This window comes from Saccharopolyspora sp. NPDC045941 (assembly GCF_056431445.1).
Genome location: NZ_JBWKKU010000007.1, coordinates 159078 through 215171 on the forward strand (window position 1 = coordinate 159078; position 56094 = coordinate 215171).

Annotated in this window: 57 protein-coding genes (2 of these 57 running past the window's edge); 25 read left to right on the top strand and 32 right to left on the bottom strand. The window is 69.7% G+C overall.

Annotated elements, in window-relative coordinates; genetic code table 11:
• A protein-coding gene (locus AC07FN_RS08060; RefSeq protein ID WP_452612390.1) for a type 1 glutamine amidotransferase crosses the window boundary here: on the top strand, positions 1-510 show its 3' portion. 216 nt of this gene lie to the left of the window's left edge; only the last 510 of its 726 coding nucleotides appear in the window; its start codon lies off the left edge, out of view; the stop codon is at positions 508-510.
• 3 nt (positions 511-513) lie between these two features.
• Here the strand turns inward: AC07FN_RS08060 and murJ are convergent, their stop codons facing one another.
• The gene (murJ, locus tag AC07FN_RS08065; protein WP_478394951.1) at positions 514-2139 is read right to left on the bottom strand and encodes a murein biosynthesis integral membrane protein MurJ; all 1626 of its coding nucleotides are present in this window, start codon (positions 2137-2139) and stop codon (positions 514-516) included.
• A gap of 122 nt (positions 2140-2261) precedes the next feature.
• On the opposite strand from murJ, the gene AC07FN_RS08070 reads away from it, so the two are divergent.
• Positions 2262-2735 carry a YkvA family protein gene (locus AC07FN_RS08070; protein WP_358491429.1) on the top strand — a complete coding sequence of 158 codons (474 nt, stop codon included), beginning with the start codon at positions 2262-2264 and terminating at the stop codon, positions 2733-2735.
• A 3-nt stretch (positions 2736-2738) separates the two neighbouring features.
• Here the strand turns inward: AC07FN_RS08070 and AC07FN_RS08075 are convergent, their stop codons facing one another.
• Positions 2739-3170, bottom strand: a complete 432-nt coding sequence (locus AC07FN_RS08075; RefSeq protein ID WP_478394952.1) for a DoxX family protein — start codon at positions 3168-3170, stop codon at positions 2739-2741.
• A 143-nt stretch (positions 3171-3313) separates the two neighbouring features.
• Entirely contained in the window at positions 3314-4471 is a 1158-nt protein-coding gene (locus AC07FN_RS08080) for an acyl-CoA dehydrogenase (protein WP_478394953.1), read from the bottom strand.
• A 132-nt stretch (positions 4472-4603) separates the two neighbouring features.
• On the opposite strand from AC07FN_RS08080, the gene AC07FN_RS08085 reads away from it, so the two are divergent.
• A complete protein-coding gene (locus tag AC07FN_RS08085; protein WP_478394954.1) occupies positions 4604-5344 on the top strand; it encodes a TetR family transcriptional regulator in 741 nt (246 codons plus the stop codon).
• 163 nt (positions 5345-5507) lie between these two features.
• On the opposite strand, the gene AC07FN_RS08090 is transcribed toward AC07FN_RS08085, so the two are convergent.
• On the bottom strand, positions 5508-6458 hold the full coding sequence (locus tag AC07FN_RS08090; RefSeq protein WP_478394955.1) for a TIGR03621 family F420-dependent LLM class oxidoreductase: 951 nt from the start codon (positions 6456-6458) through the stop codon (positions 5508-5510).
• Between the two features lie 221 nt (positions 6459-6679).
• Between AC07FN_RS08090 and AC07FN_RS08095 the strand changes: the two genes are divergently transcribed.
• Entirely contained in the window at positions 6680-7195 is a 516-nt protein-coding gene (locus tag AC07FN_RS08095; RefSeq protein WP_478394956.1) for a GNAT family N-acetyltransferase, read from the top strand.
• Positions 7196-7222: 27 nt separating this feature from the next.
• Here the strand turns inward: AC07FN_RS08095 and AC07FN_RS08100 are convergent, their stop codons facing one another.
• From AC07FN_RS08100 to AC07FN_RS08110, 3 genes are all read right to left on the bottom strand, one after another.
• On the bottom strand, positions 7223-8434 hold the full coding sequence (locus AC07FN_RS08100) for a threonine synthase (protein ID WP_478394957.1): 1212 nt from the start codon (positions 8432-8434) through the stop codon (positions 7223-7225).
• Positions 8435-8477: 43 nt separating this feature from the next.
• On the bottom strand, positions 8478-8639 hold the full coding sequence (locus tag AC07FN_RS08105; RefSeq protein ID WP_165968059.1) for a hypothetical protein: 162 nt from the start codon (positions 8637-8639) through the stop codon (positions 8478-8480).
• A 343-nt stretch (positions 8640-8982) separates the two neighbouring features.
• Positions 8983-10533: an N-acyl-D-amino-acid deacylase family protein gene (locus AC07FN_RS08110; RefSeq protein WP_478394958.1), complete on the bottom strand. Its 1551-nt coding sequence runs from the start codon at positions 10531-10533 to the stop codon at positions 8983-8985.
• An 83-nt stretch (positions 10534-10616) separates the two neighbouring features.
• Here AC07FN_RS08110 and AC07FN_RS08115 point away from each other — a divergent pair, with 83 nt between their 5' ends.
• Positions 10617-11666 carry a lipoate--protein ligase family protein gene (locus tag AC07FN_RS08115; protein ID WP_478394959.1) on the top strand — a complete coding sequence of 350 codons (1050 nt, stop codon included), beginning with the start codon at positions 10617-10619 and terminating at the stop codon, positions 11664-11666.
• A 5-nt stretch (positions 11667-11671) separates the two neighbouring features.
• On the opposite strand, the gene AC07FN_RS08120 is transcribed toward AC07FN_RS08115, so the two are convergent.
• From AC07FN_RS08120 to AC07FN_RS08130, 3 genes are all read right to left on the bottom strand, one after another.
• Positions 11672-11890, bottom strand: a complete 219-nt coding sequence (locus AC07FN_RS08120) for a DUF5703 family protein (RefSeq protein WP_093263387.1) — start codon at positions 11888-11890, stop codon at positions 11672-11674.
• Positions 11887-12867 carry a YncE family protein gene (locus AC07FN_RS08125; RefSeq protein ID WP_478394960.1) on the bottom strand — a complete coding sequence of 327 codons (981 nt, stop codon included), beginning with the start codon at positions 12865-12867 and terminating at the stop codon, positions 11887-11889. The genes AC07FN_RS08120 and AC07FN_RS08125 overlap by 4 nt, the downstream gene beginning before the upstream one ends.
• 101 nt (positions 12868-12968) lie before the next feature.
• Positions 12969-13952 carry an aldo/keto reductase gene (locus tag AC07FN_RS08130; protein WP_478394961.1) on the bottom strand — a complete coding sequence of 328 codons (984 nt, stop codon included), beginning with the start codon at positions 13950-13952 and terminating at the stop codon, positions 12969-12971.
• A 289-nt stretch (positions 13953-14241) separates the two neighbouring features.
• Here AC07FN_RS08130 and AC07FN_RS08135 point away from each other — a divergent pair, with 289 nt between their 5' ends.
• Together AC07FN_RS08135 and AC07FN_RS08140 are read left to right on the top strand one after the other, a co-directional pair.
• A complete protein-coding gene (locus AC07FN_RS08135; RefSeq protein ID WP_478395002.1) occupies positions 14242-15063 on the top strand; it encodes an undecaprenyl-diphosphate phosphatase in 822 nt (273 codons plus the stop codon).
• A gap of 105 nt (positions 15064-15168) precedes the next feature.
• A complete protein-coding gene (locus AC07FN_RS08140) occupies positions 15169-15849 on the top strand; it encodes a histidine phosphatase family protein (RefSeq protein ID WP_452612402.1) in 681 nt (226 codons plus the stop codon).
• A gap of 6 nt (positions 15850-15855) precedes the next feature.
• Here AC07FN_RS08140 and AC07FN_RS08145 read toward each other — a convergent pair whose 3' ends face one another.
• The 3 genes from AC07FN_RS08145 to AC07FN_RS08155 form a co-directional block, all read right to left on the bottom strand.
• Positions 15856-16725 carry a hypothetical protein gene (locus tag AC07FN_RS08145; RefSeq protein WP_478394962.1) on the bottom strand — a complete coding sequence of 290 codons (870 nt, stop codon included), beginning with the start codon at positions 16723-16725 and terminating at the stop codon, positions 15856-15858.
• Entirely contained in the window at positions 16719-17246 is a 528-nt protein-coding gene (locus AC07FN_RS08150) for a hypothetical protein (protein ID WP_478394963.1), read from the bottom strand. The genes AC07FN_RS08145 and AC07FN_RS08150 overlap by 7 nt, the downstream gene beginning before the upstream one ends.
• Before the next feature lie 347 nt (positions 17247-17593).
• Positions 17594-17866, bottom strand: coding sequence for a helix-turn-helix domain-containing protein (locus AC07FN_RS08155; protein WP_478394964.1), 273 nt, complete (start codon positions 17864-17866; stop codon positions 17594-17596).
• Positions 17867-17923: 57 nt separating this feature from the next.
• Here AC07FN_RS08155 and map point away from each other — a divergent pair, with 57 nt between their 5' ends.
• On the top strand, positions 17924-18691 hold the full coding sequence (map, locus tag AC07FN_RS08160; RefSeq protein WP_478394965.1) for a type I methionyl aminopeptidase: 768 nt from the start codon (positions 17924-17926) through the stop codon (positions 18689-18691).
• 244 nt (positions 18692-18935) lie between these two features.
• Entirely contained in the window at positions 18936-20111 is a 1176-nt protein-coding gene (locus tag AC07FN_RS08165) for a macrolide family glycosyltransferase (RefSeq protein ID WP_478394966.1), read from the top strand.
• Positions 20112-20193: 82 nt separating this feature from the next.
• Here AC07FN_RS08165 and AC07FN_RS08170 read toward each other — a convergent pair whose 3' ends face one another.
• The 5 genes from AC07FN_RS08170 to AC07FN_RS08190 form a co-directional block, all read right to left on the bottom strand.
• On the bottom strand, positions 20194-20736 hold the full coding sequence (locus AC07FN_RS08170) for a YciI family protein (protein ID WP_478395003.1): 543 nt from the start codon (positions 20734-20736) through the stop codon (positions 20194-20196).
• Between the two features lie 65 nt (positions 20737-20801).
• The gene (locus tag AC07FN_RS08175; protein WP_478394967.1) at positions 20802-21755 is read right to left on the bottom strand and encodes an alpha/beta fold hydrolase; all 954 of its coding nucleotides are present in this window, start codon (positions 21753-21755) and stop codon (positions 20802-20804) included.
• Between the two features lie 134 nt (positions 21756-21889).
• The gene (locus AC07FN_RS08180; protein WP_478395004.1) at positions 21890-23176 is read right to left on the bottom strand and encodes an RNA polymerase sigma factor; all 1287 of its coding nucleotides are present in this window, start codon (positions 23174-23176) and stop codon (positions 21890-21892) included.
• A gap of 11 nt (positions 23177-23187) precedes the next feature.
• On the bottom strand, positions 23188-23607 hold the full coding sequence (locus tag AC07FN_RS08185; RefSeq protein WP_478394968.1) for a YciI family protein: 420 nt from the start codon (positions 23605-23607) through the stop codon (positions 23188-23190).
• A gap of 318 nt (positions 23608-23925) precedes the next feature.
• The gene (locus tag AC07FN_RS08190) at positions 23926-24888 is read right to left on the bottom strand and encodes a helix-turn-helix domain-containing protein (protein ID WP_478394969.1); all 963 of its coding nucleotides are present in this window, start codon (positions 24886-24888) and stop codon (positions 23926-23928) included.
• A gap of 70 nt (positions 24889-24958) precedes the next feature.
• On the opposite strand from AC07FN_RS08190, the gene AC07FN_RS08195 reads away from it, so the two are divergent.
• Positions 24959-25798, top strand: a complete 840-nt coding sequence (locus AC07FN_RS08195) for an alpha/beta fold hydrolase (RefSeq protein WP_478394970.1) — start codon at positions 24959-24961, stop codon at positions 25796-25798.
• Between the two features lie 144 nt (positions 25799-25942).
• On the opposite strand, the gene AC07FN_RS08200 is transcribed toward AC07FN_RS08195, so the two are convergent.
• Together AC07FN_RS08200 and AC07FN_RS08205 are read right to left on the bottom strand one after the other, a co-directional pair.
• On the bottom strand, positions 25943-27286 hold the full coding sequence (locus AC07FN_RS08200; RefSeq protein WP_478394971.1) for an MFS transporter: 1344 nt from the start codon (positions 27284-27286) through the stop codon (positions 25943-25945).
• Positions 27287-27350: 64 nt separating this feature from the next.
• Entirely contained in the window at positions 27351-28082 is a 732-nt protein-coding gene (locus tag AC07FN_RS08205) for a DUF2306 domain-containing protein (RefSeq protein WP_478394972.1), read from the bottom strand.
• 195 nt (positions 28083-28277) lie between these two features.
• Between AC07FN_RS08205 and AC07FN_RS08210 the strand changes: the two genes are divergently transcribed.
• From AC07FN_RS08210 to AC07FN_RS08230, 5 genes are all read left to right on the top strand, one after another.
• Complete coding sequence (locus tag AC07FN_RS08210; protein ID WP_478394973.1) at positions 28278-29219, top strand: TetR/AcrR family transcriptional regulator; 942 nt, start codon at positions 28278-28280, stop codon at positions 29217-29219.
• 173 nt (positions 29220-29392) lie between these two features.
• Complete coding sequence (locus AC07FN_RS08215; RefSeq protein WP_478394974.1) at positions 29393-30157, top strand: alpha/beta fold hydrolase; 765 nt, start codon at positions 29393-29395, stop codon at positions 30155-30157.
• Between the two features lie 386 nt (positions 30158-30543).
• On the top strand, positions 30544-31968 hold the full coding sequence (rox, locus tag AC07FN_RS08220) for a rifampin monooxygenase (protein WP_478395005.1): 1425 nt from the start codon (positions 30544-30546) through the stop codon (positions 31966-31968).
• A 457-nt stretch (positions 31969-32425) separates the two neighbouring features.
• The gene (locus AC07FN_RS08225) at positions 32426-33643 is read left to right on the top strand and encodes an FAD-dependent oxidoreductase (RefSeq protein ID WP_478394975.1); all 1218 of its coding nucleotides are present in this window, start codon (positions 32426-32428) and stop codon (positions 33641-33643) included.
• A gap of 88 nt (positions 33644-33731) precedes the next feature.
• The gene (locus tag AC07FN_RS08230) at positions 33732-34403 is read left to right on the top strand and encodes a TetR/AcrR family transcriptional regulator (RefSeq protein ID WP_478395006.1); all 672 of its coding nucleotides are present in this window, start codon (positions 33732-33734) and stop codon (positions 34401-34403) included.
• Positions 34404-34654: 251 nt separating this feature from the next.
• Here AC07FN_RS08230 and AC07FN_RS08235 read toward each other — a convergent pair whose 3' ends face one another.
• Genes AC07FN_RS08235 through AC07FN_RS08250 form a run of 4 tightly spaced genes read right to left on the bottom strand, consistent with a single transcriptional unit; the run spans position 34655 to position 37606 of the window.
• A complete protein-coding gene (locus tag AC07FN_RS08235; RefSeq protein ID WP_478394976.1) occupies positions 34655-35230 on the bottom strand; it encodes a 1,2-dihydroxy-3-keto-5-methylthiopentene dioxygenase in 576 nt (191 codons plus the stop codon).
• A complete protein-coding gene (gene mtnB / locus AC07FN_RS08240) occupies positions 35227-35853 on the bottom strand; it encodes a methylthioribulose 1-phosphate dehydratase (protein WP_478394977.1) in 627 nt (208 codons plus the stop codon). Before mtnB ends, AC07FN_RS08235 begins: the two co-directional genes overlap by 4 nt.
• Entirely contained in the window at positions 35850-36569 is a 720-nt protein-coding gene (gene mtnC, locus AC07FN_RS08245) for an acireductone synthase (RefSeq protein ID WP_478394978.1), read from the bottom strand. Before mtnC ends, mtnB begins: the two co-directional genes overlap by 4 nt.
• A complete protein-coding gene (locus AC07FN_RS08250) occupies positions 36566-37606 on the bottom strand; it encodes a s-methyl-5-thioribose-1-phosphate isomerase (protein ID WP_478394979.1) in 1041 nt (346 codons plus the stop codon). Before AC07FN_RS08250 ends, mtnC begins: the two co-directional genes overlap by 4 nt.
• 299 nt (positions 37607-37905) lie before the next feature.
• On the opposite strand from AC07FN_RS08250, the gene AC07FN_RS08255 reads away from it, so the two are divergent.
• The gene (locus AC07FN_RS08255) at positions 37906-38712 is read left to right on the top strand and encodes an ABC transporter ATP-binding protein (RefSeq protein WP_358574022.1); all 807 of its coding nucleotides are present in this window, start codon (positions 37906-37908) and stop codon (positions 38710-38712) included.
• Between the two features lie 63 nt (positions 38713-38775).
• Here AC07FN_RS08255 and AC07FN_RS08260 read toward each other — a convergent pair whose 3' ends face one another.
• The gene (locus tag AC07FN_RS08260; RefSeq protein WP_478394980.1) at positions 38776-38928 is read right to left on the bottom strand and encodes a hypothetical protein; all 153 of its coding nucleotides are present in this window, start codon (positions 38926-38928) and stop codon (positions 38776-38778) included.
• Between the two features lie 121 nt (positions 38929-39049).
• Between AC07FN_RS08260 and AC07FN_RS08265 the strand changes: the two genes are divergently transcribed.
• On the top strand, positions 39050-40567 hold the full coding sequence (locus tag AC07FN_RS08265; protein WP_478394981.1) for a hypothetical protein: 1518 nt from the start codon (positions 39050-39052) through the stop codon (positions 40565-40567).
• An 84-nt stretch (positions 40568-40651) separates the two neighbouring features.
• Entirely contained in the window at positions 40652-42058 is a 1407-nt protein-coding gene (locus AC07FN_RS08270; RefSeq protein ID WP_478394982.1) for a DUF4328 domain-containing protein, read from the top strand.
• Between the two features lie 62 nt (positions 42059-42120).
• Here AC07FN_RS08270 and argG read toward each other — a convergent pair whose 3' ends face one another.
• Together argG and AC07FN_RS08280 are read right to left on the bottom strand one after the other, a co-directional pair.
• Positions 42121-43569 carry an argininosuccinate synthase gene (argG, locus tag AC07FN_RS08275; RefSeq protein WP_478394983.1) on the bottom strand — a complete coding sequence of 483 codons (1449 nt, stop codon included), beginning with the start codon at positions 43567-43569 and terminating at the stop codon, positions 42121-42123.
• Positions 43570-43977: 408 nt separating this feature from the next.
• The gene (locus AC07FN_RS08280) at positions 43978-44532 is read right to left on the bottom strand and encodes a TetR/AcrR family transcriptional regulator (protein ID WP_478394984.1); all 555 of its coding nucleotides are present in this window, start codon (positions 44530-44532) and stop codon (positions 43978-43980) included.
• A 159-nt stretch (positions 44533-44691) separates the two neighbouring features.
• Between AC07FN_RS08280 and AC07FN_RS08285 the strand changes: the two genes are divergently transcribed.
• Positions 44692-45810: an alpha/beta hydrolase family protein gene (locus AC07FN_RS08285; protein WP_478394985.1), complete on the top strand. Its 1119-nt coding sequence runs from the start codon at positions 44692-44694 to the stop codon at positions 45808-45810.
• A gap of 90 nt (positions 45811-45900) precedes the next feature.
• Positions 45901-49020 carry a Tn3 family transposase gene (locus AC07FN_RS08290; RefSeq protein WP_478394986.1) on the top strand — a complete coding sequence of 1040 codons (3120 nt, stop codon included), beginning with the start codon at positions 45901-45903 and terminating at the stop codon, positions 49018-49020.
• Between the two features lie 60 nt (positions 49021-49080).
• Here the strand turns inward: AC07FN_RS08290 and AC07FN_RS08295 are convergent, their stop codons facing one another.
• Together AC07FN_RS08295 and AC07FN_RS08300 are read right to left on the bottom strand one after the other, a co-directional pair.
• Positions 49081-49305: an MmyB family transcriptional regulator gene (locus AC07FN_RS08295; RefSeq protein ID WP_478395007.1), complete on the bottom strand. Its 225-nt coding sequence runs from the start codon at positions 49303-49305 to the stop codon at positions 49081-49083.
• A complete protein-coding gene (locus AC07FN_RS08300; RefSeq protein WP_478394987.1) occupies positions 49302-49925 on the bottom strand; it encodes a TetR/AcrR family transcriptional regulator in 624 nt (207 codons plus the stop codon). The genes AC07FN_RS08295 and AC07FN_RS08300 overlap by 4 nt, the downstream gene beginning before the upstream one ends.
• A 124-nt stretch (positions 49926-50049) precedes the next feature.
• Between AC07FN_RS08300 and AC07FN_RS08305 the strand changes: the two genes are divergently transcribed.
• The 4 genes from AC07FN_RS08305 (at position 50050) to AC07FN_RS08320 (ending at position 52827) form a co-directional block, all read left to right on the top strand.
• On the top strand, positions 50050-51042 hold the full coding sequence (locus AC07FN_RS08305) for an aldo/keto reductase (RefSeq protein WP_478394988.1): 993 nt from the start codon (positions 50050-50052) through the stop codon (positions 51040-51042).
• A gap of 225 nt (positions 51043-51267) precedes the next feature.
• Positions 51268-51483, top strand: coding sequence for a hypothetical protein (locus AC07FN_RS08310; RefSeq protein WP_478394989.1), 216 nt, complete (start codon positions 51268-51270; stop codon positions 51481-51483).
• A gap of 299 nt (positions 51484-51782) precedes the next feature.
• On the top strand, positions 51783-52655 hold the full coding sequence (locus AC07FN_RS08315) for a recombinase family protein (RefSeq protein ID WP_478394990.1): 873 nt from the start codon (positions 51783-51785) through the stop codon (positions 52653-52655).
• A gap of 19 nt (positions 52656-52674) precedes the next feature.
• Positions 52675-52827 (top strand): hypothetical protein, encoded by a 153-nt coding sequence (locus tag AC07FN_RS08320; RefSeq protein ID WP_478394991.1) that lies wholly within the window; start codon positions 52675-52677, stop codon positions 52825-52827.
• Positions 52828-52850: 23 nt separating this feature from the next.
• Here the strand turns inward: AC07FN_RS08320 and AC07FN_RS08325 are convergent, their stop codons facing one another.
• Entirely contained in the window at positions 52851-53018 is a 168-nt protein-coding gene (locus tag AC07FN_RS08325; protein ID WP_478394992.1) for a hypothetical protein, read from the bottom strand.
• Positions 53019-53078: 60 nt separating this feature from the next.
• Between AC07FN_RS08325 and AC07FN_RS08330 the strand changes: the two genes are divergently transcribed.
• Positions 53079-53789 carry a TetR/AcrR family transcriptional regulator gene (locus tag AC07FN_RS08330; RefSeq protein WP_478394993.1) on the top strand — a complete coding sequence of 237 codons (711 nt, stop codon included), beginning with the start codon at positions 53079-53081 and terminating at the stop codon, positions 53787-53789.
• A 143-nt stretch (positions 53790-53932) separates the two neighbouring features.
• On the opposite strand, the gene AC07FN_RS08335 is transcribed toward AC07FN_RS08330, so the two are convergent.
• Both AC07FN_RS08335 and AC07FN_RS08340 read right to left on the bottom strand, forming a co-directional pair.
• Positions 53933-54823 (bottom strand): MBL fold metallo-hydrolase, encoded by an 891-nt coding sequence (locus AC07FN_RS08335; protein ID WP_478394994.1) that lies wholly within the window; start codon positions 54821-54823, stop codon positions 53933-53935.
• Between the two features lie 219 nt (positions 54824-55042).
• On the bottom strand, positions 55043-56094 hold the 3' portion of the coding sequence (locus AC07FN_RS08340; protein WP_478395008.1) for an MFS transporter. It continues 157 nt past the right edge of the window; the window shows 1052 of its 1209 coding nt (coding positions 158-1209); its start codon lies off the right edge, out of view — the gene reads right to left on this strand; its stop codon occupies positions 55043-55045.

Consider the following 56094-nt stretch of genomic DNA (forward strand, 5'->3'; position numbering starts at 1 on the left):
CGGTTCCTGCACCGCGGTCCCGGGCTGCGGCGCGCGGTGGAACGCGGCTCCCCGGTGCTGGGCATCTGCGGTGGCCTGCAGGTGCTCGGGACGAGCTTCGTCACCGGCGACGGCGTGGAGCACGCCGGCCTGGGCGTGGTCGACGCGGCCACCGAGCCGGGCAGCGGGCGCGCGATCGGCGAGGTGACGACGCAGTCCACCCTGGGCGGCGTCGGGATGCTCACCGGATTCGAGAACCACCTCGGCCGCACCCGGGTCGGCCCCGGCTCGCAGCCGCTGGGCCGGGTGACGCGCGGTATCGGCAACGGTCACGACGATGCCGAAGGCGCGGTCCGCGGGCACGTCGTGTGCACCTACCTGCACGGACCGGTGCTGGCGCGCAATCCGAAGCTGGCCGATCTGCTGCTGGAATGGGCGATCGGCGAACCCCTGGAGCCGCTGCCCGATCCTCCGGAGCTGCGCGCGCTTCGCGCCGAACGAACCCGGCCGCACGTCCGCAACCGCAAGTGACCGTCAACGGCGGAAGATCCGGGCCAGCCGGTCGACCGCGGGTCGCAGCTCCGGGGCGCGGAAGAGCGCCAGCGCGCCGAAACTGACCGCCAGCACCACCACCGTGTGCACCACCAGCGAGAACCAGGCGTCGGCGACCGGCCCGAACGGGCCGAACGCGCTGCGCAGTCCGGCGAGGGCGGCGAGCCCGCAGGCGCAACCGAGCAGGGCGGCGGCGATCGCGCGCCCGATCCCGGCGAGGGTCCGGCGGGTCTGGACCGGGCCGACCCTGCGGTGCAACCAGATCTGGCCGGCGATCGCGCCGATCACGAAGCTCACCGACATCGCGCCGGTGACGCCGACGACGAGATCGCGCGGATCCAGCACGGCGAGCGCGACGTAGCACAGCACGCTGCGGACCAGCACCATGATCACGTTGATCCAGGTGGGCGTGCGGGCGTCCTTCATCGCGTAGAACGCGCGCAGCTGCAGCATCGTGATCGCGAACGGGACCACGCCCAGCGCGGCGGCCGCCAGCGCCCAGCCGAGCCGGTCCGCCGCCGCGACATCGCTGGCGCCCAGCGAGAAGAACGCCACGCCGATCGCGCCGCCGGCGACCGCCAGCAGCGCACTGATCGGCATCAGCAGCACGGCGCTCAGCCGACTGCCCAACGACACGTCGGCGACGAACTCTGCGGTGTCCTCGGCCGCGGCCGCGCGGCTGATCCGGGGCATCAGCGCGGTGAGCAGCGAGACGCCAAGCACGCCGTAGGGGACTTGCGACAGCAGCCAGGCGTAGTTGAAGGTCGCGACGCTACCGGTGGTGCCCTGCCCGGTGACGCGGGTGATCACCACCATGCCGGCCTGGCTGACCAGCGTGTAGAGCACGACCCACCCGGCGAGCCCGCCGAACTCGGACAGCCTGCGGTCCCAGCCCCACCGCCAGCGGAACCGGAAACCGCTGCGGCGCAGCGAAACGGCCATGGTCGCCGCTTGGGCCGCGATGCCCAGCGCGGTGCCGATGCCCAGGATCAGCAGCTTCGGCTCGCCCATGCGTACCGGGTGCGCCGAGATCTCGCCGGGCACCAGCGCGTACACCACGACTGTGGTGATCACGACGACGTTGTTGAGCACCGGGGCCCAGGCCGGGATGCCGAACACGCCGCGCACGTTGAGGATCGCCTGCAGCAGCGCGGACATCCCGTAGCAGACGATGCCGGGCAGCAGCAGGTAGGCGAACGCCGTGGTCAGCGCGGCGTTGGCCCGGGTGTCGGGGCCGAGGTAGAGCTCGGTGAGCAGCGGCGCGGCGGCCACCGCGGCGGTGGTGGCCGCGATCAGCAGCACCCCACCCATGGTGATCATCCACTGCGCGTAGGCATCGCCCTGCCGGGTGCCCTCCTGCTGCGCCCGCACCAACAGCGGCACCGCGATGCTCGTGAGCACCCCGCCGAGCAGGAGCTCGTTGACCACGGTCGGGAGGGTGTTCGCGACGGTGTAGGAGTCGTTGACCATGCCGAGCCCGAGAACGGCCACCAGCAGCACCTTCGCCAGCAGGCCACTGACCCGGCTGACGGTGGTCGCCACCGCCATCGCCGCGCTGGCCCGGGCCAGCGAAGTGCCGCGCACGCTGGAATCGGCCTGCTCGACCACGACACTCCCCAGTTCTCCGGTCCCACCTGCGCCGACCGTGCCATGAAAATCCGGCCGCCGCCTCGCGACCGCTCGTCCCATGGCAACCTGATCACACCGACGTGGACGGGGGAGGCGCTGCGATGATCGTGATCGGCGGGCTGTTGCTGGTGGCCGGGGTGGTCGTGGCGATCGTCAGCGGCGGCGACATGGCGGGCGGCTGGTTGCTGCCGGTGGGCCTGATCGCCGCGGGGCTCGGGATGCTCGTCGCCGGAACGGTCGCGGCCGCTCGCCGCCGGCTCCCGCTGCGGGCGGCGGTCCGCGCGCACCGGGTGGCGCCGGTGGGCAGCCCGCTGCGGCGGGCCCGCGCGGTTCCGTCGATGATCGCCTCCACCGCGCGGGGCCGGAATCCGGTGCTGCCGCGCTACCAGCTCGCGCTCTGGCTGCTGGCCGCGGTGTACGTGGTGTCGCCGATCGACTTCATCCCGGATTTCCTGCCGCTGCTGGGCATCGGCGACGACATCGGCGTCGGCACCTGGCTGCTGACCAGCCTGTACGCCGAAGCGGGCAACTTCCTCGCCGCCCGGGAGCAGCGGTCCGGCACGGACGCCGAGTAGTCCTCAGGTCGTCGTCGGGGCGGGTTCGGTGGGAGTGCGACGGCGGCGGAATAGACCGTGGTCGATCGACCAGTTGCCGCCGTTGAAGCCCAGTGCGAGCGCGGCGACGCCGATTGCCAGCGGCAGTTCGAAGCCCATGGGGGAGAACAGCCCGTGGGGCAGGTGCACGAGCAGGACCGCGCCTGCCATGTCGATGGCGACCAGGACGCCGACCAGCGGCAGCAGCAGCCCGAGGATCAGGAACACGCCGCCGATCAGTTCGACCAGGGCCGCGTACCAGGCCGACGCCTGCGGGAACGGGATCTGCATGCCGGCGAAGCTCTGGGCGACCGCGCCGAGCCCGTAGTCGACGACCTTCTGCCATCCGTGCGCGATCAGGATGATCCCGATGCCCAGCCGGCCGATGAAGGCGAAGAAATCACGAACGACGTGCATGACGTGCCTCCTGTCCTGCGTCGACCCCGCTGGCGGCGCGGCCCCACCTCAAGTCTGGTGGGTGGCCGCGTCGCAGTCATCTCGGCGGAGTTCTCGCCGGGCAGGAGGGTTGGGGGCCGGCCCGCGGCCCCCAACCCGGTGGATCAGCCCTTGAGCAGGGAGCGGGCCATCACCATGCGCTGGATCTGGTTGGTGCCCTCGTAGATCTGGGTGATCTTGGCGTCGCGCATCATCCGCTCCACCGGGAAGTCCCGGGTGTAGCCGGCGCCGCCGAAGAGCTGCACCGCGTCGGTGGTGACCTCCATGGCGACGTCGGAGGCGAAGCACTTCGCGGCGGCGGAGATGAAGCCGAGGTTCGCCTCGCCGCGCTCGGCGCGGGCCGCGGCGACGTAGACCATGTGGCGCGCGGCCTCGACCTTCATCGCCATGTCGGCCAGCATGAACTGGACGCCCTGGAAGTCGGAGATGGCCTTGCCGAACTGCTTGCGCTCCTTGACGTAGGCCAGCGCCTGGTCCAGCGCGCCCTGCGCGATGCCGACGGCCTGGGCGCCGATCGTGGGCCGGGTGTGGTCCAGCGTGCGCAGCGCGGTCTTGAAGCCGGTGCCGGGCTCGCCGATGATCCGGTCGGCCGGGACCGTGCAGTCCTCGAAGTACAGCTCCACGGTCGGCGAGCCCTTGATGCCGAGCTTCTTCTCCTTCGGGCCCACCACGAACCCGGGGTCGTCGGCGTGCACGACGAACGCGCTGATGCCGTTGGCGCCCTTGTCCGGGTCGGTCACCGCCATCACGGTGTACCACTTGGACTCGCCGCCGTTGGTGATCCAGCACTTGCTGCCGTTGAGCACCCAGTGGTCGCCGTCGAGGCGCGCGCGGGTCTTCATCGACGCGGCGTCTGAACCGGCCTCGCGCTCGGACAGCGCGTAGGACGCGGTCGCCTCGCCGTTGGCGATCGAGGGCATCACCTTCTTCTTGAGCTCCTCGGAGCCGGAGAGCAGGATCGGCATGGTGCCGAGCTTGTTCACCGCCGGGATCAGCGACGACGAGGCGCAGACCCGGGCGACCTCCTCGATCACGATGCAGGTGGCGACCGAGTCGGCGCCCTGTCCGTCGTACGCCTCCGGCACGTGCACGGCGGCGAAGCCCGCCTTGACCAGCGCGTCGCGCGCCTCGCGCGGGTACCGCTCCTGCTCGTCCACCTCGGCCGCGTACGGCGCGATCTCCTTCTCGGCCAGGGCACGCACCGCCTCGCGCAGTGCTTCGTGCTCCTCGGCCAGCTGGTAGGTGCCGAAGCTCGGGTCCACCGGGTGCCTCCTAATTCCCCGGCTCCGCGGCCGGGTAGTCCTCGCGGTCCGCGCCGGCGGACCCCTGTTCGTGCCACCATCGTAACGGCACTGAGTGCCACTAGCAATCGTGGCCGGTGCTATATTCCGGCCATGTCCGAGGCACCGACTCCGGCTCCCAGAACCCGTTCCGGCCGCACCCCGCACGGCCGCCGGCGGGTGCGCAGCTCCCTGGCCCTGGCCGCGATGGAGCTGTTCGGCGTGCAGGGTTTCGAAGCGACCACTGTGGACCAGATCGCCGAGGCGGCGGGTGTCGGCCGGCGCACCTTCTTCCGGTACTTCCGGTCCAAGGAGGACGTCGTCTTCCCCGGCCACGACGAGCGGCTGGCGGAGGTGGTCGAGCTGCTGGCGGCCGCCGACCCGGCGGCCGATCCGCTCGCGGTGCTCGGGCGGACCGCCGAGGTGGTGCTGGAGATGTACCTGGCGGAGCCGGAGGTGTCGCTGAAGCGGTTCGAGCTGACCCGAGAGGTTTCCGCGTTGCGGGACAAGGAGATCGCCAGCATCGATCGCTACCAGCGGGTGTTCGCGCGTTACCTGCGCGGCCGCTACGCGGACGAGCCGGGCGGCGATCTGCGCGCCGCGGTGGTGGCCTCGGCGGTGGTCGCCGCGCACAACCACGTGCTCCGCCAGTGGCTGAAGAGCGGGGGAGCGCTGGACGCGAAGGCGCTGCTGCGCGAAGCGCTGCAGCAGGTGACGGTAGCGATGTCGGGGCAGTGGGGCCGCGACGATTCCGTCGAGGCGGGGGAGAACGTCGTGGTGGGCGTGGTGCGGACTGCGGCGCCTGCGGGTGTCGTCCTCAAGCACCTCGAAGAGGCGCTGCGGGACATCCGCTAGCGGCAGTTCGGCACTCAGTGTCAGATCGAAGACGGTAGCGTGACGACCAAAGAATATCGATTAGATCTATTGTTTCAGTGTTAAATGAAATTCATGCTCCGAACCGCACGACGACACAGCGGCAAGGGGAGAAGCCCGCTGTGGACTTCGCCGCGCGTGGGGCTCAGCCGGTCATCGCGCGGAGCCGCTCGATGACCGGCGCGAAGGCGTCCATGTACGGGCCGTGCACGGTGTAGTAGGTGAAGCCGTAGCGCTCGCGGTTGCGGAGCACTTGGTCGGCGATCTGCTCGACGCTGCCGATGAAGGCGAACGGCGTTTCCAGGAGCTCGTCGGCGGTCATCATCGAGCCGTACCGCTCCAGGAGCTTCTCGGCGGTGGCCGCTCGGTCATCGGTGATCACGACCACCTGCGTCAAGGCGTGCCACTGCACGCGATCGGCGCGATCTCCGGCGCGTTCGCGGGCGTAGCGGACCCGTTCGTCGGCTTCGGCCGCCGTGCCGATGCGCAGCGTTCCCGGCGGTTGGCCCTTGACCTGAAAAGCCCCGGCGATGCCGATGACGTCCGCGGATTCGGCGGCGATCTGCAGGATCCGGTCGCCGGTGCCGCCGACGATCAGCGGTGGCCCGTAGCCGCCGAATCCGGAGCGCTGCACGGGGCGCAGGACCGGGATGCCGAAGTTCTCGCGCATGGCCGCCTGCTGTTCGTAGCCGTCCGCGGCGAACAGCAGGCCGAGCTCGTCGATGGTCGCCCGCAGTCGTTCGGCGCGGCTGCCGAACGGTTCCCACTCGATGCCCGCCTCGTCGAACTCCCACTTCATGTGGCCGGCGCCGAGGCCGACTTCGAGGCGCCCGCCGGTGAGGACGTCCGTGGTGGCGATCTCGCGGGCCAGCAACGCCGGGTTCCAGAACGGTGCGTTGAGCACGAGGGTGCCGACCCGGAGCCGCTCGGTGGCCTGCGCGGCGGCGACGAGGGTGGGGAAGGGGGACGCGATGCCGAGGTGGTCGGCGGCGAACACCGCGTCGTACCCGTACCGCTCGGCGCGGCGGCAGGTCTCGGCGAAGGCCGCGGGCTCTTCCAGCCCGAAGATGTTGTAGGAGAAGCGGAAGTCGGTCATGGGGATCATGCTGCGGCATGCCCGGGACGACCACCAGGGGTTCAGCACTCGGCGAACGTCTCATATCATTAAAATCTATTGTTTCAGTATTGAATGAAATAAAACACGGCGTCGACACCTACCGTCGCCTGCCGAAAAAACCACTAGGAAGCGGGAGCCGGCGTCTCTAGCCTTGCTCGGCAATGGTTTTCGTGAATCGGGGAGTGGGAATGATCGGGTCGGTGCGTTTCGATTCGTTGTCACGGCAGGATTTCGGGTTGCTGCAGAGCTGGCTGTCGGCCCCGCACGTGCGGGAGTGGTGGCGTGGCGCGGAGCCGACCGCGGACCTGGTGGAGCAGGAGTACGGCCCGTCCGTGGACGGGATGGATCCGGCGCGCTGCTTCGTGATCAACGTGGCCGGGGAGCGGGTCGGGATGATCCAGTGCTACCGGATGGCGGACGAACCGGAGTGGGACGCGCTCGTGGGGATTCCGGCGGCTGCCGGCGTCGATTACCTGATCGGGATGCCCGGCCGGTGCGGGCTCGGTGTCGGCTCGTCGGCGATCGCGGCGTTCACGGAGCTGGTGTTCGGCCTCTACGACGACGTCGAGGCGATCGTCGCGGTGCCGCAGGCGGACAACCAGGCGTCCCGCCGGGCGCTGGAGCGAGCGGGGTTCGAGCTGATCGAGGAGCGAGACCTGGAGTCCGATGATCCATCGGACTCGGGTGTCAGCGCGATCTACGAGTTCCGCCGCTGATCGGGCGATCCACTGTGGATGCGCGGTTCAGCACGCGATGCCGGAGGACTGCAGGTGCCGGCGCACCACGTCCCAGCGCGGATCGACAGGTTCGGGCCGTTGCGTCCCGACGCCGATGTCCTTGAACCCGCTGGAGGTGGCGATGCAGACCACGGGACCGTCGAATTCCTCCTGGGCGCGCGCCTGGCGGAAGCCGCCCAGCCCGGCGGCCGCGGAGATCTCGTACCACAGGCCCGCGCGGGCCAGATCGTGTTGCGCCCGCGTCATTTCGGCGTCGTCCACCAGCAGCGCGCGCCCACTGCTGGCCCGGATCGCCGCCACCGGTCGGTAGCCGCTGACCTTGGAGTTGATCGCGTAGGCGGCGGTCTGGGCGACCTCGACTTCCGCCGCCGGGCGCCCTTCGGCGAGGGAGCGGGCCAGGGGGCCGCCCGCGGCCGGTTCGCAGGCGAACATCCGGGGCGTCGTCGTGGCCACGCCGAGGCGTGCCAGCTCGGTGAATCCCTTCCACACGCCGAAGAGCAGCTCGCCGTACCCGGTGGGCGCGAACACCGCCGCCGGGACGCCGAGTTCGGTGAAGATCTCGTACGCGATGGTCTTGTACCCCTCGGGGCCGAAGGCGTGTCCGGTGTGCGTCGTCGTGACGTTGCTGACCGGGTGGAAGCCCGTTTCGGCCACGATCTGGCGCAGCAGCGGCCAACGCGCTTCCGTTGGCACGGTCAGCACGACCGCGCCGTAGGCCCGTAGGAATGACGTGACCGCGGGCGGGGTTTCGGCCGAGGTGAGCACGACGCACTTCAGCCCGGCGCGGGTGGCGTACGCGGCGGCGGATGCGCCGTGGTTGCCGGACGATGCGACGACGATCCCGTCTGCGCCCGAGCCGAGGGCGGCGCTCACCGTGCAGCGGTTCAGCCGGTCCTTGTGGCTCCAGGTGGGGTTTCGCGCTTCGTCCTTGACGAATGCGCCGTCGGCGATCTCCACCAGCGGCGTGCCGCCTTCGGCCAGTCCCGGGGCGGTCAGGGGTGGCAGCAGCGGCGCCCAGCGGTCCAGGCCGGTGCCGGTCGCGGGCTGGAACAGACCTGGCGGGACCCGGTCGTAGTCGTAGTCGACTTCGACCGGGTAGGCGATCTCGTCGGTGCTCGTCGTGGGGCAGCCGGCGGTCAGCGGCGGCCACAGCGGGTAGGCGATGTCCGGGTTGCCCATCGAGCGCTGGCCGATGGCCAGCGAGAGATCGGTTGCCACGCTTCCAGAGCGTAGCGGCTGGCGGGGCGGGGAAGGGTTCCGGTCAGTCGTAGCCGCGGATCAGGTGGCTCTCGTCGTGGTCGTCGTGATCCGCGGCGGGGGTGGTTTCCACTCGGTCCTGGGCGGGCACGTGGAGTTCTCCGAAGTCCGGGGTGGGGGAGGCGGTTCGCTGCTGCGGGGCGGCGAAGTGGTCGGAGAGCGTCATGCCCGGCTCCTCTCGAAGCGGAAGTTATTGCCTGATGGTGCTTCTCGGGTTGGGAGATCGCATGGCGACCCGCGATCGCTGATCGGAAATCGCCCGGTCGGGAGGAGTACGCGTGCAATATTAACTTCTATCGTATCAGTGTAGATTGAAATTAAATCCACGATCATCACGGACCGGCTTGCTGTACACCCGCCAAAGCGCATAGATGGCCAGGGGTTTCCCTTGCGGGAGCGAGGGATTCGGGTCGAGGTGCGCGAGCTGGCCGCCTCGCACGTCGGCTGCTTCAGCCGGCCGGCGGTGTTCGCGGAGTTGTTGGCCGGTCTCGTCTGAGGCGTTCCGCGGGTCAGGCTTTCGGCGTCAGGCGGATTCCGGTGCGGGGGCCGATGTATTCGCCGTTCTCGACGACGGTTCGCCCGGCCTGGCAGACCCAGGGGATGCCGGCGGGCGGGCGCATCGGGTCCTGGTAGTCGCCGATGTCGGTGACCGCGTCGGCGTCGAACGCGACCAGGTCGGCGATGTTGCCGGGGGCGATCACGCCGCGGTCCGGGATGCGGAAGCACCGGGCGGGCAGCGAGGTCATCCGGCGGATGGCTTCGGGGAGGGTCAGGACGCCGCGTTCGCGGGTGTAGCGGCCGAGGACCCGGGGGAAGGTGCCGGTCAGTCGCGGGTGCGGTTTGCCGCCCGTACCGGGTGGCAGGCCGTCGGAGCCGATCATGGTGTGCGGGTCGGTCATGGCTAGTTCGAGGTCGTCCTCGTGCATCGAGAAGTTGATCATCGCTGCGCGGAGTTGCTCGTCGACCAGGACCTTGATCAGCGCGTCGACGGGTTCGGTGCCGTCGTGCGCGGCGAGTTCGGCGATGGTGCGGCCTTCGTGGCGGTGGCTGGCGGTGGTGGCGATGAGGATGCGGTCCCAGGCGGTGCGTTCGCCGATGGTGGCGGCGAGGTCGTCGCGGCCGGTCTTGCTGCGGAGGCGGGCGATGGTCTGTTCGGCGGTGCCGGCGAGGTACGAGGTGGGGAGGACGGCGGTGAGCATGGTGGAGGACGCGGTGTAGGGGTAGACGTCCTGGACGACGTCGTGGCCGGTGTTGCGGGCTTGGTCGATCTTGTCGAGGGCGGGCCGCATCTTGCCCCAGTTGTCCGGTTTGGTGGCTTTGAGGTGGGACAGGTGGGTGCGTCCCGCGGTGGCGCCGATGTGGAGCGCTTCCTCGATGGATTCGAGCAGGGCGTCGCCTTCGTCGCGCATGTGCGTGACGTAGAGGCCGGTGCCGGCGAGTGCTTCGGCGACGGCGGTGAGTTCGCGGGTGGTGGAGAAGACGGCGGGCGGGTAGATGAGTCCGCTGGAGAAGCCGAACGCGCCGGCGGTCATGCCTTCTTCGAGGGCGGTTCGCATGGTGCGGAGGGCGTTGTCGTCGGGGGCGGTGTCCGCCATGCCGAGGGCGGCGATGCGGAGGGTGCCGTGGCCGATGAGGGGGCAGTAGTTGGTGACGTAGCCGGCTGCGTCGGTGGCGGCGAAGAGGTCGTGGAAGCCGGTCCAGGTGAAGTCCAGCGGTGGGAAGAGGCGTTGCAGGAAGGTGGCGAGGGTGTCGGCGTTGCGGGTGCTGCGCGGTGCGAGGCTGAAGCCGCAGTTGCCGACGATTTCGGTGGTGACGCCTTGCAGGATCTTGGTGGTGTCGTCGGTGGTGAGCAGTGGGGCGTTGTCGGCGTGGGAGTGGACGTCGATGAAGCCGGGGGCGAGGACGAGTCCGGTGAGGTCGCGTCGGGGTGTGCCGGTGGGGAGGGTGCCGGGGTGTTCGACGGCGGTGATGCGGTCGTCCTGGATGAGGATTTCGGCGGGGCGCAGGGGTGTTCCGGTGCCGTCGGCGAGGAGCGCGCCGGTGAGCAGTTCGGTGGTCACGCGGGCTGCCTTTCGGGTGCGGTGGAATAACGGTGGTCGTGTGATGTTGTCCGGTTCGTCGGTGTCTAGGGCAGGGGTGTGCGGTGCACGGTGAGTACAAGGTTCCCGGCGGGAAGCTGGTCGTGGTCGATCTGGACGTTGTGGACGGTCGGCTGGCGGATGTGCGGTTGAGTGGGGACTTCTTCTTGGAGCCGGATGAGGCTTTGGAGGACATCAACGGTGCGTTGACGGGGGCGCCGGTGGATGCCGATGGGGCGGAGTTGGCGGCGCGGATCCGGAGCGGGTTGCCGGCTGGTGCGCGGTTGGTGGGCTTCGATGCGGAGGCGGTCGGGGTCGCGGTGCGGCGGGCGTTGACGCGTGCGTCGGATTGGGCTGATCACGAGTGGCGGTTGGTCCACGATGGGCCGCAGACGCCGTTGATGCACATGGCGTTGGACCAGGTGTTGGCCGAGGAGGTGGCGGCGGGGCGGCGGGCGCCGACGTTGCGGTTCTGGGAGTGGGCGGCGCCGGCGGTGATCATCGGGAGTTTCCAGTCGGTGCGCAATGAGGTGGACGTGGCTGGTGCGCAGCGGCATGGGGTCGAGGTGGTGCGGCGGATCACCGGTGGTGGGGCGATGTTCGTGGAGCCGGGGAACACGGTGACGTATTCGCTTTATGCGCCGGGTTCGCTGGTGGCGGGGATGACGTTCGTGGAGTCGTACGCGTTCTTGGACGACTGGGTGCTGGGTGTGTTGCGGGAGTTGGGGTTGAACGTGTGGTACCAGCCGTTGAACGACATCGCGTCGGATGGCGGGAAGATCGGTGGTGCGGCGCAGAAGCGGTTGGTGTCGGGTGCGGTTCTGCACCACGTGACGATGTCCTACAGCATCGATGCGGACAAGATGGGTGAGGTGTTGCGGGTGGGGAAGGAGAAGTTGTCGGACAAGGGGATCTCGAGCGCGAAGAAGCGGGTGGATCCGTTGCGGCGGCAGACGGGGTTGGCTCGTGAGGTGATCATCGAGCGGTTGATCGAGGGGTTCCGCCGGCGGTTCGGGTTGTCCGATGGTCCGGTGTCGGAGGGCGAGCGGCAGCGGGCGCGCGAGTTGGTGGAGTCGAAGTTCGCGACGCGGGAGTGGTTGCTGCGGGTGCCGTGACCGGGTCAGGTGAGCAGGCCGGGTACGCCGGGGGTGGTTCGGCGGCGGCGTAGCCAGATCTTGCGGGTTCCGTCGGCGTAGAGGAGCACGCGGGAGAGCTCCCAGCCGGAGAATTCGGCGTGGATGCTGAGTTGGGTCGCTGCGCTCCATCGGGTGACGCCCGGTGGGAGGCGCAGCGGTTGGTATTCCCAGTCGGTTTCGGTGTCGGTTCCTTCTGCGTTCACGCTCTCACCACCTGGTAGCCGGCGCCGTTGGCGGAGGCGATGTAGACGTCTCCGGTGTCTGGGTCGACTGCGACTGCGTTGGGTTGGCTGATGGTGGGGAGCCGGTGGCGTTCCTGGGGTTCGCCGCCGGCGATGTCGTAGCCGACGAGTTCGTTGGTTGCGGTCAGTGTGATCCAGGCTAGGTCGCGGGTGGGGTCGTAGGCGAGGCCGTAGGGGGCGCCGGGCACGGGGTAGCGCTGTTTCATGATCAGCGGGTCGGTGCTGAAGGCGAGGAGTTCTTGGCCTCGGGTGTCGATGGTGAGGATGCGCCCGTAGCGGTCGGTGATGGCGTTGGTGGCGCCTTGTCCGGCGCGGAGGCCTGCACCTTTGCTGCCGGTTGCGGGGTCGATGGGGGTGATGGCGGTGGTGAGGCGGTCGAGGACCGCGATGCCGCCGCGGGTGGGCAGCAGTTGTGCCGGGCCTTGGAACTTCTCGGTGGTGGCGGTGGGGTTGCCGTTGTGGAGGACGGTGACGGTGCCGGTGTCGCGGAGGATGACGGCTGTTCGGTCGCCGTCGAGGTCGATGGCGTCGACCGGGCCGCCGGGGACCTGGGTGGGGCGTGCGGTGGCGGTGCGCAGGTCGATGCGGCTGATGAGGTTGGTGTCGGGGAGTGCGGCGGTGAGTTGGCCGCGGTCGGTGCGCAGGGTGGCGGGGGCGCTGGGGAGGGTGAGGGTGCGCGGGGTGTTGGTGCGCGTGTCCACGAGGGTGAGCTGGGGGCCGCTGGCGAGCACGAGGGTGTGGGTGTCGCGGTCATAGGCGGCGTGTTGCACGGGGGGTGCGGGGTGGACGGTTCCTGCTGGTGGGGTGGTTGCGGGGGGCGCGGTGGCGGGTGTTGCGGCGGTGAGGGTGTCGGTGACCTGGAGGGGGTCGCTGGTGGTGTCCATTCCGCAGCCGGTGAGCAGGGTTGCGGAGAGGCAGATGATGGCCAGCCGACGCAACGGGGGTCCTCCTTGGTGCCGCGTGCCCCGCGGGTTGCGGTGCGTGTTGCTGGCTCCAGCATCCCTGATTCGGTCGGTCGGGTGGTGGTTGGCCCGGGGTGTCAGGGCTGGGCGGGGTTGCGTTCGGGGTAGCTCTGGTCGGGTGCGCTGATGTCGTCGAGGGCGGCGCGGATGGCTGGGGGGAGGGTGAGGTCTTCGGCGGCGAGGGCTGTTTTGAGCTGGGTGTTGGTGCGGGCGCCGAGGATGGGGGCGGTGACGCCGGGGCGGTCGCGGACCCAGGCGAGGGCGACGTGGACGGGTGCGGAGCCGAGGCCTTCGGCTGCGGTGAGGACGGCTTGGACGATGCGGGCGGCGCGTTCGGTGCGGTGGTGTTCGACGTAGCTGGCGAAGTGGCTGGTGGCGCCGCGGGAGTCGGGTGGGGTGGCGTTGCGGTATTTGCCGGTGAGGACGCCGCGGCCGAGTGGTGCCCAGGCGAGGAGGCCGAGGCCGTGGTGGGTGGCGGCGGGGGTGACTTCGCGTTCGATGCCGCGTTCGAGGAGTGAGTATTCGGCTTGGGTGGCGATGAGGGGGGTGCGGGTGGGGTGGGTGTTCTGGTGGGTGGCGGCGGTGGCGAGTTGCCAGCCGGCGTAGTTGGAGATGCCGGCGTAGCGGACGCGGCCGCTGGTGACGGCGGTGTCGATGGCGGAGAGGGTTTCGTCGAGGGGGACGGAGGGGTCCCAGGCGTGGAGTTGCCAGAGGTCGACGTGGTCGGTGCGGAGGCGGCGCAGTGAGCCGTCGAGGGCGGTGAGGAGGGCGCCGCGGGAGGCGCCGCCGCCGAAGGGGCCGGGTTTGCGGCGGGCGACGGCTTTGGTGGCGAGGACGATTTCGTCGCGGGGGAGTTGGGTGGTGAGGAGGTCGCCGAGGATTTCTTCGGTGTGGCCGTCCTGGTAGACGTCGGCGGTGTCGATGAGGGTGCCGCCGGCTTCGTGGAAGGTGGACAGTTGCTCGGCGGCTTCGTCGGCGTCGGTGTCGAGTCCCCAGGTCATGGTGCCGAGGGCGAGTCGGGAGACGCGGAGGCCGCTGCGGCCGAGTTGTCGGTGTTCCACGGTGGGTGAGGGTATTGCCTGTGGCGGCCGTGGGCGGTGAGGCTGCTGCGGCGGGTCTGGTTCTGGGTGTTCCGGATCACAGTTCGGGTCGTGGTGCCGGTGGGTGCCGGGTTTGTTCGTCGCTCGCTGTGATCAGCCGTTCGCTGACCTGGTGGGATGTGGTTGCCCGGGGTGGGGGAGGGCGGGCGGTGGGAATGCTGCAAGATTTGGGCTTCGAGCTTGGCGGCCGGTGGCCGGTGGGCGCACAAGGGTTTCCGCGATCGTGCTGGAGTGGGTTTCGTTGTCGTGGTTGCAGGCCATGCTGTTGGCCGTGGTCCAGGGGCTCACGGAGTTCCTTCCGATTTCTTCGTCCGGTCATTTGTCGATCGTGTCGAAGTTGTTCTTCGGTGACGATGCTGGTGCGTCGTTCACGGCGGTGACGCAGATCGGCACCGAGCTGGCGGTGGTGATCTTCTTCCTGAAGGACATCGTCCGGTTGGTGGGCGTGTGGTTCCGGGGTTTGGTGAACGCCGAGGTGCGGCGGACGCAGGATTACCGGCTGGCCTGGTATGTGATCGTCGGTAGTTTGCCGATCGGCGTGCTGGGTTTCCTGTTCCAGGACTTCATCCGGTCGACGTTCCGGAGCCTGTGGATCACGGGCACGACGTTGATCGTGTTCGGTGTGCTGATGGGGTTGGCGGAGCGGTTCGGTCAGCAGCGGCGGTCGCAGGACCGGTTGCGGTTGAGCGATGGCGTGGTGATGGGTTTCGCGCAGGCGTTGGCGTTGATCCCGGGTGTGTCGCGGTCGGGTGGCACGATCACGGCTGGTCTGTCGTTGGGGCTGGACCGGCCGACGGCGGTGCGGTTCTCGTTCTTGCTGGCGATTCCGGCGGTGTTCGCGGCGGGGTTGTCGGAGATCCCGCACGTGTTCGAGCCGAGCCCGTACGGGTTGCAGCCGACGACGGCGCAGATGATCGTGGCGACGGTGGTGGCCGGGGTGATCGGGTATGCGGTGATCGCCTGGTTGCTGCGGTTCGTGGAGCGGCACAGCGTGTACTTGTTCGTGTGGTACCGGATCGCGTTGGGCCTGCTGGTGTTCGGGTTGTTGGGTTTCGGCGTCATGCAGCCGTGATCCGGTGATCGGGGAGCGCGGTCGGCACCGTCGGGTGCCGGCCGCGTTTTCGTTTGCCGGGGGTTGTGGTGGGTGGCGCGGGGGTGGGGCCTACAGTCGGCGGGCGTGGCGACTCTCATCCTGTTGCGGCATGCGCGGTCGGCGGCCAATGGTGCCGGTACGTTGGCGGGGCGTTCGCCCGGTGTCGGGTTGGACGAGACCGGGGTGGGCCAGGCGGCCGGGTTGGTGGACCGGTTGGCGGGGGTTCCGCTGGCCGGGATCGTGGTGTCGCCGTTGCAGCGGTGCCGGGAGACGGTGGCGGGGCTGGCCGCGCAGCGGGGGCTTTCGCCGGTGGTGGAGCCGGATCTGGCGGAGGTCGACTACGGCGAGTGGACCGGCCGGAAGATCACCGAGTTGACCGCGGAGCCGCTGTGGAAGGTGGTGCAGCAGCATCCGTCGGCGGCGGTGTTCCCGGGTGGCGAGGGGTTGGCGCAGGTGCAGGCGCGGTCGGTGGCCGCGGTGCGGGCGCACGATCGCGGGTTCGGTGCGGATGCGGTGTGGTTGGCGTGCACGCATGGCGATGTGATCAAGTCGGTGCTGGCGGATGCGTTGGGGCTGCACCTGGACGGGTTCCAGCGGATCGTGGTGGATCCGTGTTCGGTGAGCGTGGTGCGCTACACCGAGACGAGGCCGTTCGTGTTGAAGGTCAACGACACCGGTGGGGACGTGTCGGGGTTGGTGCCGCCGGTGGATGCGGCGAAGTCGGATGCCGTCGTGGGTGGGACGACGGGTTCGTCGGATCGCTGAGCCGCGCTAGTTGCGCAGTGTCACGAGGTGGCAGCGGGCGTCTGCGGGCAGGAAGCGCTGGGTGCCGCCGGTGAAGCGGACGATGACCTGCTCGTTGGTAGCGGGGGTGACCTGGTCGACGATGCCGACGGGCCCGATCGGGCCGTAGATGCGGATGGCGTCGCCGGGGAGCAGTTCGTCGGCGTAGACCTGTTCGAGGTTGGTGGCGGCCGAGGCGGGCCGGATCCAGCGGGTGGTGGCGAACCAGAGGGCGTAGGCGGCTGCGGGCAGAATCAGCGGCAGCCAGGTGTTGAGGTCGATGAGGGCGAGGCCGAGTGCGGCGCCGGCGAGCGCGGCCCAGAGCCCGGAGCTGATCGGTCGTGCGCCCAGCTGGAGCCAGCCGGTGGTGCGGATGGTGCCGTCGGGTCGGTGGCCGCGGGGCGGCGGCGGGATGTGGTCGAGGTCCGCCTCGTCACCGTCGGCGTCGTCGCGGGTGTGGTGCGCGGTGATCTTGCCCAGGGGTTCGCGGGCGGTGTCTTCGGGTTGCACCCGGGGGATTTCGGCGGTGACGTCCAGCGCCGCGGTGTCGGTGTCGGTGACGGCCGGTGGCTCCGGGTTGGCCGGCGGCGCCGGGTTGTCGGTGGGGGAGATCGCCAGCGGCTGGTCGAAGTCGGCGTTCTCGGGGTTGAGCAGGGTGCGCAGCATCGTGATCTCCATGCCGCGGCGTTGTCCGCATTGCGGGCAGGCCATTGCCACGCCGGTGGGGGCGGCGGGGTCGGTGATGGTGGTCAGCGGGCCGTGCCCGTGGGGGCATTGCGGGGCGTGGGGGCCGTTTTCCAGGATGCGCAGGGCGCTGGCGTGATGGCGGTCGGTGGCGGGGTTGTTCTTGTTCACCATTGCGTGGTCCACCTCAGCTTGCCGTGGTCGTCGCGTTCGCAGCTGGCGGCGGCGCCCGAGGAGGTGCGGCCGACGTCGCCTTCGCGGGAGCAGCGTTCGCCTTCGGTGACTTCCGGGACCCAGTCGTCGCCGCGGGTGGAGGTGGTCGTGGGCCGCCCGTGGTCCCAGCCCGGGGGCGTGGGCGCGCGGGTGGGTTGCGGGCGGCTGCTGGTGGTGGTGACCGGTGCCGCCGTGGTGGTGGGTTGCGGGCGGCTGCTGCTGGTCGTCGGGGGCGCGGCCGGTTCCGGCTCGGTGGTTTCCGCGGCCGTGGTGGTCGTGGTGACCGCCGTGGTGGTCGGCGCAACGTAGTCGACGGGGGCGCGCGGGGGCGGTGGAGTGGCGACGTCCTGGCTTCCTGCGGGCAGGGCGCTGAGGGCGCCGGCGCCGGTCGCGGTCAGCAGCGCGACGGCGGGCAGCAGACGTGCCGCCAGCGGGGTCCGCCACCACCAGCGGCGCAACGGGTCGGGGTGCTCGGCGGGCAACTGGTCACTCCGTTCGTGTAGTGCCGGTTGTTGTCCTGTCCCCGACCCGGCCGGCGAATCGTAGCGAATTCGTCATGATTTCGTGTCGGACGGTCCACGCGCCCGGCGGGTCACCGGCCGGTTGCCGGAGCGTAGGCACCCCGCGGGAGCCTGCTTGTGATCTCCGTCGCAGCACGCGGAGGGCGTGGCGGGGTCAACTGGAAACGCATGCGCGGACACGAAGAGTCGCCATCATTGGTGTCCGATGTGGACTGTCCGAAGCGGACCGTTGCCCAGTGGCCGAGGGTCCGCGAAGCCGGTCTGGTTTCAGTCGGCTTTAAGGGGGAGTTATGGCCGGTCCGGCCGGGTCACGCCGACATGCGCTGTTGTGTTTCCTGTGTCGCCGCGACGTCCTTGCGCAGCTCGTCCAGCGACAGTCCCACCGCGTCGGCCACCGCTGCGACGGTGAAGAACGCCGGGGTGGGGATGCGGCCCTTCTCGATCTTGCGGAGGGTTTCGGTGGAAATCCCGGACGCGGCGGCGATCTCGACCATGCTGCGCGCGCCGCGGGCCTCCCGCAGCGCCTGGCCAAGGAGTTCGCCCCGTTGCCGTTCTTGCTCGTTCAGCGGCACGCGCACCATGGCCGTGATACTAATATCGGTATAGTTATTGGGTCCAGTGGTGTGGGAGAGACGCACGTGATCGAACTGAAGACGCCGGCCGAGATCGACGCGCTGCGCGAAGCGGGCCGCATCGTCGCCCGAGCGCTGCACGCCGTCCGCGAGCACGCCACCACCGGCACCACGCTGCTCGAACTCGACGAACTCGCGCACACCACGATCACCGACGCCGGCGCACAACCGGTGTTCCTCGGCTACCGGCCCAACTGGGCGCCCACCCCGTTCCCCGGCACCATCTGCGCCTCGGTCAACGACGCGATCGTGCACGGCATCCCCAACGGGCAGCGGCTCGCCGACGGCGACCTCGTCAGCATCGACTGCGGCGCCCGCCTGCAGGGCTGGGTCGGCGACGCCGCCATCACCTTCAGCGTCGGCACCGCCCGCCCCGAGGACACCCGGCTGGCCGACACCACCGCGCAGGCCCTCGCCGACGGCATCGCCGCCGCCCGGCCCGGCGCCCGCATCGGCGACATCTCCCGCGCCATCGGCGTCGTCGGGCGCAGCGCCGGCTACGGCATCCCCGACCCCCTCGGCGGCCACGGCGTCGGCCGCGACATGCACGAAGCCCCGTTCGTGCCCAACGACGGCCCCGCCGGCCGCGGCACGCCGCTGCGCCCCGGCCTGGTCCTGGCCATCGAGCCGATGTTCCTCGCCGGCGGCCGCGACGACATCCGCACCGCCGACGACGGCTGGACCGTGCTCAGCGGCGACGGCAGCCGCGCCGCCCACGTCGAGCACACCATCGCCATCACCGAGGACGGCCCGCGCGTGCTCACCCTGCCCTGACATCGGGAACAACGCGGAACCCGGGCCGCCGGGGAAACGCGTGCCGGCGGGCTCCGGCAAAACGGGGGCGTGGCGGGAATTGCGGCGAGCGGCCGATGCCGGACGCAATTCCACCGGGCCCGAACACTTTTTGACCGGAATAGGCGGAAACGGTGATGATCAACGCCACATGCCGCCGCCGGAACGGATCCGGATACTGGACGGTGAGCCCCGCGCACAACGCGCACGTCCAGTCCGAGGGATCATGAAAAAGCACTTCGCGTTCATCAGCATGCCCGCCGCCGGCCACATCAACCCCACCCTGCCCCTGGTGACCGAACTGCTGCGCCGCGGCCACCGGGTCAGCTACGCCACCGGCCCGAAGATGGTCCAGGCAGTGGAAGCCACCGGCGCCGACGTCGTCGAACTCCCCACCGACGTGCCGGAAATACCGCCCCAGTCGCAATCCGTCCCGCCCCCGGTGGCGAGGCTGATGCAGTTCTTCATCGACGACATCAAGAACAGCTTCCCGCCGCTGCGCGAGCACTTCCGCGCCGACCCGCCGGACGCCGTCTGCGTCGACGTCATGAGTCCCATCGGGCGCATGCTCGCCAACGACCTCGACATCCCCATGATCGCCCTGATGCCCAGCTTCGCCGCCAACGAGAAATTCTCCCTCCTCGACACCGTCGCCAAGGACAACCCCGCATTCTCCCCCGAGGCCTTCGCCGAATTCGGCCGGCGGATCCAGCAGATCGGCGACGAGTTCGGCGTCCGCGCCCAACTGCCCTTCGGTGCGCCGCCGGCCGAGCTCAACCTGGTGTTCCTGCCCCGGGAATTCCAACTCGCCGCCGACACCTTCGACGAGCGGTTCCACTTCATCGGCCCGCTGCTCGGCGACCGCCACGAGCAGCCCTGGCAGCCCCGCGACGCAGGCGCCCCGCTGCTGTTCATCTCCCTGGGCACCGCGTTCAACAACCGCCCGGAGTTCTACCGGATGTGCTTCGAGGCGTTCGCCGACAGCCCCTGGCAGGTCGCCATGTCCACCGGGCAGCACGTCGACCCCGCCGGCCTCGGCGAGATCCCCGCCAACTTCGACGTGCGCGCCTCCTTCCCGCAGCCCGCGGTCCTGCGCCACGCCACCGTCTTCCTCTCCCACACCGGCATGAACTCCACCATGGAATCCCTGCACGCCGGGGTGCCCCTGGTCGCCGTGCCGCAAATGCCCGAACAAGCCGCCAACGCCACCCGCGCCGAAGAACTCGGCCTCGGCCGCCGCCTCGACCCCGACACCGTCACCGCCGCCGGACTGCGCACCGCGGTCGACGGCATCGCCACCGACGAACAGGTCCGCGCCAACCTCCAGCGGATGCGCCAGATCATCCACGACTGCGGCGGCGCCACCGCCGGAGCCGACGCCCTCGAAGCCCACCTGAACTGACCCCGGCAACCCGCTGTTGGGCATCCCCACCCGAGATGCCCAACAGCGGTCCGGCCGCGAACTGCGTCAGGCAGAACTCCTGCTACCGGCGCCCGCCGAACTGCCACGTGTGCACCTCGACATCGGCGTAGCGATCCGCGTCGAGGACACCCCGCGCCTCGTCCGGATCCTGCGCCCGGACCAGCGCCGCCGTGCCCAGCCAGGCAGTGCCGTCGTCGGACAGCAGCGGCCCGTACGCGATCAGGTCGTCCCGGCCCCGCGGCACCTCGAGGTCCACCGACTGCCCCGCACCGAGACCGAGCACCAGGTACCGGTTGCCGCCGCTGCTGCCACCGGGGAAGTCCCACATCGTGCGGCCCAGCACGTTGCGCCAGCGCCGCAGCAGCACATCCCGGTACGCCCCGGCCTGGTAGCTCGGCTCGTCGAAGGCGAACGCGCGCGCAGCAGCGGGATCAGGCAGATCGACGATGTGCACGCTGCCGGTCGGAGTGTCGCCGTCGAGGGTCGGCCCCCGGGCGATCATCACGTCCGCAAACCGGTCCATGTAGGACCAATGCGCTTCCAGCAGCGCCTCGCGCAGCCCCGAAGAGCCGGGCCGGTCGCGGTGATAGCAGAAGAACTCCATGCCCACAGTCTTCACCGCAACTGGCAGAGCAGGGGAGGCAGCCGAGTACCGATGTGGGCGTTCGATCAGAGCGACAGCGTGTCGCGGATTGCCTGAACCACGGCGTCCGGCCGGAGCCAGACGATGCCCGAGTGCCCGGCATCGTCCAGGCGGCGGACCTGGGTTCGGGGGCGCGCCGCGGCCAGGTCGGTGTACAGCCGGTGCTTGATCTGGTTGGACTCGGCCAGCGATGCGTGCGCTTCGGGCGGCACCAGCTCCTCGGCGAACGTGTCGGTCCCCATGGCGGACACGAAGATCAGCGGCACGTCGGGATCGGGTCCGGCGTCGCGGACCTCGCCGAACAGCCGCGACAGGTTCATCGGCTCCCGCAGGGACTGCCGGTAACCCTCACGGTTGAACCCCTGATCCAGCAGCGGTTCGCGGATCTCGGCGGGCCAGTCGGCGAGCGCCCGGCCGAACGTGGTCCGGTACGCGGTCCGCATCACGTCCATCTGCTCGGGCGGGAACAGGTCGTCGGTGTTCGAGTCCCGCAGCCGCTGCGCTTTCTCCTCCGGCAGGTAGTCGACGATGTCCTCGTGAGTCGGGTCGAGCAGGACCAAGCCGGCCACCTCGCCGGGGAATCGCTTCGCGTAGAGCCGCGCGTACAGACCGCCGAGTGAATGCCCGACCAGCACGTGCGGGCCGGGGACGGCAACGGCACGCAGTAGCTCGTGCAGGTCATCGGTCACCTGCGTGCCGCTGCGCGGAAGGCCCACCACGTCGCTCCAGCCCGTGCCGAGCCGGTCGTAGATCACGCTCGTGGTGAACTCCGCGACGAGGTTGTGCACGTTCCAGTAGTACAGGCCGAACATCCCACCGCCAGCCAGGAACACCACGGGCGGCCCACCGGTGCCGGACCGGTGCAGCAGCATCGCTCCGCCAGAGACCTCGTAGCGCATCCCCAGCGGCGCCCCGGCCACGCTCGCGGTGTTCTCCCCCATGCCCTGGCCGGCGTCGGTCTTGCCCCAGAGATCGTCCATGCCATCGATCATGCCCGGCCAGGAAGGCGAAGTGCCGCAGAAGACCGGGCCGCTCCGCCCTGTCCTCAAGCCCGGCGGCCCAGCGCAATTCCGGCTCATCACAGCCGTTCTGGCGGCGGACGCGTAGCTGCCGGTCAGCCGAGGTCGGCGAGTTTGCGTGCGAGCACGGCCCGCTCGCGTTCGTTCCCGCACAGCTGCAGTGCGAGCCGAAGCTCGGTGCGCGCCTCGTCGGTGCGTCCCAGGCGGGTGAGCAGTTCCCCGCGGACGCTGGGCAGCAGGTGCGAGTTCGGTAGCGCCTGCGCGGCCGCCAGCTCGTCCACGATCGGCAACGCGGCAGCCGGTCCCCGCGCCATGCAGACCGCGACGGCCCGGTTGAGGTCGACCACCGGTGACGGCGCGAGCCGCCCGAGCGCCTCGTAGCGGAGCACGATGCGCTCCCAGTTCGTCTCCTCGACCGACGCCGCCACGGCGTGGCATTCGGCGATCGCCGCCTGCAGGCCGTAGGCGCCCAGGCCCCGGCCGATCCGCTCCGCCCGGGCCAGCGCCGCCCGGCCCCGGCGGATCGCGGCGCGGTCCCAGCGGCGGCGGTCCTGGTGCTCCAACAACACCGGCTCGCCGTCGGGCCCGGTGCGGGCGGGGAAGCGCGCCGCGGTCAGCTCCAGCAGCGCCAGCAGGCCGAAGACCTCGGGCTCGTCGGGCACCAGGCGGGTCAGCACCCGCGCGAGGCGCTGCGCCTCGCGCGCGAGGTCGAGCCGGATCAGATCACGACCGGAGCTGGCCGAGGACCCCTCGGTGAAGATCAGGTAGACCACGCTGAGCACCGAGCCCAGCCGCTCGGTGCGCTCCGCGGCCGCGGGTACCGCGAACGGCACCCGCGCCGCCCCGAGGGTCTTCTTCGCGCGGGTGATCCGGGCCTGCACGGTGGCGGTCGGGATGAGGAACGCCTTGGCGATCTCGTCGCTGGTGAGACCGCCGACGACCCGCAGGGTGAGCGCCACCCTCGCCTCCCGCGACAGCAAGGGGTGGCAGGCGATGAACATCAACGCGAGCACGTCGTCGTCGATCTGGTCGGGATCCCACAGCACGTCTTCGGTGTCCCGAGCCGGATCGGCGGGCGGGTGCCCCGAGGCCACGCCGCCCTCGCCGAGGTCGTGGGCGAGGGCGGCGTACCGCTCGTCGAGGGCGGAGCGGCGTCGGAACGCGTCGATCGCGCGACGCCGGCCGACGGTGAGCAGCCACCCCGCGGGATTGCGCGGCACGCCCTCGCGCGGCCAGGTCACCAGCGCCTCCGCCAACGCCTCCTGGGCAAGGTCCTCGGCGAGCGCGAAGTCGCCGGTGTAGCGGGCCAGGGCGCCGACGATCCGCGCGGATTCGATCCGCCAGACCGCCGCGACCGCCTCGCGGCCGGTGGGGTTCGCCATCGAATCCGGGCTCAGAGCTGGCCGGTCGCCTCGCGCCAAGCCCGCTCCTTCTTGATCCACTCGTTGTCCTGCGGGAACTCGTCGATGCTGGTGACCCGGCGAATCTCGCACTTGCTGCCCGGGCCGGCCATCGGTGCGCGCTTGGCCCATGCCACGGCCTCTTCCTTGGAGGCGACGTCGAGGATCCAGTAGCCGCCGAACAGTTCCTTGGTCTCGCCGTAGGGGCCGTCGGTGACCACCGGCGGCTGGGAGGAGTAGTCGACGACCACGCCGTCGGCGGCGTCGTCGAGGCCTTCGGCGGCGACGAGGACACCGGCCTGGATCATCTCGTCGTTGAAGCGGCCCATCGCCTCCAGGATCTCGTTGAAGTCGACGTCCTGGAACGCCTCGAACGCCTCGTCGGTCGCGCGCATGATCAGCATGTACTTCATGGTTGTCTCCCTGGACCATCCGGGGGTCCCGCTCGGACCCGCTCACCCCCAGGTCGAACGGGAACGCCGCGGATCGACATGCCCGCCGAACTTTTTCCGAGGGGACTGCCGGGCAGCCTACGACCAGCCCGGTGACATGGCGATCGGCGCTGGAGATCCGCACCGGGTTGCAGGTGGTCGAGAACTGGAGCTCCGCCGATGACGTCGTGTTCTGCGGCGATCCCATGAGTTGAGCCCGTCAAATGCGGGCATCAGTCACCGTCGTGCTCGGGGGTTCAATGCTGAAGGCTTACCAGCGACTCGGTTGTTCCCCGAAGCTCACCGGCGTTCCGGCCGGGTTTCGCCGAAGGTCCGCCGGTAGGCGCCGGGTGTGGTGCCGAAGTGCGCCCGGAAGCGGCGGCGCAGGTTGACCGCCGAGGCGAGTCCGACCCGGGTGGCGATGGTTTCCACCGGAAGGTTGGTCTGTTCCAGCAGTACCCGTGTCGCGTCGAGGCGCTGGCCGAGCAGCCACTGTCCCGGGCTGGTGCCGAGCTGTTCGGTGAACCGCCGGGCGAGAGTTCGGCTCGACAGCCCGGCGTGTCCGGCGAGTCGGCAGACGGTCAGGGTGTGGAGCTGGGAGGTAGCCCACTCCAGCAGTGGCGCCAAGGACTCGTCCGCTCTGGCCGGGGCGGGTTGTGCGGCGTACTGGAGTTGGCTGCCCTCCCGGTGTGGTGGCAGCACCATGTTCCGGGCGATCTGGGTGGCGTATGCCGCGCCGTGGTCGGAACGCACGAGGTGCAGGCACAGGTCGATGCCCGCACCGGTTCCGGCGCTGGTCGCCACGTCGCCGTGGTCCACGTAGAGCACGTCCGGGTCTACCTGCACCTCGGGGAAGGTGGCGGCGAGTTGAGCGGTTTGGCGCCAGTGGGTGGTGGCGCGGCGGGCGTCGAGCAGTCCGGCCTGAGCGAGGACGAAAGCCCCCGTGCAGATGGCGGCGATCCGCGCGCCGCGCTGGTGGGCAGCCCGCAGCGCCTCGGTGATGGCCGGTGGCGCCGGTGTGCCGGGTGGCTGCCAGCCGGGGATGACCACGGTGTCCGCCTCCTGCAGGGTTTCCAGCCCTGCGTCGACGAGCATCGTGTAGCCGATCGTGGTCCGAAGGGGGCCGGGGTGCTCGGCGCAGATCCGGAAGTCGTAGTGGGCGGGCATGTCCTGCCGGACGGTGCCGAAGACCTCGGCGGCACAGGCGAGTTCGAAGGGGGACTGGGGTGGGTTGAGCAGCGCCACCACCCGATGACGGTTCATGTCAGAAATATACCCATGAATGTCTTTCTTGACTCTCGGCTGGGAAGTAGGTCCCGGCGAGAGTGGGCCCATGAGCGAAACCACTGAAACGGGCGTGCTGAGGACCACGGTCCAGGTCGACGGCGAAACGGCCAGCTATCTGACCGCAGAGCAGGACGGCCCGGCTGTGTTGCTGCTGCACGGAACGTATTGGAGCCGGGTGTGGCTTCCGGTGCTGGGCCGCCTCGCGAAGGCGGGGCTGCGGCCCTTCGCGGTCGATTTCCCCGGACTGGGGCGTTCGGGGGGCGAGCTCACCCTGGCAACGGCCACGGTCCCGGCCCTTGCGGATTGGGTGGTGCGATTCGCGTCCGCGCTGAAGATCTCCGGGCCGATCGCCCTGGCAGGTCATGACATCGGTGGCGCCGTCGCCCAGCATCTCCTCGCCCACGATCGGCTGGAGGTGCCCCGGCTGGCCTTGGTCAACTCGGTCGTCTACGACTCCTGGCCGGCGCCCCACGTGGGCCGGTACCGGGACCCGGTGGTCGCCGCGGCGACCACCGTCGATGAACTCCTCGCCGCCCGCCGGCAGGCCGTGACGGGGGCGCTGGCCGGTGCCGCCACCGAGCAGCGGATCGCTGAGTACCTGGAGCCGTGGACCGATCCGCGGGTCGGACGCTCCTGGCTGGCCATGGCGGGCGCGGCCGACAGTCGCTACACCCTTGATCTCGTTCCCGCGCTGCGGCGGTCCACGACGCCCAAGTTGCTGATCTGGGGCGAGGAAGACGTGGACGAGAGGGTGGAATACGCCGAGAAGATCGCCTTGGAGATCCCGCACACCACGCTCGTACGCATCCCGGAAGCGGACCACATCCCCACGGAGAACGCCCCCGGCCAGATCGCCCGCGCCCTCATCGATTTCTTCAGGGCGTAGAGGTCTTGCTGCAGGCAACCTCGCCGAGCGCCCTGAGTCGGGCAAAGCGTTGCTGTCGGCCCATCGCGAGCGCGGCCAGATCGTGGTGACCGAGCTGGACCGGCTCGGCACAGGCCCCCTGGCCGTAGCGGGAGTTCGAGGCCTTCACCGGGCGCGGAAGGCCACCGCGACGGCCAGCAGCGCCAGCACCGCGGCGAGACCGAAACCCGCGAGATACGCGGTGGGGGGCGACCACACCAGCCACGCCGCGAACAACGTGCCCGCCACCGCCAGCACCGTCGTGGTGAACAGGGACTCGCTGAGCTGCAACGCCGAACTGTTCACGCCCTGCTCGCGCGGAGCCGACAACCGCAGCGTCAACGTCGACAACACCGGATACACCAGGCCCATCCCCAGCGACATCACCGCGAGCCCGCCGATGCACACCACCAGCGGCACCGCCGCGAAAACCGTCGTCGCCACCCCCGCCGCCCCGGCGGCCAGCAGCGCCGCGCCCACCACAGGAACCCGGTCCCACGCCGGCAGGCGGCCCTGCAGCCACGAACCCGCCAGCCACCCGACCGCGGTCGTGGTCAGCACCAAACCCGCGGCGGTGGGGGACAAGCCCCGCTCCCGCGACAACATCAGCGGCACGAACACCTCAGCGGCCGAGAACGCCGCACCCGCGATACCGCGCAATGCCACCACGCTCGGCAGGCCCGCCCGGCCCCGGAAGGTCCCCACCGGCAACAACCTCGGCGCGAACACCACCAACGCCGCCAATCCCGCGATGACCAGCACCCCCGACAGCCAACCGGTCTGCTGCCCGCCGTAGTGCAACAGCAACCCGCCCGCCGCCGCCCCCACCGACCACATCGGACGGTCGAAACCGCGCTGCTGCGGCTGCGAACGCCAGGACAACCCGCGCAAGCTCGGGCTCACCAACGCCAGCGCGGGCACCGCCAGCACCATCGTCGCCAGGAACACCCACCGCCAGCTCAACCTCTCCACCAGCAGCCCCGCCACCAGCGGGCCCACGATCGACGGCAGCAGCCACGCCCCGGCCAGCATCCCGAAGAACCGCGCCCGCAACTCCTCCGGCAACACGTGCCCCACCACCACGTACAGGGCCACCGAGATCAACCCGCCGCCCAAGCCCTGCACGATCCGGCCCGCCACCAGCACCCACATCACCGGCGCCACCCCGGCCAGCAACAGCCCCGCGGCGAACACCGCGACCCCCACCCGCAACGGCACCGCAGGCCCGCGCGCATCGCTCCACCCACCGGAGACGACCATGCTCACCACACCGGCGGCCGTCGTCCCGCCGAAAGCCACCGCGTACAGCGCCAACCCGTCCAGGGAACGCGCGACCGTCGGCATCGCCGTGGCCACCGCCACGTACTCGAAGGCCACCAGCGAGATCAACGTGAGCGCGCCGAAGGTCAGCGACCGGTAGCGGCGGGAGAACAAACCGCCCGCGGCGGAATCGACATCGATCGCGGACACGACCACCCCCGGGCGGCTCGGCGAACCAGACCGCCCCAGCGTTCAACCTCCACCGCACTCCAGGTCAAGCCCGCCCCCCGGAACGGCCCGCGGCCCTGGCGCGCTTCTTCGGCCGCCGGTCCAGCCACAACTGGGCGAGGATCAGCGGAACCACCCAGCCCAGCCACGTCGTCAGCCCGGCGATCGTCGACGTCATGTACTGCTCGTTGCCGCCGAAGGTCGTCTCCAGCTGCGGGCCCAGCACCACACCCGCCACCACCCCCCACACGCGGTTGGTCACCGTGGAGACGGTCAGCACGAACGACCGCACCATCCACTTGCGGTGATCGCCGAACCGCCGCGCCCGGCCCGCTCGCCACCCCGCGACCGTGCAGCCGAACCACACCAGCCCCAGCAGCACGTTGCTGACCCGCGCCACCGGCCCGAACGGCGACACCGCGCCGATCACCGTCGCCATCACCGCCGCGGGCAGCACCCCGGCGAAGACGTAGGCGCGGCCGATCCAGCGGTGCGCCACCGGATACCGCCGCCGGAACGCAGGCCACACCTGGAAGCAGCAGCTCACGATCGCCACCGACCCGAACAGCACGTGCGCCACGATCATCGGGTAGTGCGGCGCGAACCCCTCCGCGGGCGGCACCAGCGACTGCGCCGGATCCAACGTGAGGTACCGCGGCACCGACACCGCCACGAACACCACCGCGACCAGCGCCAACGGGCCCACCCACGGCCGCCGCCACCACCGCACCGCCCGCGTTTCCTCCGCAACCACCGGACGTTCCGCCACCACGCTCATCGATCCACCCCGAAAAGGAGAATGCGTACCCCGTACCTGACGCGTACACCGTATCCGACAAGACGTCGAACATGCTGCGGTACAACGAAGAATCTCGAAAAATACAGGGATAGCCCTAGTGCGCCTTAGGGGAATCCGCGGGGTTTCCTATAATTCCTCGGGGTAGTGCACTAGTGCGAAACCGAAAGGGGAGCGATGACGACCGGATCCCGGCCCCAACCGCCGTACCTGCGCATCGCCGAGGACATCCGCGCCCGCATCGACTCCGGCCGGCTCCGCCCCGGCGACAAGGTGCCCTCGACCCGCCAGATCATCGACGAATGGGGCGTGGCCATGGCGACCGCCACCAAAGCCCTCGCCGCCCTGCGCCAGCACGGCCTCGTGCACGCCGTCCCCGGCGCCGGCACCGTCGTCAGCGACCCCGCGGCACATCCCCGCGCCCGGCCCCGGTCACCCCGAACCACCGAACCCGCCGGCCGCGAACGCATCGTGCGCACCGCCATCGGCATCGCCGACCGCGAAGGCCGAGCCGCGGTGTCCATGCGCCGCGTGGCCGCCGAACTCGGCGCCGGCACCATGTCCCTGTACCGGCACGTCCCCGACAAGGACGAACTCCTCCGGCTCATGGCCGACGCCGCCTTCGCCGAAACCCCGCTGCCCGGACCCGGCCACCGCGGCTGGCGCGCCCGCCTCGAAGAACTCGCCCGCCGGCAATGGGCCACCTACCGGCGACACCCCTGGCTCGCGCCCATCGCCCTCAACTCACTGGCCCAGCCGCCGCTGCTGCCGGCCGGCATGGCCCACGTCGAATGGCAACTCGCCACCCTCGACGGGCTCGGCCTCGACCACCGCGACAAACTGCGCATCGCCGTCGGCCTCAACGGCTACGTCGGCGGCATCGCCATGAGCCACTCCCTGGACGCGGAACTCACCCAGGAAACCGGCATCACCAGCAGGCAACGCCACGACACCGACGAACCCGAGATGCGGAACCTGCTGGGAACCGGCCGCTACCCGAACCTGGCCGCCGCCGCGACCAGCGGCGTCGAACTCGACCTGGACGACCTGTTCGAGTTCGGCCTGCACAACCAGCTCAACGGCATCGAACACCACCTCGCCCACCGCGAAAAGCGCTGACCGGACGCACTCCGCCGGGCACGGCCCCGGTGATCGCCACGCCCACCCGGCCAGGCAACGGGCCGCCCGAAAAACGTCCCGCGATCACAGCGAAACGACACCCGGCGCCGCCGCGATCCCAGTAGCGTCGGCGCCACGGTCAGGGGAGCCACCGGCGACGAGGAGCAATTCGGGTGCCCATCGCACGCAGCAACGGATACCGGATCTCCTACCAGATCGCCGGGGACGGGCCACCGCTGCTGCTGCACCCGGGCATGTTCCAGACCGGCGCGCACTGGACCCGAACCGGCTGCACCACGACCCTCGCCGCCACCCACACCGTCATCACCGTGGACCCGCTGGGCCTCGGCACAAGCGACGCCCCGCACGACCCCGCCGCCTACACCCCGGCCCGACGCGCCGACTACGTCACCGCCGTGCTCGACGCCGTCGGCGCCACCAAAGCCGCGTTCTGGGGCTACTCGCTGGGAGCCTTCACCGGCTACGCCGTCGCCGTGCACGCCCCCGAACGGCTCACCCGGCTCGTCGCCGGCGCCTTCGACCCCATCGACGGGTTCCGCTCCGCGATCGCCCCGGTGCTGCGCCACCTCGGCCTGCCGGCCGACACCGACCCCTACCCGTTCATGCACCAAGCGGCCACCGCCGACCCCGCGCTGGCCGCCGTGATCGACGCCGCCGACCCCGCGGCACTGCGCGCGAACTTCCAGGCCTTCGCTCACGAACCCGGCCAGCACCACGCGCTCGCCGCCACCGACGTCCCGATGCTCATGTACGCCGGCAGCGAGGACTTCTGGCATGACCCGATGCGGACCTTCGCGCAGCAGACCGGCACCGAGTTCTTCTCCCTGCCCGGCGCCGACCACCAAACCGGCTGGGACCGGGCCGCCGACGCACTGCCCCGAGTCCAGCGGTTCCTCGCCGGGGACCAGACCTGCTGAGCACGGTCCGGCCGTGGACCGGATCCTCGCCCGCACGAGTGCGAACCGGACCAGGGCCTGTCCGGAGTCGCGATCAAGTGGCGGAAAAAGGGATGGGTGGGATCGCGTCGGGCTGGTAGCTTGCAGTCGACCGCGACACCGCCCGAGGAGGTGAGACCCATGAACGCATCGATGTGGGTGCTCTCCCTTCCCGTCACGGTCGGGCGATTGACGTAGGTGTCGCCGGGAGCGCCTCGCCAACAAGGCACTCCCGAAAGGCAACACCTATGCACTCTCCACAGTTCACCGCCGAGCCGTCGTCGAACGAAACGGCCGAGCGCGACTTCACCGTGGGCGACGTCCCCGGACTCCGGTCATCGGCCTCCGGCGCCGATCGCGCGCCCCACATGTTCGACGTGATCATTGCCGGGTGCGGGCCGACTGGCGCGATGCTGGCCGCCGAACTGCGGCTGCACGACGTGCGGGTACTCGTTCTGGAGAAGGAAACCGAGCCCGTGTCGTTCGTCCGCATAGTCGGTCTGCACATTCGCAGCATCGAGCTGATGGCAATGCGCGGACTGCTGGATCGCATTCTCGAACGCGGAAGACGGCGTCCGGCAGGCGGATTCTTCGCCGCCATCACCAAACCCGCGCCCCAGGACCTGGATTCCGCGCACGCCTACCTGCTGGGCATCCCGCAGCCGGTCATCGTTCACCTGCTCGAAGAACATGCGATCGAACTCGGTGCGCAGGTCCGGCGCGGTTGTGCGGTGGCCGATTTCGAGCAGGACGACGAGGGTGTGACCGTCGAGCTGGCCGACGGCGAACAGCTGCGTTCGCGCTATCTCGTCGGCTGTGACGGCGGGCGCAGTACGGTGCGCAAACTGCTCGGCGTCGGCTTCCCCGGCGAGCCCGCGCGGACCGAGACGCTGATGGGCGAGATGGAAGTGGGTGTACCGCAGGAGGAGATCGCCGCCAAGGTGACCGAAATCAACGAGACCAACAAGACTTTCAGTCTCAGGCCCTTCGGCGACGAGGCCTATCGCGTCGTAGTCCCCGCAGCGGGAGTCAGCGATCGCGCTGAACCGCCCACCCTCGAGGATTTCAAACAACAGCTGCGCGCCATCGCCGGAACCGATTTCGGCGTGCACTCCCCGCGCTGGTTGTCCCGCTTCGGGGATGCCACCCGGCTGGCCGAACGTTATCGGGTCGGGCGGGTGCTGCTGGCCAGCGATGCGGCACACATCCATCCACCCATCGGCGGACAGGGCCTCAACCTGGGCGTTCAGGACGCATTCAACCTCGGCTGGAAACTGGCCGCGCAGATCCGAGGCTGGGCGCCGGAAACACTGCTGGACACCTACCAGGCCGAACGTCATCCGGTCGCCGAGGACGTGCTGGACAACACCCGCGCCCAGATGGAACTGCTGTCCACCGAACCGGGCCCGCAGGCCGTGCGCAGGCTGCTCACCGAACTGATGGACTTCGACGAGGTGAACCGCCATCTGATCGAGAAGATCACCGCGATCGGCATCCGCTACGACTTCGGCGCAGGCCCCGACCTGCTCGGGCGCCGCCTGCGCGACATCGACGTGAAACAGGGCCACCTCTACGATCTGCTGCATCGCGGCCGCGGCCTGCTGCTGGACCGCACCGAACGACTGACCGTCGGCGGCTGGTCGAACCGGGTCGATTACCTCGCGGATCCCACTGCGGTACTGGATGTTCCGTGCGTCCTGCTACGCCCCGACGGCCACGTCGCCTGGATCGGCGACGATCAGCAGGACCTGGACGACCAGCTCTCCCGCTGGTTCGGCAAGCCCGCCAACTGATTTCGCCTAAGCAGTGGTCATCCCGCGCATACGTGGCGAGATGGCGCGCAGATCTGCGGCGCTGCCGACCAGGAGCCGGGAGTGGCCGGCGTTCTCGTCGGCCGGCCTCGCTTGATCCAAAACGATCGTTCTGGTTAGCTTGCCGTTGGTGACCCGCCAGCGGGCGGGGCATCCGTAGCTCGGCAACCGCGGGCTCGTCACCGCCTCAGCATTGGAGGCACCGGAATGAAGGACGTCCTCCCGTCGTTGTGAACCGCCGAGTACGACCCTGAGGTCCTCGGCTTCGCCGCAGACACTTGTGGTTCGACGAGAGGCACTTCTGCCCTGAGGGAGAGAGTGACCGTGAAAGCCGAAGTGTCGTTGTCCGATGTGACAACCGGTCGCCGGTGTCATCGGCTCCGCGTCGGCACGAACCAAGACAGCAATGTCCATTGACATCCTCGGAATCGGAGTACGAATGCGTGTCATCATCGTCGGCGCGGGACTCGGCGGGCTTGCGCTTGCCCGATTTCTGCGCCGCGCGGATATCGACGTATCCGTCCATGAGCGTGACGAGGCCCTTGAACAACGGCCACAGGGGGCGCGAATCCACCTCGACGAGCGTGGGCTCGGCGCGCTACACGCCTGCCTTACCGCCTCCGAAAGCAGATTCCTTGACGCGACCCTGGGACAACCCGACGAGTACGTCACCATCCTCGACGAATCCGATCTCGCGATCGTCAAGCGCCGGAAGTCCACCGGTCGGGAGGGGAGTCCCGACGCGATACGACCGGGCTCGTCGGCGAGTCGCCGCATCGTGCGACGGCTCCTCGCCCATGACGTGCACGACACGATCCGATTCGGTTCGGCGTTGACCGGCTACACCGAGCACGCGGCAGGGGTCACCGTCCGGTTCTCCGACGGGACGGTGGACGAAGCCGATCTGCTCGTCGGGGCGGATGGCATCGGATCCGCTGTACGCCGGCTACGGCTGCCCGAGGCTGCGGTCACCGACAGCGGATTGCGGCTGTTGCAGGCGAAGACACCGATCACGCGCGAGCTGATCGCCACCGGTGTGATCGACCGGATCGAAGGCAGCTTTACCCTGACCGCGATCGGCGACGTGCAGGCGATCATGGGCGCGGTCCGTTTCGGAGAACAGCCCGCTGCCGCCGCGGAACGGCTCGTACCTGGCTTCGATCCGGGTGACCTGCACGACTACGTCATGTGGGGGCTGTTGTTGCGACGTCACCAGCTCGGGGACCTCGACCGCGACTTCACCCGCCGGTCACCCGCGAGCTTGTCCGACCACCTGCGGACCGTCACCGCGACGGCTCACCCCGTGTTCCGGCTCCTGCTCGACCAGGCATTTCCCGACCAGTTCTTCGGCCTGGCAATGGGAACCTCGCGCGAAGTCCCCGCGTGGACACCGGGCCGGGTCACCTTGCTCGGAGACGCCATCCACGCGATGTTGCCCACCAGGGCCTCAGGGGCCAACTCCGCCCTGCAGGACGCGCGCCGGCTCGCCGACGCGATCCTGTCCGTGCACGCCGGCAGCCGGGCATGGGAGCACGCGATCGGCGGCTACGAACACCTGCTCCGGCGCGACGGTTTCCAGGCGGTGCGGGCTTCGTTGAACGGTGTCCGCGAGCTCGATGAAGATCACACGGCCGCCGTAGCACCAGTCGGCTCGTAGAACGCCGAGCACACCCGCTTCACGTGTCATCGTCGGCGTGCCGCCGCTGCACAATCCAAGACGGTCACCTGAGCAGTAGGCTGAGATGATGACACCCCGGGAACGGCCACGTCGAGGTCCCGTCCGCAGAGAGCAGATCGCGGCCGCGGCCTTGACCGTTCTTCTCGATCGCGGCTACGCGGGCACGTCGATCCGAGCCATCGCCGAGCAAGCCGGCTGCTCCCTGGAAACGCTGTACCGGCACTTCGAGAACAAGGAAGCCCTGTTCCTCGAGTTGGTCAACTCCCTCCGGCAGCGCATAGTCGAGCCCTTGCGCCACGCAGCCGCCGCACCCCTCACCGGCCGCGATCTGAAAGAGGCGCTCACGCACGCCGGCACACTGCTCTTCGACGTTCTCACCAGCGATGAAGGCCTGAAAATGCAACGCCTGACCTTCGCTGAATCAGGTCGATTCCCCCAGCTGGGACGGCTCGTCTACGACGAAGGGATCAGACACTTCGACAACGCCGTTGCCGCTATCCTCGGCGACGCCGCCGCGCGTGGGCTCCTGCAGTGCCCCGACCCGCACGAGGCAGCACGCATGTTCAGCGGCATGATCTTGTTCGATCCACGGGAGCGACTGCTCTTGGGAATTGAGCAACCACAGTCGCGCGGCGACCGCTCCGATTACGTAGAACGCGTCGTCACGCTTTTCCTCACAGGAAATCGCAGCTCCACGACGACCGCCGCCCCGGCAGAAATTTCGCAACGAATGACCTGAGCCACCGGCCGAGTCGAAGACCAGCCCCGTGTCACCGGCGAAGACCCGCCGGAACCAGGAACGCTCCACATCGGTCAGATGACGCACCAGGCCGAGGACCCGGAAGCCTTCCACACCACCAGATCGCGCTGCCGCTGCAGGAAACCCAGCAACGCCGCGCGCTCGTCACCGCGATGCGCGGGCGCGGTCATGCCGAACCACACCCGCAGGAGAAGCCGGGTGCGGAAGGAGAATCCGCACCCGGCGCCGCCTCACCGCGAGGCCATCAACTCGTCGAACGACGGGAACCGCTCCGCGGTGTCCGTGGCGCAGAAATCACCCACCCAGCCGTCCTCGTCGTGGAAGAACCGGATCGCCACGAAATCCGGGCGCGTCCCCATGTCGAACCAGTGCGTGGTGTTCGCCGGCACGCTCAGCAGGTCACCCGCCTCGCACAGCACCGCGTACACCTTCCCGTCGATGTGCAGGTAGAAGACCCCGGCACCGCGGGCGAAGAACCGGTCCTCGTCATCGTCGTGGGTGTGCTCCGACAGGAACTTCTCCCGCGCCGCCTTCGCCTGCTGCGCCCACTCCGGATCACCGTCGCGCGGCGTCATCACCGCCGCGTCCACCTTGATGTAGCCCTCGGCGTCGATGACCCGGTCGACCTCGGCGCGATACGCGGCCAGCACGTCGTCGGCGGACGCGTCCGCCGCCAGCTCCTTGAGCTCCCAGCGCTCGAAGCGCACCCCGAACTGCTTGAGGACGTCCGCGATCCGCTCGCCGTCCTCGGTGCGCAGCTCCACCGCGCCGGGATCGGTGTCCGGCCACACAGTCAGCAACGTCATGCCAAACCCTCCTGGATTCCGTTCGTGGCCAAGGTGAACTGGAACAGCCAGTCCAAGCATTCCGTGCGGTGCCGGGCCTGCACCAGATCCCGGCCCCACACGTACAGGCCGTGCCGGGCCACGATCACCGCCGGCGTCGCGGCGTCGAAACCCGCCTCGAACGCATCGCCCAACACGCCCATGTCCTGGCTGTTGGGCACCACCGGCACCGTCATCACATCGTCGTCGCGGCGCCCGAGACCCTTGAGCATCTCCAGATCCCGCAGCACCACGCCACCGGGCCAGCGCTGCCCGGCCACCACGGCCGAGAGCATGTGCACGTGCACCACCGAACCCGCACCGGCCACCGCCGCGATCCGCGCGTGCAGCCCCGCCTCCGCCGACGGCCGCTGCGCGGGATTGGGCTGATCGGGCACCGCCGCCCCGGCGGAGTCCACGACCACCACGTCCTCGCCGGTCAGCTCGCCCTTGTCCAGGCCGCTGGCCGTCACCGCCAGCCGCAGCGGCTCCCGCTGCAACGTCACCGACAGGTTGCCGGACGTGCCGCGCATCCAGCCCAGCCCCGCCATCCGCGCCGACTCCGCGGCCAACGCCGCCCCGGCCTGCTCCAGACCGACGCTCACACGATCACCCCAAGCTCAACATCGTCGAAAGTGGACACCACCGGATGCGACCCGAAATCGGCGTCCGCGAACGGTTCCCCGGCCCGGGCCACCCCCACGGTCCGCCAGCCCGCCGCCGCGGCGGCGTCCAGCTCCGCCGGCACATCCGAGAAGAACACGATCTCGCCCGAGGCCGAGCCCAGCCCTGCGGTGATCGCGTCGTAGGAGGCGCGCTCCCGCTTCGGCCCGGCGTTGACCGTGTCGAAGTGGTGCGAGAACAGCCCCCGCAGGTCACCGGAGGTCGTGTTGGAGAACGACGCGACCTGCCCGGCCACCGAACCCGAGGAGAACACCGCCAGCCGCAGGCCCTGGCCCAGCCAGGACCGCAGCGCCGGCACCACGTCCGCGAAGTAGTCGGTCGTCAGCTCCCCGCGGGCGTACCCGTCGGCCCAGATCAGCCCCTGCAACGTCTTCAACGGGCTGGCCTTGCGGTCGGCGTCCATCCAGCCGTGCAGCACCGCCACCACCTCGGCGGTGCCGGCCTGCTCTCCCAACCTGGCGTCGGCCTTGACCTGCACCACCGCGTCGGCGACCACCGGATCGTCGCCGTGCGCGTCGATCCACGGCCCCAGTCGCGGCCGCGCGTAGTCGTAGAGCACCACGTGCACCTGGCTGGTGGCGGTCAGCGTTCCCTCGATGTCCAGCACGACCCACCTGGCCGCGACCCGCACGCTCACCGTGCCGTCCCCCGTTCCTCGTTCCAGTACTCGTGCACCCGGTCCGGCGCGAACGCGCCCCGGTCGGTCACCACCGTGGTCACGAACCGCGGATCGGTGATGTCGAAGGCCGGGTACAGTCCCCGCACCCGCTCGCTGGCGCTGCGCCGCCCCAGGGTGTGCAGCACCTCGTCGCCGTCGCGGAACTCGATCGGCACATCCGCGCCGGTGGCCGAGGCCGGATCCGGGGCGTGGCACAGCGCGTGGAAGGGCACCCCGAAAGCGTTCGCGACCACCGCCAGCTGCAACGTCCCCACCTTGTTGATCACGTGCCCGTCCATGGTGACCCGGTCGCTCGCGGTCACCAACGCGTCGATCTCGCCCGCCCGCATCAGCGACGCCGGCATGCCGTCGGTGACCAGCGTGGTGTCCACGCCCATCTCCGCCAGCGTCTCCGCGGTCAACCGCGCGCCCTGCAGGTACGGGCGAGTCTCGGTGCACACGAACGACGGCCGCTTGCCCGTCTCCAACGCCGCCTCGACCAGCCCCACCAGGTACAGATCGCCCCAGCAGTGCGTCAGGACCCGGCCGCCCTCCGGCAGCAGAGCCGCACCGGCGCGCCCCATCTCGCGGCTGCGCCGCCGGTAGTCCTCGTCGCCGGCCAGCGCACCGGCCAGCGCCGCGGCGGCCACGTCATCGCCGCCGGTGTCCACCGACGCCATGACCCACTCCACGGCCTTGCGCGGCTGGTCGTTGGTCGGGCGGGTGGCGATCAACCGGTCACCGGCGGCCCGCAGCCGCTCGCGCGCGGTCTCCGGATCCTGCCCGGCCGTCTCCCGCGCGGCCAGCACCATGCCCCACAGCACCGCGAAGTACGGCCCGGACGACTGCGTCACCATGTCCTCGATCGCCGCGGCGACCTCCTCGACGGTGCGGGCGTGCACCCACCGGTGCTCGAACGGGAACACCCGGCGATCCAGGATGTGCACCCCGTCCTCGGCCAGCCGCACGCTGTCGGCCAGCGTCGGCAACCCCGGGTGTGCGGCAGGTGGTGGCATCGAATCCTCAACTAGGCGCAACAACAGGTGAACAGGTTTTCACCAGGGTATCGATCCCGGTCCGCGCACCGGAAACACGATCCACATCGCGGAACCGGTAGGGTTCCGGTACCGACCATGACCGGACGGTCAGCGGCCCGGCGACACCGGGACCGCGCGACACCGGGCCCGCGCCACCGCCCACTCCGGGACGTCTCCTGAGTGCCGCGCCGAGGCCGAGTCGAGCCCCGCGTCCGACCCCGTGCCACGTCACACGAGCACCCGGCCGCGCCCGGGCGCGAGCTCCTGGAGGCCAACCGGTGATCGACTCCCGGCCCACCGAGACCGGCCCCGTCCTGCGGGTCGCCGACATCGACGTCGTCCGCGACGGGAACTACCTGCTGCAGTCGATCTCGCTGGAGGTCCACCGCGGCCAGCACTGGGCGCTGCTGGGCGCCAACGGTGCCGGCAAGAGCACCCTGCTGAACCTCCTCGGCGCCGTCAGCCACCCCACCCGCGGAACGGTGGAGGTCCTCGGGCACCGGCTCGGCCGGGTCGACATGCGGCAACTGCGCTCCTACGTCGGCCACATCAACCCCCGCCACCCCCTGCAGAGCCCGCTGCGGGTCCGCGACGTCGTGCTCACCGGCGCCACCAACACCACCGAACCGGTCCCGCGCTGGCAGCCCACCGACGAACAGTCCCGGCAGGCCGACCGCCTGATCGGCATGCTCGGCATGGGTGGCAAGACCGACGCCCGCTGGAACACCCTTTCCCAGGGGGAGCGCGGCCGCACCCTCATCGCCCGCGCCCTCATGCCCCTCCCGCGGCTGCTGCTGCTCGACGAACCCGCCACCGGCCTGGACCTCGCCGCCCGCGAACAGCTGCTCACCAGCCTCGACGAACTGCGCGCCGAACACCCCGAACTGGCCACCGTGCTGGTGACCCACCACCTCGAAGAACTGCCGGCCAGCACCACCCACGCCATGCTGCTGCGCGAAGGCCGCTGCCTGGCCGCCGGGGGAGTGGACGAGGTGCTGACCACGGACGAGGTCAGCAAGTGCTTCGACCACCCGGTCCGCATCACCCGAACCGACGGCCGCTGGCACGCCCGCGCCGACCGATGACCACGAGCACTGCGCAACTCAGCAGCAGCCGGCGACCAAGGCCGACTCGCAGCAGATCACGGCTCAGCACTGAACACCGTTCCAGTGCACCTCGGCGCCGGTCTCGGTCGCCGCGTGCCGGACGACGGGCTCGTTCCCGGTGAAGGCGCGCATCACCTGACCGCGCCCCAGGTGCACGAGCAGTCCGACGCCCGGACTTGCGAACGGCTCGTCCATTCCGTGGCAGCAACAGGAAAGGCGCCCATCGCTCGCGAACCGGCGTGGTACCACTGGATGCGATCTGCGCTGACGGCGGTACTCCGGCTAGATGAGCAGGTGAGCTGAGGAGTCCTTTGGCTTGCGGGCCGCCTGGCCGGTCACGGCGCTGGCGGTCGTCACGACCTACGTCGCCCTGCACCTGGCGATCAGCGCGGGCCTGGACCTGCGCACCCGCGACCGCTTCCACGACGCACAGGCCCAAGCCGCTGCCTTCGCTGCCGCGCTCGACCGTTACGCCGGCGGCGACGAGGCCGCACGCGCGGAAATCCTCGAACGCGACGCGTGGTTCGAGCGCAACGCCCCGCTGACCGCCAGCCGCTCGACGATCGCCGCCGCCACCGACCACGCCGAGCACGGCAGATTCCCCGCCGCCCGCGAACAGGCCGGCAAGCTGGCCGCGGAAACCCTGCAGGATCAGGGAAAACTCGACCAGGACCTCAGTTCGTCGGGCACGGCGGCGCTGTGGTGGGCGGCGGCCGCAGGAGCGCTCGCCGTGCCGTCGCTGTGGCTCAGGCATCGGCGCCGGGCCGCCGCCATCGAGGTCGTCGAAGCGATCCGCCCGTTCGTCCCACACCAGCCGTGGTGGCGGCGGCCGGTGTTCCTCGCCGTCAGCGCGGCCGGGTACGGGCTGTTCGCGGCGGGAGCCATCGGGGTCTCCACCCTCGAACGGGGCCACCGGCCGACGCTGGGCGTGCCCGCGCACTCCATGCTCGGCAGCCTGCTCACGCTGGGAATCCAGGGACTCTTCGTGCTCGGTGGCCTGTTCGTCCTGTGGACCGGATTCCTGACGCTGCGCTACTCCCGGCCACGCGCGGCGCGCGGCGCGACCCAGGCCCTGCTGGCCGACGGCCGCCGACCCGTGCTCTACCTGCGCAGCTTCGCCGATGACGACACCGCCGCGCAGGTCGACGACGCGGTTCCCCTCAACATCCATTCCTGGGAGGAGCAGCTCGTGAGCGCGTTGACCGCCTTCGGCCCCGTGATCGCAGTGGGCAAGCCCGGGGAACCACTGCCGCGCCTGGGAGCGGCGCGGTGCTACCTGCCGCACGACGACTGGCAACCCGAAGTCCTCCGGCTCATGGACCTGTCGCAACTGATCGTGCTGCGCTTGGGCACGGGGGAGGGGTTGTGGTGGGAGGTCGAGCAGGCCCGCGCCACCCAACCCGCGCGCAAACTGCTGCTGCTGACGCCGAGTGACCCGGCGGCCGTGGCCGAACGGCTGGACGAGCACCTGCCGACACCGGCCCGGCTGAACGAAGTGGCCGCCGGCGACCACTGGACCTCAGCCGTCGTCGCGTTCGACCCCGAGTGGAATCCCCACGTGTTCCCGGTCGAACCCACGCCCGGCACCCGGAACGCGCTCGCGCATCGCACGATCCGCGCGCTCAAGCGGGCGCTGGGGTTCCTGGTGTTGAGCGTGCCCGCGCGGAGTGCGGCCCGCGCGATGAAGGCCGCTCGGGCATCGGTGGGCGACCGCAAACCGGCGATGGTGCTGCGGGTGAACATCGGCATGCTGGCGGCGCTGGGCAAGGGCCTCCTGCTGATCGCCGCCCTAGTGCTGCTCGTGAGGGCCCTGGAGCTCGTCGGCGCCGGTTAGCGCCCCTCGGCCGAGAGATCCCGAAAACCCGGAAATGCCGGGACACCAAGGAATCCGGCGGTTTCACGAATCCCTGGGGGAAGCATGGACGGTGCGGTGCAGGGCACGCCGACGGACGTCGGCGAGCAGCGGTGCCGGCCGGTGACCGGCGTGGCCACCGCCGCGAAAGCGCTGATCGCCTTGGTGCTCGTGTGCGACGTGCTGGACTCGGTATCCGCCTGGCACACCCACCTGGTCGTTCGCGACTACCTGGCCGGGAACGCGACGACCGCGGACCTCGAAGCGGCCGATGTCTTCGCCGCACTGGTGGCGATTCCGGCGCTGTTGGTGTACATCGCGGCCGGTGTGGTGTTCCTGATCTGGCTGTGGCGGGCGCGGATCAACGCCGAACTGCTGGGTGGCCGCGCCGCGCACCGCCGGTCCCGGGGCTGGGTGATCGGCGGCTGGTTCGGCCCGGTGGTCAACCTGTGGTTCCCGCTCCAGGTCGTGTCGGACATCTGGCGGGCCAGCGCGCCCCGGCGGCAGGTCCCCGGCGGCCTGATCACCGCCTGGTGGGTGCTGTTCGTGGCCGTCACGCTCATCGGTCAGATCCTTCTGCGATCGTCCCTGGAGGAGATCACCGAGCAGGGACTGCAGGAAGCCGCGAACCTGTCCACCCTGTCCACGATGCTCAACATGGCGGCGGGCGTGCTGATCGTCATCATCATCACGCAGATCACCGCGTGGCAGGCCAGCCGCAGCACATCGCCGCAACACCCCACCGAGACGCACTCCGACCAAGGCGCGATCGACCGCAGCACCGCACGCATGGCGCTGCTCACGCTGCTGCTGGGCGCGTTCAGCCTGGTGCCGCTGCTGATCGTGCCGGGCATCATCACCGCGGTCCTGGTGCTGCTACGCGTCAACCGCGGCCCGAGCCCGACCAGCCCGCCCGGGACAGCGATCACCGGGGGCCCGGCAGGAAGCAAGACCACCGCAGTGGTGCTGGCGCTGTCCGGCCTGCTGTTCTCCGTGACGTGGAGCGGAATCTGGACCTTCGCCGTCCTGGACACGACGCACGCCCCTGAACCTGCGGTCACGCTCGCCGACTGCGAGAACCCGCCCGCAGGCACTGCCACCATGTGCACGATGAAACCCGGCGACTGCTTCACATGGCCGGGCGAGGCCGACCGGTTCCTCACCGTCGAGCTCAAGTCGTGCACCCAGCCGCACGATGCGCAGACCATCGGCGCCTACACCGCAGGCGACGGGCCATGGCCCGGATGGGATGCGTTCCAGAACCAAGTCGACGCGCGGTGCGGCCCGATCGCAGAGCGGAACGTGGACATGAGCGCGGTCTCACCGGACGACTCCCTGGGACCCGTCGCGCCGGACCGAACCGCGTGGGAAGGCGGCCACCACACCGCGTTCTGCGCGGTCGTCGGCGAAGGGAGCGGTTACCAGCGGTCGATCTTGGTGCCCGACGCCGACCTGTCCGTCCCGACGCGGTGAACACCGGCGAAAAGCCGTTGTGGGCCGGGTGGGACGCCCCACCCGGCCCACAAGAGCCTGGATCAGTCCGTGCCGTACTCCATCGCGGCCCGGTCGAGGGTCTGGCCCTCCTCGGAGTCCCGGCCGCGGGAGGCGATCGCCTCGGCGCCACCCTGCGGCATCGCCCCGATCAGCCCCGTCGACGCCGCCTGCGCGGCACCGATGAGCGCCGGGTGACCGGTGCCGACCATGCCGATGCCCGCGTACTGCTCCAGCTTGGCGCGCGAGTCCGCGATGTCGAGGTTGCGCATCGTGAGCTGGCCGATCCGGTCCACCGGGCCGAACGCCGAGTCCTCGGTGCGCTCCATCGACAGCTTGTCCGGGTGGTAGCTGAACGCCGGCCCGGTGGTGTCCAGGATCGAGTAGTCCTCACCGCGCCGCAGCCGCAGCGTCACCTCGCCGGTGATCGCCGTGCCGACCCAGCGCTGCAGCGACTCCCGCACCATCAGCGCCTGCGGGTCCAGCCACCGGCCCTCGTACATCAGCCGGCCCAGCCGCCGGCCCTCGTTGTGGTAGTACGCCAGGGTGTCCTCGTTGTGGATCGCGTTGACCAGCCGCTCGTATGCGGCGTGCAGCAACGCCATCCCCGGCGCCTCGTAGATGCCGCGGCTCTTGGCCTCGATCACCCGGTTCTCGATCTGGTCCGACATGCCCAGGCCGTGCCGGCCACCGATCGCGTTCGCCTCGATCACCAGGTCGACCGGGGTGGCGAACTTCTTGCCGTTGATCGTCACCGGGCGGCCCTGCTCGAAGCCGATCGTCACGTCCTCGGTGGCGACCTCGACCTCGGGATCCCAGAACCGCACGCCCATGATCGGGTCCACGGTCTCGATGCCGGTGTCGAGGTGCTCCAGCGTCTTGGCCTCGTGGGTCGCGCCCCAGATGTTGGCGTCGGTCGAGTAGGCCTTCTCGGCGCTGTCCCGGTAGGGCAGGTCGTGCGCCAGCAGCCACTCCGACATCTCCTTGCGGCCGCCGAGCTCGGACACGAAGTCCGCGTCCAGCCACGGCTTGTAGATGCGCAGCTGCGGGTTGGCCAGCAGGCCGTACCGGTAGAACCGCTCGATGTCGTTGCCCTTGTAGGTCGAGCCGTCGCCCCAGATCTGCACGTCGTCCTCGAGCATCGCCCGGACCAGCAGGGTTCCCGTGACGGCCCGGCCCAGCGGCGTGGTGTTGAAGTACGGGCGCCCGGCGGAGCGGATGTGGAACGCACCGCAGGTGAGCGCGGCCAAGCCCTCCTCGACCAGCGCCGCGCGGCAGTCGACCAGGCGCGCGAGCTCGGCACCGTAGGTCAGCGCACGACCGGGCACCGAGGCGATGTCGGGCTCGTCGTACTGGCCGATGTCGGCGGTGTAGGTGCACGGGACGGCACCCTTGTCGCGCATCCACGCGACCGCGACAGAGGTGTCGAGGCCCCCGGAGAAGGCGATGCCGACGCGCTCGCCGGTGGGCAGGGAGGTGAGAACCTTGGACATGGAAGAGAGTATGCATTGCGACGTATGATCATGCAAAACTGGGGTGCACGACAGCCCGCGCCGCAGCCCCGGCCGCAGGACACCTTCGAGCGGAAGTCGTCGGGCTGCACCCGCACCACCCTGGGCGTAGCCCATGCCGGGGTCGCCGTAGTAACCGCCGAAAAACGGCTGGATATGGCTGGCCGGCGGTGATCCAGTCGGCTGGCAGCGTCGGGCAAGTGGCTGCCTGGATGGCGGCGAAGCCGGCGTTGGCCTGCTCGATCGCTTCCGGCGTAGCCGACCCTGATGCCGGTGACCAGCGTGTCACTGAGGATGGGCGCAGGATGCGCCGTCCGGTACGCGCGCCGCCTCGGATGGGGTTTTCGCGCCGGGCCCTGCTCGCATCGAGCACCAGCATGCACCCGTCGGTTAGCGAACGGCCGCCTTCAGCGCCGCCTCGAGCGCGTTGGTCAGGGTCTCCAGGTACCCATCGTCGCTGTGCCCCTGTATGACCAGCATACGGAAAACGAGTGGTGCGATCAGTAGGTCGGTGCCGAGTTCCAGATCCAACCCGGGTGGGAGTTCACCGCGGTCGATCGCGCCTTGCAGAATCGCGTGTGCCGCCGCCCGCCGCGGTGCGGTCACCCCGGTGTTGAGCATCTCCGCCAGAGTGCCGTCGTGACTAGCCTCGGTGAGCAGTCCGGCCGCGATCCGGGTAAGCAGCGGGTTGGCCAGTTGCCCGCGGATGGTGGCGAGCAGCTCGCGCAGGTCGGTGTGCAGGGCGCCGGTGGCCGGCGTGGGCGGGAGCGTGTCGGTGACCTTGTCGCGGATCAACTCAGTGACCATCGCCTGCTTCGAGGGCCAGCGTCGGTAGAGCGCGGCCTTGCCCACGCCAGCACGCCGGGCCACCGCCTCCATCGACATCCGCGCATACCCGACCTCGGCGAGTTCGGCGAAGGCTGCCTCGGTGATCGCGTCGGTCACCCGCTGCCGCAGGACCGCCCCGCCCGTCGCCGGCCGGCCCTCCTGTTGCTCCGCTACCACGCTCCTGAGCATAGCGAACGGAACGGTCTCGTTCCATGCGTTACCCTCGGGAGTGATGGAACGTCACCGTTCCGTTCCATGATTTGAAGGGAGCCGACGATGAAATTCCTCTACGACGACGAGTCCTTCTCCTTCGAGGCGCTGCGCTCCGCGGGCTACGCCGCCTACAGCGGAGCCGACCTCGGCGAGGTCCTCGTCACCTGCCGGCAGATCCCGGAGGGGGACGAGGAGGCCTGGTCGCTCCAATGGGCTGCGACGGCAGCGCGCATCGAACGCATCGGCCGGGACGCGCTGGCCGGCGGTCACCTGATCAGCGCCCGGGAGGCGCTGCTGCGCGCGTCCAACTACTACCGGACCGCAGACTTCTACCGCCGCGAGAATCCTGCCGCTGACGCCGAGTCGGCGAGGCTGGCCAAAGCCTCCCAGCAGACGTTCGCCGACGCGGCCGCCCTGCTCGACACACCGGCCCATGCCCTGCGCATCCCGTACGAGGGCACCACGCTGCCTGGATACCTGTTCCTCGTCGACGATTCGGGCACCCCGCGCCCGACCGTGCTCTTCCATGGCGGGTATGACTCCACGCTGGAGGAGGACTACCTAGCGCTGGCCGCAGGCGCGCTGCGGCGCGGCTACAACGTCATCGCGTTCGACGGCCCCGGCCAGGGCAGCACCGTCCGCGAGCAGGGCCTGCACTTCCGGCCGGACTGGGAGGCCGTGGTCGCCCCGGTCGTCGACTTCGCGCTCACCCTGCCCGAGGTGGACGCAGAGCGACTCGTACTGATCGGTATGAGTCTCGGCGGTTACCTCGCCGCGAGGGCGGCCGCCTTCGAGCACCGCATCGCCGCGTGCGTGCTGTACGACGGCGTCTACGACTTCCACGCAGTCATCGCCGCGACTGCCGACCGCGCCGCTTCGACGCCCGGCGGCCTGGAGGCGTTGATGGCGCAGAACACCATGGTGCGGTGGGTTGTGCGCAACGGCCGGTGGACCTTCGGCGTGTCCGACCTCGAGCTGGTCAAGGCGACCGAGGCGTACACGATGGCGGGTATCGCCGACCGCATCACCTGCGCGACGCTCGTGCTCGAAGCCGAGAACGACCAGTTCTTCAAGGGGCAGCCGCAGCGCCTGCTCAACGAGCTGACCTGCCAGAAAGGGGGACCGCCGGGATACGGGAGAAACCTGCCAAGTGGTCGGGTAGTGCCTGGTAGAGGACGCTAGAGATCGTTAAAGAGCCCGTGTGGCGTGGGCGCGGCGGGTGTTGGTTAGGGTGCGCTGGGTTACGTCCGTTGGCTGGGCCTGGGGTGCTGGGTGGCTTCGATCGATCGCACCGCCTATCCGCGGTTCAAGCGCGTGGTGTCGGTCCGTGAGTTGGCGGAGGCGTTCACTCCGGTCGGCGACGAGGTTGAGTGGGCTCGGGGGCGGAGTCAGGGCGAGCCGAACTTGCTGGCGTTGGTGGTGCTGCTGAAGTGCTACCAGCGGCTGGGGTACTTCCCGAAGCTGGCTGACGTGCCGGTGGTGGTGATCGATCATGTCCGGACCGCCTTGGGGCTGGCCGAGGACATTCCGGCGGTGCACGAGTCGGATCGGACGTTGTGGCGCCACCGCGACTACGTCCGTGACCGGCTGAACGTGGTCTACAAGCCCGCCGAGGCGCGGGCGATCGCCGAGAAGGCGATCCGCAAGGCGGTTACCACGAAGGACAACCCGGCCGACCTGATCAACGTCGCGTTGGAGGAGCTGGTCCGGGCTCGGCGTGAGCTGCCCGGTTTCACCACGCTGGACAAGATGGTCTCCGCGATCCGCACCGAGACGAACACCGAGTTGTTCGCGCTGGTCGCGGCCCGGTTGGACGCTTCGGACCGGCGGCGGCTCGCGCGGCTGCTGTGGCTGGACCCGACGTCGAAACGCAGCGAGTTCGACCGGCTCAAGACGCCGGCGAAGGCAGCGACGCTGGGGAAGTTCAAGCTGCGCCTGGCCCACCTGCAAGCGCTCGACGAGCTCGGCGCGACCGAGCGGTGGCTCGACGGCATCCCCGCGACGAAGATCGCGCATTTCGCCGGTGAGGCCCGGGTGACCGACGTCGGCGACATGCGGGATATCGGCGACGTGAAGCGATGGACGCTGCTGGCGAGCCTGATCCACGAGTGCCGGACCACGGCTCGGGACGAGGTCGCGACGATGTTCTGCAAGCGGATGGCGGTGATCCACAAGAAGGGCAAGGAGCGGCTGGCCGAGCTGCACGAGCAGCACCGCGCCGAGTCCGAGCGGCTGCTGGACGTGTTCGGTGACGTCCTCGCCGGCGCCCGGGAGGCCACCGCACCGGCCGACGACGGCGCGGCCGCGCCGGAACCCGCGGCCACGGTGGCCGAGCGGGCCGGGCGGCTGCTGCTCAAGACGCTGGCCGACGCGGGCGGGGTGGAGAAGTTGTCGGCGGCGCACGAGGTGGTGTCGGCGCACCACGGCAACAACTACCTGCCGCTGCTGGAGAAGTTCTACAAGAGCCACCGCTCGGCGCTGTTCACCCTGCTCGACACCCTCGACCTGGAGCCGACCAGCGCGGATCACAGCGTGCTGGACGCCGTCGAGTTCCTGCGCGCGATCCGGGGCCGCACCGGCGAGCACGTCCCGGAAAAGGTGACCGTCGGGCGCGGGGCCGACGCGGTGACGGTGGCGATCGACATCGACTTCGTCACCGAGGCTTGGCGCAAGATCCTGGTGGTGAAGGACCGGCCGGGCAAGCTGGTACGCCGGCACCTGGAGGTGTGCGTGTTCTCCTACCTCGCCTCCGAACTGCGCTCCGGGGACATCGCCGTGGTCGGCGCCGACTCCTACGCCAACCTGCACGCGCAGCTGATGTCCTGGGATGAGTGCGTTCCGCTGGCCGAGCAGTTCTGTGGCCAAGCCGGGATCCCGTCGGACCCGAAGGAGCTCACGGCGCACTACCGGGCGGCGCTGGGTGACATCGCCGCAGTGGTGGACGCCGGGTTCCCGCACAACACCGACCTGTCCTTCGAGGGCGGGCGACCGGTCCTGCGCCGTCGCAAGGGCGCCGACCGGCGGCCGTCCGCGCTGGCGTTGGAGGAGGCGATCCACCAGCGGCTGCCCGAACGCGGCCTGCTGGACATCCTGGCCCGCACCGCGCACCTGGTCGGCTGGCCGCGTCACTTCGGGCCGGCATCCGGGTCGGACCCGAAGATCCGCGACGCGATGGCCCGCTACGTCCTGACCGTATTCGCGAACGGCACCTTGCTTGGCCCGGCGCAGGTCGCCCGGCACATGCGGGACCAGGTGTCGGCGCACGAGCTGTCGATCGCCACGAACAAGCACACCACCTGCGACAAGATCGACGCCGCCTCGACCGACGTGATCAACGAGTTCGCGAAGCTCGACGTGGCCGGGATGTGGGGCGATCGGCGGGTGGTCGCGGTGGACGGCACGCAGGTGGACACGTGGGAGAACAACATCCTCGCCGAGTCCCACATCCGCTACGGCGGGTACGGCGGGATCGCCTACCGGCACATCTCCGATACCTACATCGCGCTTTTCAGCCACTTCATCACGTGTGGTGTGTGGGAGGCCGTCTACATCATCGAAGGGTTGCTGCGCAACGACTCCGATATCCAGCCCGACACCATCCACGCCGACACCCAGGGCCAGTCGCTGCCTGTTTTCGGGCTGGCGGCGCTGCTCGGGTTCGACCTGCTCCCGCGCATCCGAAACTGGGCCGACCTGAACTTCTACAGACCCAGCGTGGACACGCGGTTCGAGCACATTGACTCGCTGTTCGGCGACAACGTGATCGACTGGTGCCTGATCGAGACGCATTGGACGGACCTGCTGCGCACCGCGATCTCGATCAGCGAGGGCCGTCTGTCGTCGGTGACGCTGCTGCGCAGGCTGGGTAACAACTCGCGGAAGAACCGCCTGTACCGGGCGTTCCGTGAGCTGGGGCGCGTGATCCGCACGATCACGCTGCTCCGGTTCCTCACCGACGCGCAGCTGCGCGAGCAGATCACCGCGATCACCAACAAGGCCGAGGCGTTCCACGGGTTCTCCGCCTGGCTGCGCTTCGGCGGCGAGGCCATCGGGCGCAACGACCCGGACTACCAGGAGAAGATCATCAAGTTCAACGAGCTGCTGGCCAACTGCGTGATCTACTCCAACGCCTGTGACATCACCGCCGCAGCGAACGCGCTCGCCGGTGACGGGCACCCGATCGACACCGACGACCTGGCCACGATCTCCCCCTACATCACCCACACCATCCGCCGGTTCGGCGACTGGGTACTGGACCTGTCCCCGCCGGACGCGACACCAGTGACCACCCTTGACCTGGTGCCGGGTGCGCTGTTCCCTGGCGACATCGTCGCGGCCGCAACCGCGCAGCGCCGGACACGGCAGCGCGTTGCCTCGAAGAACGGTTCCTGACGGTGCCACCAACACTGGGCAGCTACGTCGTCCCGGTCACAAGCCGGTTAGCGGCGCAACTCAGGCATCCGAGGAACGTTCGGCTTCTGCGGGGGTTGGGGCGTGAGCGTTCCAGCTGGCCAGCAATCGGATCGCGTCGTGTTCCGGTGAGCCCGGCTGCGGGGTGAAGACGGTCAGGACCTGGTCCCCGGTCGCATCGACGGTGAGGTTCTCGAAAGGCAGGATCACCTCGCCGATCAGGGGGTATCGGACGACCTTGGCGCCGGCCGGTCCGGGGACCCTCAGTGCGCTCGGGGGAAAAGCCGCTCGACAGCGGTCACCACCGCGGCGCGGCGGGCGGTGGTGGCGGGGTCCACGGCGTGTGCGGCGGCGGCCTCGCTGAGTTCGGGTTGCGACGCCCAGGTCATGGCGATCTGATTGACCAGGGCGAGGACGTCGGCCGGGTCCCAGGCGGGGTCGAGCTGTCCAGCCTGCTGCACCTGGCGGAGCTGGTCGATTTTGCGGGCGATCACTGCCTGGGCGGGATCGTCGGCACCGGTTGCGGTGCCCGGCAGTTCGAGGCGGCCCCAGGTGATCAGGCGGTGATGGTCTGGACGGGCGACGAAGTAGTCGAACAGGCGGCCCGCGTAGCCAGGGAGGTCGGACGGGTCCATCTGAGTGGCCTCGGCGATGACGACATGCTCCCGTGCAGCGACGTCGGCATAGAGCGCATCTTTGCTGCGGAAGTAGGCGTAGACGCGTTCTTTGCTGGTCCTGGCGAGCTTGGCGATGCGGTCCACGCGGGCGCCGGCGATGCCGTGGTGGGCGAACTCCTCCATGGCAGCGGTAAGAATGCGCTGGCGCGTGGTGTCGCCGCCGGCGGCGCCGGGCGCTGCGGTCTGGCCGGAGTCGCGGGACTGTGGCATAACCCCAGGATAGAGCACCGAACCGTTTGGTTTGGCATCGCGGGCGATCGGCAGGTAGAGTCAAACAGAACAGTTCGGTTTGACCTCTTCGGGTGAACCGGCGAAACACTGAGGGAGTGAACTCATGCAGCACCGCAATCTGGGCTCTCAGGGCTTACGCGTCTCCGCGCTCGGCCTGGGGATCATGGGCATGTCCGTGGCCTACGGCGCCTCGAACAACGACGAGGGCATCGAGACCATCCGCCGCGCCCACGAACTCGGGATCGATTTCTTCGACACCGCCGAGGTGTACGGCGCCGGTACCGGCAGCAACGAGATCCTCCTGGGAAAGGCGGTCAAAGACTTCCGCGACGAGGTGGTCCTCGCCACCAAGTTCGGTTTCGACATGACCGCCGACCCGCTCGGCTACGGCGTCGACAGCCGCCCCGAGAACATCCGCAAGGTCGCCGAGAACAGCCTGCGCTATCTCGACACCGACCGCATCGACCTGTTCTACCAGCACATCTCCGACCCCGAGGTGCCCGCCGAGGAGGTCGCCGGCGCCGTCGGAGAGCTGATCTCCGAGGGCAAGGTGAAGTACTTCGGGCTGAGCAACGTCGGCCCGCAGTACATCCGCCGCGCCCACGCCGTCACCCCGGTCTCCGTGCTCCAGTACGAGTACTCCCTCTTCGAGCGGGAGCTGGAGGAGAAGATCCTTCCCGTCCTGCGGGAACTGGGCATCGGCCTGGTCCCCTACTCCCCGCTCGGCCGCGGCTTCCTCACCGGCCAGGTCAAGCCCGCGAGCGAGTACCCCGCCGACGACATGCGCAGCTGGGACGAGCGCTGGCAGGGCGAGAACTACACCTACAACCTGCGCGCCACCGAGCAGCTGAAGGAACTGGCCGCGGCCAAGGGCATCACCCCCGCCCAGCTCGCGCTCGCCTGGTTGCTCGCCCAGGGCGAGGACATCGTCCCGATCCCCGGCACCCGCAGCGCCAAGCGCCTGGAGGAGAACGCCGGCGCCGCCGATGTCCAGCTCACCGACGCCGATCTGCAGCGCATCACCGAGATCATCCCGAACGGCTCGGCGGGCAGCCGCTACCCGGCCGCGTTCCTGTCCAGCTACACCACCGACTGAACCGCCCCTCCACGCGGCCCGCACGGGCCCTCGATCCGCGGAGGCCGCGGCTGCGGGCCGCACCGACTTCGCCGCCTCCACCGAAATGATCTCGCTCGCCATGCTCGGCAAGGTCAGCCAGAAGTTCCGGGACACCTTCGGCGCAGACGTCGACTTGGGCGCCGAGTACATGCCCTTCCGTCAGGTCGCCCGATAGGGCGCGGCCGACCGCACCCGGTGCGAGCCATGCCTGCCCTCATCTACACCGGACTCGGCCTCAGCTCCATCACCTACTTCACGGCCAACCACACCACACAGATCACCGACGCCAGCGGCGCGACATGGAACACCGCGGCACTCAACGAAACGATGATGACCATCAACATCTTCGGCCTCGTCGTCGTGGGACTCCTCGCCTTCGTGACGATCGCCCATGGAGACACCACCCACACCACCCCCTGACACCCACCCACGATCCCGTACGCCACCACCAGCTCGGCCACACACCACAGTTGCCCGGCCCTGGCACCCTGTCCGGCCCTCGAAAACCACCGAGGGCCGGACCGCCGTGCTTCGGTCCTCGGCTGCGATGATCTCGTATACCTCTGCGTAACTGGGTGATGCAGCGTCATTCTCATAAATGACCAGTTGTGACAGTTCTGCGAACAGCCCGATCCGCGCCGAAGATCCCCAGGTCGCGATTCGCACAACACCTCTCATAACTACCCCCGGTTTTGACAGAGTTCTGCGAGACTGGAGGTATGCAACTCGGACCCGAGGACGCCGCGACCGCGGTCGAACGCCACCCCTGCCCGCAGTGCGACGTCCCCGCCGGCAGCGCCTGCCGCACCCGCGCCGGGAAAACCGCCGCGAAGTACCACACCGCCCGCTTCATCCTCGTGCCCTCGCTACGGGACGAGCTCACCGTGGCTGTCCCGGCCGATCGCGGGCCGGGTAAGAAGTGGACACAGGGCCCTGACGTCGCCGCAGCGGCACCGGAGACGAACGGGGCGCCGATCCGGATCGGCTACGCCCGCTGCTCGACGGCCACCCAGGAGTTGCAGAGCCAGCTCGACGCGCTGACGGCAGCGAAATGCACGCGGGTGTTCTCCGAAAAGATCAGCACCCGCATCAAGATCCGCCCCGAACTGGAGAAGGCCCTCACCCTCGCTCACGAGATCAAGACCGCCGCACCGGACCAGCAGGTCATCCTCACCGTGCACGAGATGAAACGCCTCGCCCGCAACGCCGCCGAGCTCATGACCCTCTCCGCGCACCTGCAAGGCGGCGGGGTGCAGCTGGAACTGCTCGCCGGGCCACTGACCGGGATCTACGACCCGCACGGCATGGGATCCATGCTCTTTGCCGTGCTCGCCGTCGCCGCCCAGCTCGACCGCGACTACATCCGGGAGAAGACCCTGGAAGGCCAGCAAGCGGCCGCCGCACGCGGCAACCACGGCGGCCGACCCAAGGTGATCGACGAGGATGACGTGCTCTTTGCCCGCGCGCTCCGAGACAAGGGCACCCCGATGCCCGACATCGTCAAGAAGCTGACCATCAAGACCGGCAAGAACACCGGCCAACACCCCTCAGTCGCCTCGCTCTACCGCGCCCTCGCCGACAGCGACGCCTGACCAGGCACTACCCGACCACTTGGCAGGTTTCTCCCGTATCCCGGCGGTCCCCCAGAAAGAGCTGATCTCCTTCCGCGAAGACGAAGGCGCGGGCGAGCACTGCCACGAGGGCGCGCTCTCCCTGTTCCACCAGCGCACCTTCGACTGGCTCGACACCGCACTCGCCAGCTGACCTGGTCTGGGCGCGTCGCGGTCCTAGGTGGGATTCAGAATGCCGGAGGGTGGCAGGACCCATGTGGAGGCGGCTTTCCCCGGCACAGTCTGGATGAACGCCGTGATGTCGCTTCGGAGATAGGCGTGGAACGCGGTCGGTTCGACGATGCCGGCCAGGCTTGCGCCGACGGCTTCGAGGGCGGTCTTCATGCCGCCGAACACAATTTCACACAACGATCGTTATGAAAATTGTGTGGCAGAATCGGCGGGGTGCCGAACACGAAGGCCCGGCTGCCGGGTGGCGATGGCGGGACCGAGCCCGTCGTGCAGCGCGGCCGCCCGACCGGGGACCACGCCGGCGATGGCGGGACCGAGCCCGTCGTGCAGCGCGGCCGCCCGACCGGGGACCACGCCGCGAAGCGGGCGGAGCTGCTGAAGGCGGCGACGTCGGTGATCGCGCGGGAGGGCTACGCCAACGCATCACTGCGCAAGGTCGCTCAGCGCGCGGGATGCACGACCGGGGCGGTGACCTATTACTTCGCGAACAAGGAGGAACTGGTCACCGCGTTGGCCGAAAGCCGGTTCGACACCTACGACGCGATGCTGGAAGCCATCCGCGACCAGGGCGACATCGAAGCGCTCATCCAGCGATGGCTGGCCCTGACCACCGGTGAACCAGAGTTCTGGCCGGTGATGTCCCAACTGCTCGCCCACGCTCGCTACGAACCGGCCCTCGCCGCCGTCATCGAGCAGCGCTACGCCCGCTACCGCGACATGTTCGCCACGATCCTCGAAGCCGGCCAAGCGCGAGGCATCATCCGCGACGACATCCCCGCGGACCTGCTCGCAGACCAACTCGCCGCCATGGGCGACGGCTGGATGTTGGTGTACCCCTTCGAACCCCAGAGGTTCACCCCGAGCCGGCTCCAAGTCCTCACCGAAGCCGCCCTCGCCTTGATCGCCCCCGCCCCGAGCTCGTAACTCGCGAACTCCTCGCGGTGACGGGGCATCGCGCGATCAGTCGCGTCGGCCAGCGCACGACCGCAAGCCTCCCGACGACCGCGGGAGCGAAACGTTGCTGCCGGAACTGGTCAATGTCCGTGGGTGACTTGCGGAGTCGAGCGTTACGTCGCACGGAACCGGCCTTGCTCGACTTCCGCGACCAGTCCCTTGCCGATCAAGCGGTCCAGGTGTCGCATCGCCGTTCTCCGCTCGACCGGATTCACGTGCGCGCCTTCCACATGCGGCCGGTAGACCAGCCTGTGCTCGACGATCTCCGCGACGGTCCGCGGTTCACCGAGTAGCCCCAGTAGCACCGCGTCCCGCTTCTCCACCACACCGGCGAAGGCATCGAGCCGCCTGCGGAAATCGTCGGCGCCCTCGATCACACCCTTCTGATGCGACGTGCCGTACCAGCGGGCATCGATCTCCCGGCATCGGCGCATGGACTCCTCGAAGTCCACGAGACTGCTGCCGACGTCGCCGTAGTAAGGACCGAACGACGTCAGATCGACATCCGCCACGAACAGGAATCCGTCCGGCTCGACCAGGAAACCGCAATGACCTGCCGTGTGGCCGGGAAGGTGCACCACCGTCACAGTGCGCCCGCCCAGATCGAACACTGCTCCGTCGGTGAACTTCAGCGCGTCCGGACGATCCCGCACGTGGAACTTGTCCCGCAGCTTCCGGTCGGCATCGTCGATGGCGTCGGGAGGAAGTCCCAATCCGGCGACCATCACCTCGCGAGATCGCAGCCCGTCGATGTCCGCCTCGTGGATGTGGACCGGCACGTCGTAGTTCCCGAGACCGGCGACGTGGTCCTCGTGCGCGTGACTGACGAGCACCACGTCCGCGGGTGGCGCCGCTTCGACCAACGACAACGACGGATCGACGACCAGCGCGGCGTCGCTGCCGCGCACCACCAGCGAGTTGCCGAACGGGTAGGCGCCCCGCTGCGCGCCGATGAGCACGGTGACCTCTCCGTACTTCAACTCCGTGTACCCCGTGGCGACCAACTCGAGTTCCTCCCGCGTGCTCTCGGCTGACGTGGTTCGGGTGGTCCAATGTGGACGATCCGGAATCCGGCCACCAAGCACCGCAACGTCATTCGTGCCGGTCGGGAATCCCGGCGTGCGCGCCGGCCGATGGAGGCATCGTACCGAGCCCCAAGATTTAACACAACGTTCGTTATGTAAATTGCGGAGCGCCCGTAGTCGCCGGGTTCGGCCAAAGCGTCATGGCCGGGTCGCTTTCTGCGGGTCATTCAGAGGCAGGCGCGGTTCGGTCGCCACGCGACGGCTGGATAGCCAGACCACGAGAGCGCAGGCCGCGAAGGCTGCGCCGAGGATGCTGGAGCCGGCCCATCCGGCGCCGGCGAACACGGTGGTCGTCGTGGTGGCGCCGAGGGCGGAGCCGAGGGAGTAGAAGATCATGTAGCCGCCGACGACGCTGCTGGTGCGGTTCGGGTGGGCCATGGTGAGCAGGTGCTGGTTGCTCACGTGCACGGCTTGGACGGCGAAATCGAGCACGACCACGCCGATGACGACGAGCCACAGCGACCACGCCGCTTGCCCGATGGCCAGCCATGAGGCGGCGAGGAGGACGAGCGCTCCGCCGGTGACGGCGCTCGTGAATCCGGCGTCGGCCCAGTGTCCCGCCCGGGCGGCGCCGAGCGCGCCGACCAGGCCGGCAAGGCCGAACAGGCCGACCTGCGCCGTGCTCAGATGCCACGGGGCGGCCGCGAGCGGTAGCGCCAGGCCGCTCCACAGCGTGCCGAAGGACGCGAACAGGAAGAACGCGATCAGTCCGCGCGAGATGAACAAGCGCTCGCGGAACAGTCCGCCCAGCGATGTGAGCACCTGTCGATACGTGGTGTGGTCGGCACGAATGTCCGGCGGCAGGGTTTTCAGGACGAGGCACGCCAGCGCCACCAGGAGCACGGCGAGCGCGACGTACACGCTGCGCCAACCCCATACCGCGGCCAGGGCTCCGGCCGCGACGCGTGCCCCGAGAATGCCGATGACGACACCGGAGGTCGCCACGCCGAGGTTGCGGCCGCGTTCCTCGGGCGTGGACAGGGCTGCGGCGTAGGCCACCGTCGTCTGGACGACGACCGCGAACAGGCCGGCGACCACCAGTCCGGCAAGTAGCACCCAGGCCCGAGTGGCTGCCGCGGCCAGCGCCGCACCCGCCGCGGTCAGCAGAAGGTGTCCCGCCATGAGCTTGCGCCGATCGATCATGTCGCCCAACGGGACGAGAACGGCCAGTCCTGCCAGATAGCCGAGCT

Coding starts and splice junctions, on each gene's coding strand:
- AC07FN_RS08155 (WP_478394964.1), bottom strand. CDS start 17,866: ATGGTGCGCGTGCCGCTGAACGAGCAAGAACGGCAACGGGGCGAACTC.
- AC07FN_RS08285 (WP_478394985.1), top strand. CDS start 44,692: ATGAAATTCCTCTACGACGACGAGTCCTTCTCCTTCGAGGCGCTGCGC.
- AC07FN_RS08205 (WP_478394972.1), bottom strand. CDS start 28,082: ATGAGCGTGGTGGCGGAACGTCCGGTGGTTGCGGAGGAAACGCGGGCG.
- AC07FN_RS08225 (WP_478394975.1), top strand. CDS start 32,426: ATGCGTGTCATCATCGTCGGCGCGGGACTCGGCGGGCTTGCGCTTGCC.
- AC07FN_RS08170 (WP_478395003.1), bottom strand. CDS start 20,736: ATGGAGTTCTTCTGCTATCACCGCGACCGGCCCGGCTCTTCGGGGCTG.
- AC07FN_RS08270 (WP_478394982.1), top strand. CDS start 40,652: ATGGACGGTGCGGTGCAGGGCACGCCGACGGACGTCGGCGAGCAGCGG.
- AC07FN_RS08250 (WP_478394979.1), bottom strand. CDS start 37,606: ATGCCACCACCTGCCGCACACCCGGGGTTGCCGACGCTGGCCGACAGC.
- AC07FN_RS08180 (WP_478395004.1), bottom strand. CDS start 23,176: ATGGCGAACCCCACCGGCCGCGAGGCGGTCGCGGCGGTCTGGCGGATC.
- AC07FN_RS08185 (WP_478394968.1), bottom strand. CDS start 23,607: ATGAAGTACATGCTGATCATGCGCGCGACCGACGAGGCGTTCGAGGCG.
- AC07FN_RS08325 (WP_478394992.1), bottom strand. CDS start 53,018: ATGAAGACCGCCCTCGAAGCCGTCGGCGCAAGCCTGGCCGGCATCGTC.
- AC07FN_RS08260 (WP_478394980.1), bottom strand. CDS start 38,928: ATGGACGAGCCGTTCGCAAGTCCGGGCGTCGGACTGCTCGTGCACCTG.
- AC07FN_RS08085 (WP_478394954.1), top strand. CDS start 4,604: ATGTCCGAGGCACCGACTCCGGCTCCCAGAACCCGTTCCGGCCGCACC.
- AC07FN_RS08090 (WP_478394955.1), bottom strand. CDS start 6,458: ATGACCGACTTCCGCTTCTCCTACAACATCTTCGGGCTGGAAGAGCCC.
- AC07FN_RS08235 (WP_478394976.1), bottom strand. CDS start 35,230: ATGACGTTGCTGACTGTGTGGCCGGACACCGATCCCGGCGCGGTGGAG.
- AC07FN_RS08175 (WP_478394967.1), bottom strand. CDS start 21,755: ATGGACGATCTCTGGGGCAAGACCGACGCCGGCCAGGGCATGGGGGAG.
- AC07FN_RS08210 (WP_478394973.1), top strand. CDS start 28,278: ATGACGACCGGATCCCGGCCCCAACCGCCGTACCTGCGCATCGCCGAG.
- AC07FN_RS08305 (WP_478394988.1), top strand. CDS start 50,050: ATGCAGCACCGCAATCTGGGCTCTCAGGGCTTACGCGTCTCCGCGCTC.
- argG (WP_478394983.1), bottom strand. CDS start 43,569: ATGTCCAAGGTTCTCACCTCCCTGCCCACCGGCGAGCGCGTCGGCATC.
- AC07FN_RS08075 (WP_478394952.1), bottom strand. CDS start 3,170: ATGCACGTCGTTCGTGATTTCTTCGCCTTCATCGGCCGGCTGGGCATC.
- AC07FN_RS08300 (WP_478394987.1), bottom strand. CDS start 49,925: ATGCCACAGTCCCGCGACTCCGGCCAGACCGCAGCGCCCGGCGCCGCC.
- AC07FN_RS08190 (WP_478394969.1), bottom strand. CDS start 24,888: ATGAACCGTCATCGGGTGGTGGCGCTGCTCAACCCACCCCAGTCCCCC.
- AC07FN_RS08230 (WP_478395006.1), top strand. CDS start 33,732: ATGACACCCCGGGAACGGCCACGTCGAGGTCCCGTCCGCAGAGAGCAG.
- AC07FN_RS08070 (WP_358491429.1), top strand. CDS start 2,262: ATGATCGTGATCGGCGGGCTGTTGCTGGTGGCCGGGGTGGTCGTGGCG.
- AC07FN_RS08165 (WP_478394966.1), top strand. CDS start 18,936: ATGAAAAAGCACTTCGCGTTCATCAGCATGCCCGCCGCCGGCCACATC.
- AC07FN_RS08310 (WP_478394989.1), top strand. CDS start 51,268: ATGCCTGCCCTCATCTACACCGGACTCGGCCTCAGCTCCATCACCTAC.
- rox (WP_478395005.1), top strand. CDS start 30,544: ATGTTCGACGTGATCATTGCCGGGTGCGGGCCGACTGGCGCGATGCTG.
- AC07FN_RS08315 (WP_478394990.1), top strand. CDS start 51,783: ATGCAACTCGGACCCGAGGACGCCGCGACCGCGGTCGAACGCCACCCC.
- AC07FN_RS08195 (WP_478394970.1), top strand. CDS start 24,959: ATGAGCGAAACCACTGAAACGGGCGTGCTGAGGACCACGGTCCAGGTC.
- AC07FN_RS08145 (WP_478394962.1), bottom strand. CDS start 16,725: ATGGTGAACAAGAACAACCCCGCCACCGACCGCCATCACGCCAGCGCC.
- AC07FN_RS08105 (WP_165968059.1), bottom strand. CDS start 8,639: ATGACGCTCTCCGACCACTTCGCCGCCCCGCAGCAGCGAACCGCCTCC.